Here is a 57,671-nt window from a genome sequence, read left to right as displayed (position 1 = left end):
GCCGCAGCAAAGGTGTGGGCCACCACTCCGGTGCTCAGTCCGAGACCGGTGATGATGCCGGCCTTCCGGCCGTTCGCCAGACTCTGGGCGATCACGAACAGCAGGTCGGGGCCCGGAGCGAGGGTTAACAAGACGGCAACCGCCGTGAATGACAAGAGCAGTACGGGATCCAATACGATCAGCTCCTTGGGCGGGCAGGCCCGCCAACATGATTATAAAATTTTCTATAGTAAGGAAAGAAATTCTGGCCGCATGACACCAGGACCGATATAATCTTAGTATTCTCTTCATCAATTGAAGAATGACCGGAAAAGAGTGAAGCCATCTTATGAGCAATCTGATATCTCTTCTGCAGCACGTCCCCCTGTTCCAAGACCTGTCCGTCACGGAGCTGGAATCGGTCGCCCCGCTCTTCCAGGAGCGCAAATACAAGAAGGGGACCATTCTCTTCCTGGAAGGAGACCTCGGGGAAGAATTCTATCTGATCGGCAGCGGCGTCGTCAAGATCTACCGGATCGACAATTACAAGGAGATCATTCTTTCCCTGTTCCGCCAGGGGGATTTCTTCGGGGAGATGTCGCTGATCCAGAAGGGGCTCCAGCGCTCCGCCGCAGCCGAAACCCTGGAAGCCTGCTCGATCTACACCTTGATGCGCTCGGACTTTGCCAGCTTCATGGAACACAGCCCCAAGCTGTGCATGAGACTGCTTGAAGTCACGATGGAACGGCTGCGCAAAGCCAACGAACAGATCTACAATCTTACCTTCCTCGATGTGCGGACACGGACAATCAAGGTGATCTCCCAGCTCGCGGAAGAACACGGCCTTCAGCGCTCAAGCGGGCATCTCATCAACATGAAGCTCACCCACCAGCAGCTGGCCAACATGGTCGGCACGGTGCGCGAGTCGGTCACGAAGGTGCTGCAGGAGCTTCAAGAGGACGACATCATCACCATTGACAAGAAATACATTATGGTCAAGGATCCCGAACGGATGGCCAAACTGATCTATTAGCTCCCTCACCCACAGGGAATACCGGCCGCAAAAAACCTCCGGCTCTCTACCCGAGAGTCGGAGGTTTTTTGCGCTTCGGGCTTCCCGTGGACCGGATCAGCCATGGGAAGGGCGGCCCTGCCGCTCCTTGAAGTAAGCCTTCAGGATGCGCAGGAACACATTCGGAAAAGCATACTGCTCCATCTCTTCCCGGGAGATCCAGCGGTAGTGGGACGGCAGCGGCGCCGAGGCTTCGGGAAGCAGCGACGGGTTGTCCAGCGTGCCGAGGAAGACGTCCAGCTCCCAGTGAATATGGCTGAAGGTGTGCTCGGCCGGCATAAACCACCGCAGCTCCCCGAGGCCCAGCCCGTCTGCCGCCAGATGCTCCGCCAGCGCCTTGTGCGCAGGAGCCGGGTCCGCCTCCTGCGCTGTGCCTCTACCTGCCGCTTCCACCGCAGGCGCCAGCGTATGGGGCAGCTCCCACATCCGCGCGAGCAGCCCCTCCGCCGGACGCTGGCGGATCAGCACGCGGCCCGCCTGCCCGCCCGTGCCCTCGAGCAGCGCGACATACCGGCTCTCCGGCCGGGGCGGCTTCGCCTTCTTCTTCACCGGCAGCTCCGCCTCCATGCCTGCGGCCCGGCCGGAGCAGTGCAGCATGACCGGACAGGTCAGGCAGTGCGGCGACTTCGGTGTACAGACCATAGCGCCGAGCTCCATGAGGGCCTGGTTGAAATCGCCGGCCGCTCCTTCGGGGATGAGCTCTTTGGCCAGCTTTTCCATCAGGACCCGGGTACTCCCCTTCATAATGTCCTCTTCGATCAGGAAGTAGCGCGAGAGCACGCGCATGACATTGCCGTCCACCGCAGGCTCCGGCTTGTTGTAAGCAATGCTGAGAATGGCGCCCGCCGTATACGGGCCGACCCCCTTCAGCGCGAACACTTCCTCCTTCGTATCCGGTACGACGCCTCCGTAGCGCTCCTGCACTTCCCGGACGGCGCTCTGCAGATTGCGGGCGCGCGAATAATAGCCGAGGCCCTCCCAGGCCTTCAGCACCTCGTCCTCCGGCGCATCGGCGAGTGCCTCCACGGTCGGGAATTTGTCCACGAATCTATGAAAATAAGGGATGACGGTCTCGACTCTCGTCTGCTGCAGCATGATCTCCGAGATCCAGATATGATACGGATTGCGGCTGCGGCGCCAGGGCAGATCGCGCTTGTGCCGGCGGTACCACGACAGCAGCTCTTCCGAGAAATAATGCTTTTGTTCTGTACTGTACATGAGTTCTCCTTCGCTTTGCACACGTTGTCAGGCTATAATGGAGAGTAGCAAATCCGAAGCGAAAAGAGGACTGCCGATGCTGACTCCCGGAGAACTGGCCGCGCGCCTGAACAAGCTGGTCGTGTCGATCCTGCTCGTCGGCCACCAGAAGTGCGAGAGCCACTGGCATCAGAAATCCCGGTCGATTAAATATCATTCCGTCTGGCTCATCATCAAAGGCAGGGGCACCTTCACCATCGGCGGCACCCATTACCCGGCCGAGCCCGGCAAGCTGTTCTGCTTCACGCCCGGCATGATCGTGGAACGGACGACCGATCCCGAGCAGCCGCTCGAATATTACTTTCTCCGCTTTCATTATACGGAATGTTACGAGGAGAAGGAACAGTGGATTTACAGGAATGCCGCCGAATCCAAGTTCCCGCTCGAGGGAATGTATACGGTAACGAACACGCCGCAGCTCATCTACCAGATGGAGCAGCTCGACCTTCTGTGGAAGCGCCGGGGGCATATGACTGCGATGCGCCGCAAGATCGTGCTCCAGGACTTCTTCCTGACACTCGTGGCAGACTTCCGGGCACAGAAGATCGCCGGGGATACGACGGCAGCGATCGAGCTCACCCAGGACTATATGATCGGGCATTACCAGGAGCCGCTCACCCTAGAGGCGCTGGCCCAGATGGCCGGACTCAGCGTCAGCCATTATTCCCGCCTCTTCAAGAAATACATCGGCTACAGCCCGATCGATTACCTGACCCACCTGCGGGTCGACAGGGCCAAGGAGCTCCTCGTTCTCTCCGATTACCGGCTGAAGTCCATCGCGGGCAGCGTAGGGTATACGGATGAGTTCTATTTTTCGCGCATCTTCAAGAAAGTGACCGGCGAATCGCCCCGAGCCTACGCCCAAAAGCACCGATTCTTCCCCACCCCCTGAGGGCGGAAGCGGGTTTGACTTTGCGATGAAGGAAAGTGTACGCTACCTATACAGAGAAGCATGAGCCGTGATGAAATGAGGTGGCCCTTATGAAACAAGGAGATCTGATCGCGAGGAGCGCTTCGGGTCCTGCCCTGCGTTCCGCCCTGCGGGACCGCCATCGTCTGGCTGCAGCCTCATTCGCCCCATGGCTGCTGGTCTGGGGGGCGGAACGGGCTGTGAATGCGGGACTGCGGTTCACGGAGCCTTGGAGGGACGCAGGCCGGATGCCGATGGGACTATTCCTGTCGGCGCTGCTCGTCTCCCTTGGCCTGCTGCTGTGGGAAAGACTGCGCCGCAGGCTCCCTGCCGGCGTGCCGGCACCGCTGCTGCCTGCCCCGCTGGTCCGGAGCCTAGCCGTAGTTCTGGGGCTGGCCGCCCTGTACCTTGCTGCCTCCCGGATGAGTCTGTGGGGACTGACGCCTGACGACAGCGCCCTGCTGCCCGGCTTCGTGCTGGCATCCGCCTATCTCGTGCTCGGCAGGCGGCTCGGCTGGCCGCTGACGGTGCTGGGCGTATGGATGCTGGCTCTCACCGCGGTAACCGCGTGGAAGTATCTCGGCTTCGCCCCCATTCTGGTGTCCGGCCTCGGCGGCTTGTCCCTGATGGCGGTGGCAGGCCTGCTTCGTTTATGGACAAGGGGGATGCGATACCAATGACAATCAAGAAGACCATTCAGGCCGTGCTGCTGATCGGCGCTGCGGCCGCCATGCTTGCGGCCTGCGGGCCCAAGAACAGCCCTGAGCCGTTCGGCGGCGGCAAGAACGCGGCCGACACCGCCGCAGCGGCCAAAGCCATGGAGGGCGCTTCCGAGCCTCTTCAGGCGCTGTACAAGCAGCGGTGCCTCTCCTGCCACGGGAACGCGCTCGAGGGCAAAGTCGGACCAAGCACCAACCTCCAGCAGGTCGGCGGAAGGCTCAGCAAGGAGCAGATCTCCGCGCAGATCGCACGCGGCGGCGGCGGCATGCCCGGCTTTCAGGACAAGCTGAGCGCCGAAGAAATCGAAGGCCTGTCCGCTTGGCTGGCCGGCAAGAAGTAACGGCCGATCTTATGTGCACGCCTCAAAGAACCTCCCTGTCCGTCCTGGATGGGGAGGTTCTTTGAGGTCCGCGTGCCGATCTTGGCCGAAGAGTAGGTGCGGCGGCCCGCAGGAGACCCGGGCCCCCGCTTCACGGGCGATGCCTCTGCCAGCACGGCTACGCCCTCAGCTCGGCCATCGCGTAGGCCATGGCCGACGTCTCGCTGTGCGTGATGCTGAGGTGCACGATCAGGCCGCGCACCTCGGTGCCTTCGGCGGCCAGGCGCCCCAGCGAGGCCTCGGACAGCCGGCAGTGGGGCTTGCCCTTGGCGTCCGGGAGCACCTCGATGTCGCCGAAGCCCACCTCCCGGCCGATGCCGCAGCCCAGCGCCTTCACGACCGCTTCCTTCGCCGCGAAGCGCCCGGCGGTGAACTCGGCCAGCCTGCCGCCGCGTCCTGCGGCCAGCTCCCGCTCCGCCGGCGTGAGGACGCGCTGCAGGAACCGCTCGCCGGACGGCTGCTCGAGGATCGCCTGCACGCGGGCGATCTCCAGAAGATCTGTTCCAATGCCGATGATCATGGAATAAGGTCCTTTCTTTTCACTCTTTTGGTACAATGAGGATTGCATTCATCGTATCGGATCTTGCGAGTGAGTTCAAGGAGGACTGGAAAAGCATGGAGCAAAGAGAAAAACAGCGGCTGCTGGAAGCCGACCGCCGCTATGTGTGGCATCCGTTCACCCAGATGAAGGATTATGCCGAGAGGGACCCGGTGCTGATCGAGCGGGCCGAGGGCGTCTTCCTGTACGATGCGGACGGGAAGGCCTACTACGACACGAACTCTTCCTGGTGGGTGAACGTTCACGGCCATGCGCATCCCCGGATCCGCGAAGCGGTGAACCGGCAGATGACGCAGATGGACCATGTCATGTTCGCAGGCCTCACGCACGCCCCCGGCATCGAACTGGCCGAGCGGCTGGCGGGGCTCACCCCGGACGGGCTGACGAAGGTCTTCTACTCCGACAACGGCTCCACGGCGGTGGAAGTGGCGCTGAAGATGTCCTTCCAGTTCTGGCAGCAGACCGGCTGTCCCGCCAAGACGACATTCGCCTTCGTCGAGCACAGCTATCACGGGGATACGATCGGAGCGGTCAGCGTCGGCGGCGTGGACCAGTACCACTCCGTCTTCCGGCCGCTGCTCTTCGGGGCACACAAGGTGCCGTCGCCCGATCCCCGCGGACGGCAGGACGGCGATGCGGAAGCCGCGGCCGCTGAAGCCCTGGAGGCGGTAAGACGCCTCTTCGAGGCTTCCGCCGGCGAGATTGCGGCGCTTATCGTCGAGCCGATGATCCAGGCGGCCGGCGGGATGATCCTCCACCCGGCCTCCTATGTCCGGGGCCTGCGCGAGCTGTGCACGCAGTACGGCGTGCACCTTATCGCCGACGAGGTGGCGGTCGGCTTCGGCCGGACCGGGCGCATGTTCGCCTGCGAGCATGCGGGGGTCTCGCCCGACTTCCTGTGCCTCTCCAAGGGCCTGACGGCCGGCATGCTTCCACTCTCCGTCACCATGACCACCGACGGCATCTACGATGCCTTCTACGACGATTACACCAAGCTCAAGACGTTCACGCACGGCCACAGCTTCACCGGCAACCCGCTTGCCTGCGCCGTCGCCCTTGAATCCCTGCGGATCTTCGATGAAGAAGGCGTTCTTGAGCAGGCCGTAGCCTCGGCTTCGCACCTGCAGCAGGCCGCCTCCCGGCTGGCCGCCTATCCGGGCGTCGCTCACCTCCGCGGTCTCGGGATGGTGGCCGCCTTCGAGCTGTATCGGGACCGGGACTCGGGAGAGCGCTATCCTTGGGAAGAGCGCATCGGCTTCCGGGTCTACGAAGAGGGACTGCAGGAGGGCCTGTTCCTCCGTCCCCTGGGTGATACGATCTACTACTGGCTGCCGCTCTGCACGACGGCAGCGCAGATCGACGACATTCTCGGCCGTACGGAGAAGGTGCTGCAGCGGATAAGCCGCTAAGTACGTCCCAAGGGGTTCCGCCCCCCCTGGTTGTCCGTCATATTTCCCTCCCGTCCGACATATTCGTGAAGTGGAGCCCATCAGGCCAGGGAGGGATAACATCATGATCACCCGTCATAACAAGCTGCAAATTGAACTGCCGAAGTCCCCTTACTCCGACCCCAATGCGGCGTCTGCCGTACAGGAGCTGCTCGGGGGCAAATTCGGCGAGATGTCGACGCTGAACAACTATATGTTTCAATCCCACAATTTCCGCGGCAAAAAGAAGCTGAAGCCGTTCTATGATCTCGTCGCCAGCATTACCGCCGAGGAGTTCGGCCACGTAGAGCTCGTCTCCCATACCATCAATATGGTGCTGACCGGCGAGAGACGCGATACGTATCCCGGCGACCCGGATATCGGACCTATGCGCAATGCCAAGGACAAACGCTACAGCCTGCACTTTATCCCGAACGCGCAGACGGCCTATGTCGCGGACTCTCAAGGACGTCCCTGGGTCGGCGATAACGTTTTTAACAGCGGCAACCTGGTACTCGATCTGCTCCATAACTTTTTCCTTGAGTGCGGCGCCAGAACCCACAAGATGCGGGTCTACGAGATGACCGACCATCCGACGGCCCGGCATATGATCGGCTATCTGCTTGTCCGCGGGGGTGTACATATCATCGCCTATGCCAAGGCCCTGGAGGTGGCGACCGGTGTGGATGTGACCAAGATGCTTCCGATCCCGAACCTCGAGAACAAGTACTTCGACGAGGCCCGCAAATTCGAGGCGATCGGCGAGCACCGCAGGCTCTACACCTTCTCGCCGGACGATTACCGCGACATCGCTTTGATCTGGAAGGGACAGCATCCCGAAGACGGGTCGCCGCTCGAGACGGTTTTCGGCTCGCCTCCGGGCGCACCGATCCCCGACCTGCCGGAGGTGCCCGAAGAGTTCGCCCCCGGCATCTCCGCCGAGGACTTCCTTCAGATCGCAAAGCGCCTACAGAGCAATGCCGGGATGAAGTAACTTCTTCGCTAATACAAACAGCCCTCTTCCAAGTCTGGAGAGGGCCGTTCTTTTTTGTATATGCCATGCACAAAATGAGCCTTAGCCGGGCAGCGGATCAGATCCCCGGAATATCGGTACGCTTATGCTCGGTCCGTAAATAGTGCTTCTCGAGCTTCTCCCGGACTTCATCCGGAATCTGCTTTCCTTCGAGATAATCGCTGTTATCCTCGTAAGTAATACCCAGCTCTTTCTCGTCGGTCTGGCCTTCCCACAGTCCCGCCGTAGGCGCCTTGTCCAACACGCTCGCGGGCACGCCGAGTTCACGGGCCAGCGCACGCACCTGACGCTTGTTCAGCGTGCTGAGCGGCGTAATGTCGACGGCTCCGTCTCCCCACTTCGTGAAGAAGCCGGTAATGGCCTCGGACGCGTGATCAGTACCTACGACCAGCAGATTCAGATCGAAAGCCAGAGCATACTGCACGACCATCCGCGTACGGGCCTTGATGTTCCCCTTGCCCCCGCGGCTGACATGCTGGTGGACGCCGATGGATTTGAGCGCATGCTCGGTCTCCAGGGCAATCTCGTTCACCGCTTCTTCGATGTTCGTCTCGACCTTGTACTTCAGGTTGAAGGCTTCCGCCGTAGCGTAGCTGTCGGCAATATCCTCCTGGGTGCCGTAAGGCTGGAAGACGCCGAGCGTCTTGTACTCGCGGCCCTTCTCTTCGGTCAGCTCGTCGGTTGCACGCTTGCACAGCCCCGTCGCCACGGCGCTGTCGATCCCCCCGCTGATGGCGATGAGGAGCCCGTCCACTCCCGCTTTCAGGACATACTCCTTCAGAAAGTCCACCCGCCGGCGGATTTCTTCCTGCACATTAATCTCGGGCTTCACGCCCAGCTTGGCAATAATCTCCTGCTGCAAACTCATCGCGAGCACCTCTCTTTGTCCTAATCTCCGTGACGAGCGGGCTCTCCTGAAGTCCGGTTGCACGCGCTATGTATTCCCGCTGTCAAGTTTCCTTACAGTATATCACGATTCTCTTCATAGGTTAAACGGCTCCGCACTTTCTGAAACAGGCCCGGCGGGGCAGGGTCCCTTACCACAAAAAAACTCCCGGGATCCTGTCAGGGATCCGGCGGGAGCGCTGCGCACTTATTTGCAGTAGGTCTCGAAAGCGCCGATCAAGTCGTTCGCGATCATCTCGGCGGACCGGTCTTCGACCTGGTGGCGCTGAATGAAGTGAACGAGCTCGCCGTCTTTCATCAGAGCGATGGACGGGGAGGACGGCGGGTACGGCGCGAAGAATTCACGCGCCTTCGCTGTCGCTTCTTTGTCCTGGCCCGCGAAGACCGTGTACAGGTGATCCGGCTTCACCTCATGCTGAAGCGCCTTGGCTACGCCAGGACGGCATTGTCCGGCGGCACAGCCGCATACGGAGTTCACGACAACCAGTGCCGTGCCCTTCATGTTCTCAAGCGCTTCCGCCACTTCCTCAGGGGTGCGAAGCTCCTGGACGCCGATGCGCGTCAGCTCATCTCTCATCGGCTGCACCATATCCATCATGTATCTTTCAAACGACATGGACATTGTTTGCTCACTCCTTCGATCCCATGTTCCGCAAAGGGACATTTGTGTTATGTCCTATTATACATCGGGTCATCGGGAAAGCAAAGGGCTGCAGGTGCTTACGCCTGCAGCGGACAATGCACCCGGGGCTAGTCGTTCCCTTCGCTGCGCCGCGGGTCTGCTTCCCCAGGCTGGAATGCATCGTAGGCGACGTCCTTATCGGGATGCATGAACCGGTCCGCCTTGGGCGGAATGCCGCGTTCGAAGATATCCCGGTTCTCCGCCGTCTGGAAGCCGACGTCCTTGTACGGGTGGACCCACTCGTCCCCCGACATGACCGCCGGGTCGGTATCCTTGCTCCACTGCTCCAGCGGCGAATTCTCGGAGGTATAGTCGTGGTCGCCGATCAGCACCCCGTGTTCGTTGACGAAGGCTTCCCGGGGGCCGCGGCCAGCCTGGTATTCCGGCTTGAACTCGATTTCGAAGGGATCGAGCGCCGGGTCATTTTTGGCGTTGTACTCTATGTCGGTATTGACATGGTTGTAACCCTCGGGGTCATGTCCCCCGGGGCGGTTAGGGGTCGTCACGGAGCGTGCCTCCTTATTCAGCCGGGCGGTTGGGTCCGCTCAGCCGTTTATCCATCACTCCCGCAGCATTGGCCTGCCCATTGCTGTTCTCGTGCATGTCCTGCTCTTTGGAGTTGTTCGAACGGTTCTTTTTGTTCTTAGCCATAGTCTCATCTCCCTTCTTATCCCTAGTATGCGGTAGGCTCCCCCTAATCCATGCGGAACCGGCACCCGCAGAAAATGGAAGAGCTTCGCCCGAATGGCTCGAAAGAGAGTGCTTCGAGGTTTGTTTGTGATCTGTGCCGCCGCCGGGTTCTCCGGCCTGTATCAACGACAAAAGCCCCGACCATTGGCGAGCAGCCAAAGTCAAGGCTAATGGGTGTAATGCATGTTCTGCTGGTATGGAACCTATATCGTGCGGCCGTCTATTAACCTGCGGCCTGCCGAACCTTAAACCCCTGGTCTTGCATGTGAATCTGTCATGATGCTGTGAAACCAAAACAATGAAAGCCCTACCTCTCTTCCATCCTTGCGGCTCCGATGACCGCGCCAGTGTGAATCAGTACAACCACAGTTGTTCATTCATGGGAATCCTTAAGAATTGTTCATTCGATGTGCGGTGAATCATAGAAAGTTGGGTTAAAATTCGAGGGGATTCAATTCATAGGGGTTATGTGAGGTTCCTTCTTTTGCAAAGCATAACACCTAGTATACTCAATATATCGACTGAAGTCAAACAAAAATGAAGAGCCGGCAAAAAAGCAGGGACACTAGCCCCTGCTCTCATCCTGAAGCTCTTCCAAATTCCAAGTCTGAATCCCGTTGTCTTCGATAATCCCCAAGGTTACATCCGCAATGTCGGTATCTGCGAGCAGCTTGTCCCGCACCCGGAATTTGATGTCATCCGCATCCGCCAGCGCCAGCCCGCGGCGCAGCTCGATATAGCCGTCGACGTGGTAGAACCGGCCTTCCTGGATGATCCGAAGCGTATTGATATCGCGCACATCGGGGTCACCGAGGATCAGCTTCGAGACCTTCGTCTCGACTTCCACCGGAGCGGCCACCCCAATGAGACCGGCCATATTGTCGAAGCCGACCTTGAACGCGACGACCATCATAAGCATACCGATCAGGATCGTAGCGACGCCGTCGAAGATCTTAAGCGGCGTGAACTCGGCAATGACAATCGCAGCCAGAGCCAGAGCAGCTCCGCTTGTTGCCACGATATCTTCGTAGAACACAAGCCGGGTCGGCGGTGCCGCACGTCCCACATTCCGGAAGGCCGCCGGAATTACCCCAAGGCCGCGGGCTTCCACCCGGGTCTCCTTGACGATCTCATGCATCGCCTTGATCAGCACTCCGCCGTCCACAGCAATGGCCGCCAGCAGGATCACAAAGGAAAGCCAGAAGCCTCCGGAATGCACCGGGTGCTGCAGTAAATGGATGCCCTCCTTCACCGTCTCATATGCCATTACCGTCACTACAATCACGGCTACCATGCAAAAGATATTGATTACGCGGCCAAAGCCGGTCGGGAACCGCTTGGTCGGTTTGCGTTCCGCCAGCACGCTGCCGGCAAAGACGAAGCCTTGATTCACAGCATCCGCGACGGAATGCATTGCGGATGCAAACATGGCGCCGCTGCCGCTGAAGAAGGCCGCTACTCCCTTTAAGACGGCCAGCCCGGCGTTGCCCAGCGCCGCGATGCCTGACGAGGTATTTCCTTTTTGGACCGCCTGCCACAGATTCGGCATACCACTCGCTCCTTTGCCATCGTTTTCTCGGGAACATCACTTCTTGGCTTTCAGCTCGTTTCGTATGGAAGGAAAAAGGGTAAATACCCTTAAACTAACAACTTGAAAATCATGATTTTGAACAAATTCGGTCAAATTAACAGCGTAAAGGGGGAAAACAGCCATTCCCCGGATGAAACGCCGCTGCAGCATCATCTGCATGCATCGCAAGCACCCTCTCGTCGTTTGAGCGCCTTTTCCCGATTCGGTATAATAATTTATAAACATTCTTTATGCCGGTCAAACTGGATCTTGTCCAAAAAATTGCTTTGTTCAAGGAGGTGTACCTATCCGCCTCACGCAGGGGATAGGGAATGATTGAGTAGTGACCCGTTACCTTTATTGCTTAACGTGGTTTTAATCGTAGTGCTTGTGCTGTTAAATGGTTTTTTTGTTGCAGCCGAATTCGCGATGGTGAAAGTAAGGAACAGCCGAATCGACGCGTTGGCCCAGTCGGGCAATCTCAGTGCACGTCTTGCGCAGAGGATTATGGGCAACCTGAACGCTTACCTCTCCGCCTGCCAGCTCGGAATCACGCTGGCCTCCCTCGGCCTCGGCTGGGTCGGTGAACCGGTCATCGCCAAGACGCTGGAGCCGGTGCTCAGCGGCTGGCTCGGACTGAGCGATACCGTCGTGCATACGGTCTCGTTCCTCATCGCCTTCTCCCTGATCACTACGCTGCATATTACGCTTGGCGAGCAATTCCCGAAGACGTATGCCATCCGGCAGTCCGAGAATGTCACCCTGTGGGCCGCCGTGCCTCTTATGATCATGTACAAGGTGATGTATCCGTTCATCTGGATGCTCAACGGCATCTCCAACTGGATGCTGCAGAGGGTAGGCATCGAACCAGCGACGGAGCACGACTCGGCGCATACGGAAGAGGAAATTCGCGTGCTGATGAAGGAGAGCCACAAAAGCGGGTTCATCGACAATACCGAATTGACGCTGTTTGATAATATATTCGAATTCTCCGAAACGAACGCGCGGGAAATCATGATTCCCCGGACGGAGATGGGCTGCTTGTATGCCAATCTGTCGTTCGAGGAGAACATGGACCTTGCCTTAAACGAGATGCGCACCCGCTATCCGGTCTGCGATCCCGATAAGGACAATATCATCGGCTTCGTGCACATCAAGGATCTGCTGAAGGCACAGGGCAAGGTGGACGACATCCGTTCGATCGCACGGCCGATCACCAAGGTGCCCGAATCCATGCCGATCTCCACGCTCCTGAAACTGATGCAGAAGAAAAAAGGCCAGATCGCCCTGCTCATCGATGAGTATGGCGGAACCTCGGGCCTCGTGACCATCGAGGACATCCTGGAGGAGATCGTCGGGGAGATCCAGGACGAGTTCGATCCGGACCCGCGTCCAAGCGTCGAAGTTCGGGACGATGACTCTTATTCGATCGACGGCCGGCTGCTCATTGACGAAGTCAACGAACACTTCGGTATGGAGATCGAATCGGAGGATTACGATACGATCGGCGGATGGATCTATTCGCAGGTCGAGATTCCCCCGAAGCAGGGGCAGAGCATCCGCTATGGCGACACTTATGAATTCGTCATCGAGGAGACAGACGATCTGCGGATCTCGCGGCTGACCGTGAAGAAGCTGGAAGCCCAGCATACCCAGTCGGCATAGCGGTAGTAGCGGTAGGGCAGCCGCCCTCGCAGAACAACCAGCCGCGTGTCCTAACAGCCCTCCGGGCTCCCAGGCCAGTACATCGATTCAGTGATGAACAGCCTGCGGGAGAGTCCGGAGGGCTTTTCTTATCGCACCTAATAAGGACGCAAAGTAAAACGGCCGCACCCGGATGGTTCACCGGGAGCGGCCGTTTTCTTGTTGTACCTTGTCATTCTTTTAAGGCTGTCACGCTCTTATTTGTTTGTCTTGAAGCGCGCGAGCACAACGTTCAGTTCTTCCGCCAAGTGCGCCAGCGACTGGGAAGATGCGCTGATCTCTTCCATCGAAGCAAGCTGCTCCTGGCTTGAAGCGGCATTGGTCTGTGACACGGTGGCGAGCTGCTCGGAAGCTGTGCTGACCGTCTCGATCGTCGCCGTCATTTCCTCGCTGGAGGCGGTCATGTCTTCGACCGAATGGGTGACCTCTTCGACTTTGACCGACACCGTCTGAATCGATTCCTTGATTTCCGTGAAGGCCTCTCTTACGTCTTCCGCCTTGCGGATCCCTTCGTACACTTTATCCGTGCTCTTCTCTACCGAGAGAATCACCTTGTCCGTATCCCGCTGGATCGAATCAACCAGCGACGTAATCTGAGCGGCGGATTGGACGGACTGCTCGGCCAGCTTGCGCACCTCGCCGGCCACGACCGCGAACCCTTTGCCCTGCTCCCCTGCCCTGGCGGCCTCAATGGCGGCATTCAACGCGAGGAGATTCGTCTGATTCGCAATGCCGGTAATCAGCGTGACGATATTGCCGATCTGCTTCGATTGTTCCCCAAGCATCCGGATCATCTGTGACGATTCTTCCGTGGTCCGGTTGATCTCGTTCATCTGGTCGGTAATTGCCTGAACCGCCTTCCCGCCGCGGTCGGAAAGTTCATTGGTTTCCCTCACCATCGTCAGCATCATCTCACCGTTGCCCGAAATCTGCTGCATTCCTGCCGACACTTCGGACAGAGCGTTGAACAGCTCTTCCACACCCTGCATCTGCTTCTCCGTGTAATCCGAAGCTTCCTGGGAGCTGTCCGCTACAGACTCCGCCGCCTTCGAGCTTTGTTCAGCCGAGGCCAGAAGCTCTTCTGCCGAAGCGGCCACCATCTCCGAAGATACTTTGATCTGGGAGACCATGCTGTTCATATCTTCCGTCATCCGGTTGAAGGACGCGGCCAGCTGCCCGACCTCGTCTTGGCTCTTCACGTTCAGCGGTTCTACCGTCAGATCCCCTTGTGCTACGCGACCAAGGGCCTCCGAAGCCTGGATCAGCGGACGGGAGATGCTCCGGGAGATGAAATAAGCGAGAAGGAGGCCGATCAGGAACGAGAGGCCTGTCACTCCCCAGATGATCGAACGGCCGCCGTTATTCGTGGCATCCGCCTCTAATACCGCTTTGGCCGCCCCTTGTTCGTTATAGGTAGTGATCTTGTCCAGAATCACCGCAGATGCAGCCAGACTATCGGTAATCTTACCGATGACCGCGTTCACCTCACGGATCCTCGCGCCGGCCCCCGCTTCGAGATTAAGCTCGGTGCCCAGCTTTTTTCCTTCCTCTACGGCCGACTTCAGATTGGATAGCTCCTTTTTGAGCGCATCCGTATTCTGCTGATCTTCCGTGTCACCAGGCAAAATGGTCTTTTCATATTCTTTTACCTGGACATCAACGTCTGCAAAGTGCGTATCAATCTGTTTGGACAGGTCCGCCAGCTTTTGCGGGTCGGATTCCACAACCATCATCAGTGTTTTGGCTACAATCTCTTTGCTTGCTGTTTCAATCTCCTTGCTCTCCGATATGCCAGGCATCCAGGAACCATTGATCAGCTTAGTCTGCTGATAGAGGCGATTCATCTGATTGACTCCGAAGATCCCGACGGCAAGCAGCAGCACCAGCAGGAGGGTGAACCCTCCGAAGATCTTTTTCCCCACAGTGATTTTCACTTTTCATTCCCCTTTCAGCTTATCCATATCCTTATGTTTCGGACGATCACTCCTTCTTTGTTAATGAAAATCATTGCCTTTCATCGTCTGGAACCAAGAATACCGCCCTCTTGCCCGGAATTTCATCCGGGAAGAGAAAGCGGTATGCTGTGTCTCTATGCTCACGGAAGGCAGCCCGCTTGGCGGTCTAGCCCTTCCGTCTATTCTGAATCTCACCGAGCTGCTTCCAGAGCTGCCTCATGCGGTTTTTATGGCATGTCACAGCTTCCCTGACCAGCTCCAGAGTCTCCGTATTCCGCTTGAGTGTGCCCAGCAGCGTATGATTCTTTTGAGCCAGGCGGAGGATCCGCCGCTCCATCTCATCGAGCAGCATCCGGTCATGCTGCAGGTATTGCGATTCGGGGGATTCCATGGAAGTAAGCGTCATGTGCCAACTGATCTCTCCTTTAAACGGATGGTAACGAAACGATTACCCCATTATAGTACGAGAACGGATCCCTTCATTGTCGCAACCCACTGTCCGGGAAACACTACTTTTGTCGCCTCTCTCTGCCTGCCGACCGTGACTCCGGTTCCAAAAAAGGGTAAGATAGAGGGCATATACTCAAAGCGAAAGCAAGGAGCCCTACGGTCTATGAACTACGATGTCATTATCATTGGCGGCGGACCCTCCGGTCTCATGGCCGCTATCGCCGCATCCCGGCACGGCGCCCGGACGCTGCTCCTCGACAAAGGGGACAAGCTGGGCCGCAAGCTCGGCATCTCCGGCGGCGGCCGCTGCAACGTCACGAATGCCAAGGATCCCGACGAGATCATCAAGCATATCCCCGGCAACGGCCGGTTTCTCTACAGCGCTTTTGCCACGTTCAGCAACCGTGACATTATCGCATTCTTCGAAGATCTGGGCATTGCCCTGAAGGAGGAAGACCGCGGCCGGATGTTCCCCGTCAGCGACCGGGCGAAGACCGTGGTTGACGCCCTCGTCGGCCAGGTTCGCCGGCAGGGGGTCACGATCCGGGTGCACTCCCCCGTGAAGCGGGTGCTGTACCGGGACGGCACGGCCGCCGGTGTGGAGCTGCGGGGCGGGGAGCGCATTGAGTCCCGGGCAGTCATTATCGCCACGGGAGGCAAGTCCGTGCCGCAGACCGGTTCGACGGGAGACGGGTATCCCTGGGCCGAGGAAGGCGGGCACACCATCACGGAGCTGTATCCGACCGAGGTGCCGTTAACCTCGCGCGAGAGCTTCATCAAGAGCCACGAGCTGCAGGGGCTGTCGCTGCGGGAGATCACGCTGTCGGTGTGGAACCCGAAGGGCAAGAAGCTCATCGAGCACGAAGGCGACCTGCTCTTCACCCACTTCGGCCTCTCCGGCCCCGCTGCGCTGCGCTGCAGCCAGTTCGTCGTGAAGACCAAAAAACAGTTCACTGTGCCGACCGTGCGCGTCACTATCGACATGTTCCCGGCCCGTTCGGCGGACGAACTCTATGCCGAGACGCTGCGGCTGGCCGAGCAGGAGCCGAAGAAAGCGGTGAAGAACGTGCTGAAGGGTACTCTGCCGGAACGGATGATCGGCCTTATCCTGTCGAAGGCCGGTCTCAAGGAGGAGACCACCTTCGATAACATTCCGAAGCAGCCTTGGCTCGAGATGGCGAAGCTGCTTAAGGCCTTCCCCGTCGAAGTCAATGGCACGCTTTCGATTGAGGAAGCCTTTGTTACGGGCGGCGGCGTTAATCTCAAGGAAGTCGACCCCCGGACCATGGAGTCCAAGCTGACCGACGGCCTGTTCTTCTGCGGGGAAGTACTCGACATCCACGGTTACACCGGCGGTTACAACATCACCGCGGCTTTTACAACAGGCTATACGGCCGGTAAGAGTGCCGCAGAGAGCTATGGAAGCTGAATGAGATGATTCTCTTCTTAGGAGGACGGTCTTGCCCTATGGGTAAGGCCTTTTTGGCATGCGCCTGTTTGGCCGGGGGATAGCCAGCATGGCGGATTCGGCTTGGCTGCCCCCCGCCGCTTACACTGCCGGTACTATATAAAGTTAGTACTTCTGTTCTGACGGAGAAGCCGTATACTAAATTTAGAACCAAGTACTAAGATCATCTAACAAAGAACACAATTCCAATCTATTCCCACTCACGCTTAAACCACAACTATCGTTTCTGCCCAATAGGAGGATACTTTCATGCCTGTCATCTTATGGATTCTCAAATGGTGCCTCACCGCCGTCTTCCGCCTCAAGGTCAGAGGTCTCGAGAAACTCGATTTCTCCGGCCCGGCGATCCTGATGCCGAACCATCTTTCGCTGCTCGACGCGGTGCTGCTCGCCCTCTTCCTGCCGAAGGAAGTGACGTTCGTCGTCAATACCCGAATCGCCGCCCGGTTTGCCCCGTTCATCCGGCTGCGCCGCCATATTGCCGTCGATCCGCTGAACCCCTACTCCGTCCGCAGGATGGTGAAAGTGGTCGCCGGCGGTACGCCGCTGTTGCTCTTCCCGGAAGGCCGGATTACGACGACCGGCAGCCTCATGAAAATTTACAGCGGGGTCGGCTATATCGCTCTGCGGACCGGAGCGGCCCTGTACCCGATTGCCTTGAACGGGCTGGAGCGTTCCAAGGCCTCCTACCTCGGCCGTAAGCTGCGGACGGTCTGGTTCCCGGCCGTCTCCATCGATGTCGGCGCCCCGCTGCGGATCGACTGGGACCGCGGCGGGAGCATGCGGCGGCAGAAGGAAGCCGCGGCCGACCGGATCGGACGCGCTCTGCAGGAGCAGCTGCTGCGCAGCCGTCTGAAGCCGGAGGCGAACCTGTTCGACGAAGTGCTCGAAGCCGGCCGCCGGCATGGGCTTGGGGCTGCAGCCTGCGAGGACCCGTCAGGCGTGCTGTCCTACCGCAAGCTGCTGACCGCAGCCTATGCGCTCAGCCGAGGTCTTTCGCCTCTGCTTCAGGGGCAGCCCGCTGCGGCTGTACTGCTGCCGAACGCCTCCGCAGGCGTCGTCACGCTACTCGCCCTGTTCCGCCTCGGCCGGACGCCGGCGCTGCTGAACTTCTCGGCCGGCCGCCAGGCTGTTCTGGATGCCTGCGAGACCGCCGATGTCCGCACGGTATTAACTTCGCGGACGTTCATCGAGAAGGCCGGCCTAGAAGCGATGGCAGCGGACCTCAGCAGCCGGGTACGGATGGTATATCTGGAGGACCTGAAAGCTTCCTTGGGGGCAGGCGTGAAGCTCGGAGCCTTAGTTGACCTGCTGCTCAGGAGAAAAGCCGACCGCCAGGCAGGCCTGCCCACCGTAATTCTGTTCACCTCCGGCAGCGAGAGCAAGCCCAAGGGTGTCGTACTCAGCCACGGTAATCTGTATGCCAATGTCCAGCAGGCCCGGGCGTCCATCGACTTTACGTCTTCCGACTCCGTGTTCAATTCTCTGCCGCTGTTCCACAGCTTCGGCCTGACGGCCGGCACGCTGCTGCCGCTGCTGACAGGGATGCGGGTCTACTTGTACCCGAGTCCGCTTCACTATAAAGTCATCCCGGAGCTGGTCTATGACCGCAACGCCACGATCCTGTTCGGCACTTCGACCTTCCTGGCCGCTTACGGCCGGACGGCTCATCCTTACGACTTCCATGCCCTGCGCTACGTCGTAGCCGGAGCCGAAAAGCTGAAGGACGAGGTACGCACGCTGTGGAACGACAAGTTCGGCATCCGGATCTTAGAGGGCTACGGCGCTACCGAGACCGCTCCCGTCCTGTCGCTGAACACGCCGCTGCACTACCGCAAAGGCACCGTGGGCCGATTCCTCCCCGGCATCGAGTACAAACTCGAATCCGTACCCGGCGTACCGGGCGGAAGCCTGTACGTCAAAGGGCCGAACGTCATGCAGGGATACCTGCTTCACGGCAAGGGCTTCACTCCCTGCCCCGAATGGTATGGCACGGGAGATATCGTAGAGCTCGACGGCGACGGGTTCGTAAGCATCGTCGCCCGGTTGAAGCGCTTCGCGAAGATCGGCGGCGAGATGATCTCGCTGAACGCCGTAGAGCAGGCTGCAGCCGACTGCTTCGGCGATGAGACCGCAGCCGCGGTCGCCCTGCCCGATCCACGTAAAGGAGAGCGGATCGTGCTGTTCCACACCCGTCCGGGGGCTGAACGGGCACGGTTCGCCGCTTATCTGGCCGAACGAGGCATCTCGGCCCTGCTGCTGCCTGAACGCTTCGTCAACGTCGCCTCCCTGCCGCTTCTCGGCAGCGGCAAGACCGACTACGCCTCGCTGCAGCGCATGGCAGCTGAACTGGCACGTCCGGGGGCTTCCGGACCGCAAACCCAAATTCCACCGAAAGAAGCGTGACCTTCCATGAACCGCATTCCTTCTTCCGCCTCCCGTTCCCTGCGCTCGCTTTACGTCTCCCAGTTTCTCAGCGCTTTTGCCGACAATGCCGTGTTCTTCGTGATCCTGGGCGTCCTCTCGGCCAGGGGTTCCGCGAATCCGGAGGAAGGCATGCTGGGCGTGCAGCTCGGCTTCCTGCTGGCCTACGTGGTTCTTGCCCCATTCGTCGGCACCTTCGCGGATAAGAACCGCAAATCCCGCGTGCTCCTCATCGGCAACCTGCTTAAGACGGGCGGGACGCTGCTGCTCTTCACCCCGTTCCCGCCGGCTGCCGCCTATGCACTGGTCGGGGTCGGTGCGGTCGTCTTCTCTCCCGCGAAGTACGGGGTGCTGACCGACATTACCGGCGATGACAAAGCGCAGCTCTACCGCGCCAACGGCAACCTGGAGTCTTACACGATCCTGGCGATCCTGCTTGGCACCGTGGCCGGGGGCTGGCTCGCCTCCTTTGCCCCGGCGCTCGGAATTGCGGTTTGTGTTCTGCTGTACCTCGCCTCGTCGGTGCTGACTCCGCTCATCTCCTGCCGGGAGGGCAATCCGGAGCTGCACTACGGCGCTTCCGCCGGCTCCTTCTTCCGCGAAGTGCGCATCCTGTTCGCGGAGCCGAAGGCCCGTTTTTCCCTGGTCGGCACGAGCGCCTTCTGGATGACCTCCTCGGTGCTGCGGATCACCTTCCTGATCTGGATCGCCCAATATCTCGGCGTGCAGAATCAGCTTTTGCAGTCAGGGATCATCGGAGCCACCGGTGTCGGCATCGTCATCGGCGCTCTGCTGACTCCGCGGCTCGTGCGGATCGAGAAGTTTTACCGTGCTTACCTGTTCGGCTTCCTGATGCTGGCGGCGATTCTGCTAGCTCTTCTGCCCGTGCATCTGGTGCTGACGGTCATCCTGCTGCTGCTCATCGGTACCCTTGGCGGCCTGTTCATCATCCCGATGAATACGGTGCTTCAAGATCAGGGTAAAGACCTCGTCGGTTCCGGCAAAACCATCGCCATCCAGAACTTCAGCGAGAACCTCTTCATGATCGGCGGCGTCGGCCTCGCCAAGCTCCTCATCGCCGGCGGCTTGAACGTCTCGCTGACGACAGCCGGCATCGCGCTGCTCTTCGGCGCCCTGGTCTGGTACCTAAAAGGCATGGTGCCGCGGCTGAAGCAGGCGGTGTAATATGAAAAGGGCCCCGTGCTCGGCAGTAGTCACTGCTGAGCACGGGGCCCTTTGGGTGTTGCTTGGTTTGGGATCTTAGGCTGCTGCGTTACAGATTAAGCGGCTCTTCTTTGTGGAAGCACAGCCGCTGCTGCGAACGCTTGATAAGCTTCTTCGGACGAAGCCGGACCGCTCGGAGAGGAAGCCGTGCTTCCTCCTGTCGAGAACCCGTACACCGACCCGCTTACAGAGCTACCGCCTCCACCGTAGACATCCCCGCCCACCGAAGAACTGTTAGACGGAAGCGTCAGGTAGACCACGTCGCTGACAGAGTAGTTGTTCCGCTGAGCGGTCACCATTAACTGATTTCCACGGATTAGATAACCCGAAATGTCCCACGAGAAGCTGCCATTAACCGTATTGTACAGGTCCAGACCAAAGCCATCACGAACCCGCAGCTGTGTCGGCTGATACATATAGCCTGACAGCGTGTAGGTGGAGCCGTAAACACTTACCGTTACTCCTGGAGCCGGTGTCTTCATGGACACAACCGGAACGATCAATGGCTCGCTGGCCAGCTTGCCGTACGCATCCGCTGTAATCTTCAGATGACTTACGTTCACCAGCCAATTATTGCTCGGATAATACGCTGAGAAATAACCATACTCCCCTGACCGGGCGGTAAAGGAAGCTCCATCTTCCCGTGTCACCGTAATCTTAGAGTAAGGAACAGCATAGCCGTAGAGTGCGTAAGATTCAGACTGATATACGGTTCCATTCACTGTTGGCTTTGCGGTTTGCCCCGCCACTGGAAGTACGTTAAGGGAAACCTTGTAGCTCGGTTTATAGCCGGATGCCTGTGCGTCTACCAAGAGAATTTCGCCCGGAGTAAAGAAATATGAGGTCAAATCAATACTATAGGAACCATAGTAACCCGTAGATCCCGTTGCAATGAGAGTGTTGTCAGCTCTGAATATCCTTACTTCAGAGTACTGCGCCCCTGTTCCTGTGACAAAACCTCCGTCTTCATACACAGAGCCGTATACTGACGGTGTAACGGTCATAGGCGCCCCTTGTACCATAACCAGGAAAGGATCGCTTTCCTTCTTATAAGGATCCTCCGCAGTGATATACAGCGTTTCCCCCTCGATTAAGGGATACCAAGGATAGATCTGCAGAGTGGATCTATTAGCCCACTCTTGGGCGATCAGCTGCCCGTCGGCACGTTTGATTCGAATACGCGTATCCCCTGGTGTAAATTCGGTAAGGGTTACACTCACCGGATTCATTAGGGAATAAACGATTCCTGTTACCGTAGGCTTTGTCGTTTGCACCGTGGGCTGTACGCCGTAAACCACTGCTTCACTTTCAGCTTGACCGAAAGCATCAGCATACACGTACACCTTAGTTCCCGCAGGCTGATTCGGGAGACTTACGTAACGGGACCAGCCGTAATAATAATCGCCCGTCCACTCTATAAAGAGCTGACCTTTTGTTTCCGAATACACGCGCACCCACTGGCGTGGACCTGCCTCAATTCTCAGGCTGCCGCCCATCTCGTATACGACTCCTGTAACCGAAGGCTTTGCCGTTTGTCCGTAAACGACGCCTTGCACTGTAACACTGTAAGCCTCACTCGCGCTCTTGTCCCAATTCTTGGCAATGAGGGACAAGAATTCTCCGTTTGTCAGTTGCAGTGGTTGGGTCCGGAGGTAGAACGAGCCGTCATATGAAGCCGTACCGCTGGCAATCACCGTGCCATCGGTCTTCTTTAGCTCTACTGCTGCGTAAGCTTCCGTATAGCCGCGAACCTCCCCTCCATCAGCGTAAACTGACGAGGTTACCGCATATGGCTTGGTTGTCGGCGGAGCCGGAGCCACTTTAATCATTACCGTGTCACTGATCGTACGACCAATCGCATCAGAGGTAAGCTTGAACGTATTTCCGTTTCTCATCCACCGGTACAAATTCAATTCAGCTCTGCCTTCCAAGTCCGCATAATTCTCGGAGATCACTTTGTTCTCCATGTCACGGAGCACAACAAACGCGCCTGGTTCCGTCTGGACTTCGAACCAGTTCGTATTCGCATAAACATCCCCGATTACCGTAGGAGCCTCAGTTGCTCCCTGTACCGGCTGAACAACGAAGTCAACCGGTAGACTAACAGATCTATAAGGCTCTTGAGAGGTGACCTGAACCACTTCACCAGCGTACAACCAGTCATTACCATTGTGGCCAAGCGCAAAACCGCCTTCGTCATCTGCATGACTTCCTGCAATAGCAGTGCCGCCGCTAACCAGCCGGATCCGGGAATTCGGAGCCGCTCCCCCTTCCAGCCAATACCCATCAGTGTATACAACTCCTGATACGTTCGGCGTAGAGCTCGCTTGGACTGCACCCAGGTTTACGACGTAGGGAGCACTCTCTGCCAAATTGTACTTCCGTGCAAAAACATAGAGCTTGTTTCCGACGGACGGATAAACGTAATCCATATCAAATACGACTTCACCCGAATTACCTGTCATATCCCAATACAGCTGATTTCCCTGCTCATCCTGCAGTTCAATTTCAGTATCGGGGAGGGAGATCACTTGCAGTTTGGTTACCGATCCGTTATACACCGAAACGGTTACCGTTGGAACTGGAGTCTGAGGAACAGCCCGCACCTTCACTTCAAGTGTACTGCTTGCAGCCTTTCCGGGAGCATCTGCCGTAACCTTAAGCGTCTCGTCAGCAGCCAGCAGCTCTCTGCCGGCAGAAACGTGGAAAAATCCTGAGAAGGAGTCGGCATAACCCGATGTAACCTGTCCATTGGAACGCGTTACCGTAACAAGTGAGTTCGGCTCGGCGGTTCCGCTGACCGCATACCCACCAGCGTACACATTTTCTATAACAGGAACAGCGGTTTTGGCATCAGACCCCTTCTGAACGATGAGCGAATGCCCTTCACTCTGCAGCTTGCCGGTTGCACGAGCGGTTACAGTGAGCTGTTCCCCAACCTGGTAACTCCCCCGCACACTTACCGATGAGATGCCGTCCGAAACAGTGGAAACCTCGGGAATGTTAATGGTCCCATCCGATTTCCTTACCTGGTACGTCGCATACCAATCCGGTTCGGTGTTCCCCGTAATCGTGCCGCCATCCTCATATACAACGCCTGTGACGGACCCGAGCTTGGTACGGTCTGCCGAAATAACTTCTAGAATCACCGGTTCACTTTCATACTTGCCTATTTCATCAGCTGTAAGCAGCAGCGAATCCCCCGGGTTGAACAGCAGGCCGTTAATCCCAAGACCATCGTTGAAGCCCGTCCACAGCAGGGAACCATCATGACGTTTGAGCGTAACTGCTGCCCAAGGATCGGGCAGTTCTAGATCTATCCAGCTTTCCGCATTGTTGACGGTGCCCATCACGGATGGTTTTGCGCTTGTCCCTTCTACAGGTCGAACTTCGAAGAACTGAGGATCGCTTGCACTCCGCCCCTGTTCCCTGATGCGGACAGAGATTTTCTCCCCCGCTTTGAGCTTGGCCGTTTGCCACGGCTGATTCAGCAGAATATAAGGTTCATATTCATAATAGGAAATATACCGTTCCGCCAGCACGGTACCGTCTCCGGCGAACACATTCACAACACCGTTGAAGTCCTCAGGAAGGCGAACTCTTCCGCCATCTTCAAAGATCGAAGCTTCCAGCCCTCGGATAACCGATTTGGTTCCCGAAGTAAGCGTTACTAGAGCCCCCGGACTTTCAAGCTTGCCTGGGCTCTTTGCTGATACTTCAAGGACCGTCCCTTCGGCAGCCATATAAAACAAAGGTACCTGCAGATGGAACCTGCCGGATTCGTTTGCCTGTACTTCACTTACTACCCAGCCATTGCTGTCTTTAAGATAAACAATGGCATTGGACTCGCTTCGCCCCGATAATTCACGCCCGTCATCATAAAGCTCGCTCTCAACGGCAGGCGGCGCCGTACTAACGGCATCAGGAGCAAAAAGAACGGTTGAAACCGCATCTTGTTCGCCATGAATTGCCGCAACAATAACGCTGTATTCCTTTTGAGCCAATGCTTGACCAAGGCTGTCCTGCGTTGTTGTATTCCCCGTCCAAGCGCTCGTAGTCCGATCCTTGAATTCAGCAACCGGATGATGCTTGCTGCGATCCAGCTCCGTGTCAGCCGGCAGGATATACACCTGCTGCAGCTCAGCCTCTTCCCACTGGGATGGGTTCCAGGTTACTGTGAAGTCCCTACCGTCCACCCCGGGGGTACTATCGAAATCAGCTGCCTTTAAAGCCGTAGGCTGCAAACCCACCCGGAACGATTTGGACTCGATAAGCTTACCTTCATCAGAAAGAAGCTCGACGGTATATTTTTGTCCAGTAGACACAACTGGACCTGCTTCATCAAAGCGCTGAAGCAGTTCGAAAAAGAGTAGATTCCTGTCCTCATTCAGATAATCGAGAAAATATACTGGAATCAGCTGCCTGGTGTTTCCTTCCTGCCAGAGGAGAACTTGGTACGTCTGCTCCCCCAACCTGATGGATTGCGGAACATTCCAAGCCCCTTCAACCTGACCGCTAAGTTCCACGCTAAAATTCGTCAGTATCAAACCATCGGAAGAGTGTGCCTTCACCGTGTTGATCCCTTTAACCGAACGGATCAACCCCGCCGGCTGCGGTTCTGGCTGTGGATCCGGGTCCGGCTGCGGATCAGGATTCGGTGAAGTCAATGCCTTAACCGTCAGTGTATAGTTCCGGGATGCTTTGCTGCTTCCCTTCTGCACCGATGCGGTCAGCACAACCTGAGCATCCGGCCGTCCCGCTGCCGGACGATTCACGAGACCGTCCGTTCCGACGATGTCCTTATTGCTGGAGGTCCAGCTTACCAGCACGGTCTTTTCCTTGGCGCCGCTCTCTTTGTACACAACCGTCGCCGGAAGTGTAATCGAGCTGCTGACGTTCTGCTCGCTGTCCCCGGACGCAAAGCCGATGGCCAGCGATGCGAGCGCCTGCTCCAGAGCCCTCTCCGTCTTCTTGGAGGACGACGATCCGCCCCCACCGCCTCCGCCTCCGCCGCTTCCACCTGAGGCAGTAGTCGCGACAGGAGCGGCGGGCTCTTCTGCCTTCGGCGCATCAGGCGCCGCCGGCTGCCCTGCAGTAACCAATTCCTTGGCTTTTGCTACATAATCCTGCTTCTTGCCAATGTACTCGTAAGCCAGACGGGCCAAAGCCTGCCGCTCCGCTTGAGAGCGGGGATCAAACCGAAGGGATCCATCGTCATTGGCGACTCCCCCGATAAAGCCCATGCCGTAAGCCAAGTGAACATGCGGCAGCGCCCAAGGAGAAATCGACGCTCCATCAGTGAAAACATCTGGACCGTCATAGGTCTCTGCAGCCTTTTCGAGCCCGAAAGCCCGGACAAAGAAGACGACAAGCTCTTCACGGCTGACCGAGCTGCCCGGACTGAAAGCCGTCTCGGACGTTCCCTGCGTAATGCCTGCCTTCAATAGAGCGCCTACATGCCCTTTGTACCAGCTGTCAGCGGGAATATCGGTGAACTTCTCCGCATAAGACGGATCTTCCGCCAGGCCCATGGCTTTCACAAGGATTTTGGCCATCTCCGCACGGGACATGCCTTGGGTCGGCGCAAAAGTTCCGTCCTCATAACCGGAGACTACGCCGGCCTCGGCCAGAGCCAGAATCTCCTTCTTGGCGTAGGAGCCTTCCAAATCGGTCAGCTGAGCAGCTGTACCTTGTCCTCCGCTGCCATAGACCGCAGCCGTCGCTGTGCCTTCCGCCGGCAACGCAGCATAAGCGGAATCCGCAGCACCCAGTGCAGCCGTCAGCATCGTAGTACCCAGCATACATGTAACAACCGTCTTGCTGACCATTGCACTGGACTGCCGGAAATTCCGGTGCATCCAAGCTGCCATGTCAACTCGGGTTGACTTGGTAGAATTAGTCATTCTGTCCTGTTTCTCCTCTATCGTATGATGTTATCAAAGAACATCGGCACTCCGGTTATCCCATCACCCTTAGGGATTCGAATGACTATAGTACCAATTTTTTGTCCCGAACTTGATTATATAATGATCACGCCCATTTGTTACCTGCAATTTTGACAAAATATTCTTAAGTTTATTTTAGAATCAACCGCCCCTAAGTCGTTTAATGTCGAAAACGATGCTGCAAAAAAACAAAAAAGCCCCTTTTCAGGGGCAATTCATTTCAGACCTGCTGCGGCCGTTCCCGTTCCGACTCGGAATACGGTTCTATATGCACATGCACGTTGCTGATATGATGCTCGTCCGCCATGCGTCTTTCGATCTCGTCGCTGATATCGTGGCTCTCGCCTACCGACAGTTCGGCGCTGACCTCCACGACCACATCGAGCAGCACATGACTTCCATGAACGCGGGCGCGGATGTCTTTGATCCGCTTGACGCCTGGGGTGGACTCCACTGTCTGCTGGAACACCTCCAGCTTCTGGTCGTCGAATCCGTCCGTCAGCGCATGGGATGCATCCGAGAAAACATCCCACGCGGTCTTGAGGATTACCACACCTACCGCCAGCGCCGCCACCGCATCGAGCACCGGGAAACCGAACCGGGCGCCGATGATCCCCGCCGCCGCTCCTACACTGACCAGGGCATCGGACCGGTTATCGTAGGCCGCGGCCATCAGCGATTGGTTATTAATCCGCTTCGCAAGCTTCCGGTTATACGTGTACACGCCCCACATGACGACGGCACAGCCCAGAGCGATCCATGCGGCAAGCAGATCGGGCGCCGTATGCCCCCCCTCAAGGAAGCTGCGGCCCGCCTGGATGATGACCTGCAGACCGGCCAGCGCCATGATAAAGGAGGCCACAAGGGAAGCAATCGTCTCCGCCCGCATATGTCCATAGCGGTGATCCTCATCCGGGGGCTTACGGGAGATGCGCAGTCCCGCCAGAACGGCCACCGACACGATAATGTCCGTCGTATTGTTGATTCCATCCGCCGTGAGAGCTTCAGAACCGGTCATATAGCCCATGCTAATTTTGAAAATGGACAAGAGAATATAGGCGGCTATACTGATCCAAGCGCCCCTCTCGCCTTCTTTCAAAGAATCATAGGTTTCCACAGCGGTGTCCCTCCATCATTCTGCGGCGTTCGTCCGCCTCAAAGTCCCACCCATCATAACAAACGCCCCTCGTGTGGGTCTAGAGAAACAGTGTTTTCCGCATTAATAAAAATAGGTCCCGTGCAACATTGTTCACCCGCTCAAATCTTGTAGGTCATGTCCAATATTTGAAAGAGAACTCATCTTTGTTTCAGAGAAGACGCGTTCCGCAGACCGTATCATGGATCTGAACCCGCAGCAAAAAACAGCGGTCCGCCTGGATCCGGGGAATCCGCTGCCATCGTGCCCGGCTCCCGCCTTCTAGAGATGGATGCCCGCATCAAATCCGTTATAGTCCTCGCGAGAGGGATCGAAGGTGTCGTCTTCATTAGTATATGCATCTCCGGAAGCACCGCCGTACGCGGAAGCGGAGACGTCGACTTCATCCTCGCCCACCAGATGGGCGGGAATGATAATGCCCCCGTCCGGGTCATAGGCCATCGCAAACACGGCCGGCTCCTGCGGAAAGTGCGCCGTCTCAACCAGCCGGCCTCCATGCGCCTCGGCAATCTCCAGAGCTGAAGTCAGATCGCCCTTGTCCACAATGACATGCAGCAGCGGCCTCTGCGGCTCATCATGAAGAGCGGTCCTGTAGCCGAGCTCCTCCATGGTGTCCATTGCCAGCAGGGCGGCTTTACGGTTTTCGAATTCGAAGGTTATCGGTGCGCTGTTCATGCCAATCGCTTCCTTTCCGCTCGCTTGATCAGGGATCGTTTCCCATATAGCTTTGCCCTGCCCGAGGAAGCTTATTCCTGCCGGGATACATACCGGGCCTCCTCTGGACATAGGATGGTATACACAGACCCTGCTGCTTCGACTGCTCCGTAAACTCAAGAAAGAGGTGGTTCCCGTGAGCACCGATCCGACCCATTCCCCTCATCCGGACGACGTTCAGGCCAACAAATGGATTGCCGCAGCCGCTTATCTTCTGTTCTTCCTGCCGCTGCTGGCGGCCAAGGACTCGCGATATGCCATGTACCACGCCAATCAGGGACTGATTCTGCTGCTCACCGCCATAGGGGCCAACCTGGTGCTTGGTCTTATTCCCCTGCTGGGTCTGCTCCTTGTGCCGCTGGCCAACCTGGCTCTGCTTGTGCTGATGCTCATCGGCATCCTGAATGCGGTCAACGGCCTTACCAAGCCCCTGCCCCTGATCGGCAGTTGGACCCTTCTTCGGCTGCCGTAAGAAAGCCACTACGAAAAAAAGAAGCTCTTTCCCCATCGGAAAGAGCTTCTCTCTTGTTTGCCGCAGCCTCCCCCGCAATAGAAGAGGGCTATACTGCGTTGATCAGCTTCAAGCTGATCAGCAGACGTTTCAGCAGCACGACGGCCTGGGCCCGGGTCGCGTTCTCCTTCGGAGCGAATTTCTCCGGTGTCACGCCCTCCATCAGACCCGCAGCCAGCGCTTCGGTGACCGGCGCCGAGGCCCAGGAAGCGATCTTGGCCCCGTCCTGGAAGACCGGGATAGACACGGCCGAAAGGTCCCCCGTCGGCTGCACACCCTGAAGGCCGCTGCCGTAAGCAAGCGCCTTTGTCAGCATCACTGCCATTTGCTCGCGGGAAATCCGCGCATTCGGTTTGAAGGTGCCGTCATCATAACCGTCCACAAGGCCGGCTGCCGAGGCGGCGCCCACAGGACCTGCGAACCAGGTATACTTGCCGACATCGCTGTACTTGGCCGATGCGCCCCGGTTGTCCGGCAGCCCCAGTGCACGAGTAAGCATCGCCGCGAATTCCGCGCGCGTTACCGGCTTGTCCGGCGAAAATTCAGAAGCCGAGGTGCCTTTGACGAGCAGCTTGGAAGCCAGCAGGTGAATGTCCGCTTCAGCCCAGTGTCCGGTCGTATCCGTGAATTCCTTGCTGCTCGAAACAACCGTAAACCAGCCGCCTCCCGGAGACAGTACCGTCGCCTGGTTATAGTTGAAGAGGGCTGGGACGAAGGAGATTTCCCCATTCGCGTAGGTGACCGCGGTAACTGTGGAAGGATCCACGGACGCAGGGAGAGTAAGCACCCGCTCCACATAAGATGAGCCCGAACGGGTCAGATCCACCGTCTGGCCGTTCGACCGCTGGCCGGTGATCTTGAAGTCGACCGGCGCCGGCAGGATCTCTGTCGCTCCCGCATCCTTCAGACGTTCTCTCGCTGTCCCAAGTGCCGATTCCGGCATCGATTTGATCGTGACAATCACCGTTACATTAGCTGAAGGCACTTTGAGCTCCTCAGCCGCCTTCTCGGAAAAGTCGACCGGCAGCTTGTAACTGACATTCGGCAGCTGCAGAACCAGGTAGGCGCCCGGTACGGCCTTCCGCGCTTCTTCCAGGACTGCGTCCGCAATGTGAATCTTCACGGTGCTTTCCGTGGATGGAATCACGGCGGTAACCGCCGGGTGCTCCGCTGTCTTCCCCTTCAGCTGACCGAATGCTTCCTTGAGCTTGCTGCGGTCAAGCACAATCTTGTTCTCCGGCCTGCCGTCCTTTGGTGTCTCCTTCTTCACCTCACCCGGCTGCACATCCATGCGGACGCCTCCATAGGTGTCCGTTAACACGGATACGGCTGCCGGTGCGGTCCCCTTTGCTTTGGCAGGCTCTGCACCATGGGCAAGCAGCGGGGATAGGGTGAACATGAACAGCGAAGCGAGCGTAAGCGAGGCGATTCGTCTCATCAACAGTAATTCCTCCCGAATAATGCTACATTATGTATCATTTTAAGGAAAACTATACCACATTCGTCCTCCTTCGGACAATGACCCTATTCCCCCATTTTCCCAGGAATCCACCGGTCCGCCTAGGTATAAAGAGACAGATCCAGCGACAGGCATTCACAGGTCAGCAGCTGTCCCTCCCGAAAGATGCAGCGGTACTCGGCAGGAGCCGTCTTCTGCAGCATCGGAGGCAAAAAGTAACGGACATGCCCCGCCACGCCTCGGTTATCCGGGCTCAGTACCCAGTCGGCCGGTTTCCAGGCAAGAATGCCGTCCGCCGTTTCGCGGGGCATGGACCCGCATCCGTCCTGACCGGCTTCAGCCGCATACGCGTACATTCCTCCGGCCATCCGGCCGTCGATCTCCCAGGTCACGATGCCGCCGAAATGGACATCTTCCTCCCCGAGGATCATTCCCGTCTCCTCCCCGATCTCACGCAGCACACTCTCCAAGGGTGTTTCGCCCGGCTCCAGCTTGCCGCCGACACCGTTCCACAATCCGAGCAATGGCGGCTTGCTCCGGTTCAGCATGAGGAGATGCTCCCCCCGGCGAAGGAAAGCAATATTATACTCGAGCACCTGACATCCCTCCGGCAGTTTATTTTTAAATATTAGATTGTATATCTCAACCGAGACTCGATCCTGCCGTCTTATATTTCCTTATAGAAAATATATCTTCCACATGCCCGCCGCCAAATCCTTCCCCCATTCGACGCAGGCCTCCCTTTTTCGATTGATTCGCCTATTGGAATTTGTTATCATTGACAAGTGCAAATCGGATATGTAAAAATAGAAATTAATACAAATACTTTACCGCTTAAAAGCATAAAAGCTTAAAAGCGCGAGCCCGATTCGGGAGAGGAGCCTATGATCATGACCAGAGAACATCACAAAATTCTGGACTGCACGATCCGCGACGGCGGACTCGTCAACAACTGGGACTTCAGCGTCCAATTCGTTAAGGACATGTACTACGGACTGAGCGAAGCCGGCGTCGAATATATGGAAATCGGATATAAGAACTCGGCGAAGCTGCTCAAGGGCGCCGATGCGGGTCCATGGCGCTTCCTCAACGAAGACTTCCTGAAGGAAGTCCTTCCGCAGAAGACCGATACGAAGCTGTCCGCGCTTGTGGACATCGGACGTGTCGACGAGAAGGATATCCTTCCGCGCGAGCAGAGCCTTCTTGACCTGATCCGCGTGGCCTGCTATATCAAGGATACGGACAAGGCGCTCGATCTCGTTCAGAAATTCCACGATTTCGGCTATGAGACGACGATCAATATCATGGCCCTCTCCCACGTGATGGAGAACGACCTGAACGAAGCGTTCGAAGAGATTGCGAAGAGCCCGGTCGATGTCGTCTACATCGTCGATTCCTACGGCAGCATGGACTACAAGGACATCGACTACCTCGTGTCCAAGTTCCAGCGCCTGCTTCCGAACAAGAAGCTCGGCCTGCATATGCATAACAACCAGCAGCTTGCCTTCTCCAACACGATCATGGGTGCTGCACGCGGCGTGGAATTCCTGGATACGTCCGTATACGGCATGGGCCGCGCGGCGGGGAACTGCCCGACTGAGCTGCTCGTCAGCCACTTGAAGAATCCGAGATACGATCTGCGTCCGGTTCTCGGCATTATCGAGAAGCACATGGTCTCCATGCGCGAAAAGTGGGAGTGGGGCTACATCCTCCCTTACATGATCGCAGGCGTACTGAACGATCACCCGCGCGCTGCTATGGCTCTGCGCGCAGGCGAAGACAAGGACAAGTACACCGAGTTCTATGACAAGCTGACTTCCCCTGAAGTTATGCCAGCCGGTGCTGCCGACTAATCACTGGCTTCCCGGGGAACCGCTCCTTGGGCCCCCTGCAACAAGACAACCCGATAACCCGGCACCTAGGTCTGTCTTTTCCCGGACCCAGGCTGACGGGTTTTTCTTGCAGTTGAACGCCTTGCATTACTAAATCGGAGGAGGTAAGCCGTTCATGGCTCCAACTTATTATGAAGCCCGCACAGCCGCCGTACTTGCCGCCAGGGAGCCAAAGACCTTCGTGACCTCCCGCGAGCCGGAGATCCCGGTAGAGCTCGGAGGCATCCCGGGTGACCGCCATTATGGACTTTACCGCAAAGCGGACAGCCGGCAGTCCTTCTATCCGCGCGGCACCCTCATTGCCAACCGGCGTCAGATCTCCATTGTCTCCGCAGAGGAGTGCGCGCTGATTGCCGAGGCCATGGGGATCCCGGAGGTGCGGCCGGAATGGCTTGGTGCCAATCTGCTGCTTGAAGGCTATCCCGCTCTCACCTCCCTGCCGCCAGGCACGCGCCTGCTGTTCCCCGAAGCCTGCGGGTTGATCGGGGAGGGCGAGAACCTGCCATGCCGAGGTCCCGGCAAAGAGATCGCCGACGCCCTGCAGCTCCCCGAGCTCGCCGGCAGGTTCATCAAGGCCGCCAAGCGGCGCCGGGGCATCGTCTGTTCGGTGGAACGGGAAGGAAGCATACGGGAAGGAGACATCGTCCGTATCTATCTCCCGTAAAGGCTTACCCGAACCCGCCCGCGCACTCTTTACCTCTGGTAAATCATGAAAATTGTTCCCACCGCTGCCTCACGGGTATAATAGATAGGAGGTGGTCGCACGATGGAACAATTCTCCCTATGCCCTAAGGTTGAAAGGGGCATGAAGCTGCTGAGCAAACGCTGGGCCGCCCTGATCATGTATCAGCTGCTCACGGGACCGCAGCGTTTCTGCACGATGGAATCGGCCCTTCCGATCAGCGGCAGGCTGCTGTCAGAGCGCCTGAAGGATCTGGAAGCGGAGGGAATCATCAAACGGGAGGTCTTCCCCGAAACCCCGGTACGCATCGAATATTCATTAACCGACAAAGGCCGGGCACTGGAGCCTGTACTAAAGGGGATGGAGGCGTGGTCTCAGGCCTGGGTGGACCCCGGGTAAGCCTGGGGCCTTCCGACTCCATTATTCACCTGACCCTGCCCTTAACAACAATAACGCCTGTCCCCTTGTGTAAGCACAAAGGACAGGCGTTATTCGGCTTGCTATGACCTCGGGAAACCAGCCGCCGGCTTAGCGGAAATCCGGCGGTGTCCGGCGGGCTGTTCCTGTCAGGATAGCCGCTTCCACTACGGCGCGGCGCACTTTGGTGACAACCTGCTCATTAAAGATACTCGGAATAATATAATGCTCGTTAAGCTCCGACTCGGTGACAACCGAAGCAATGGCGCGGGCGGCGGCCAGCTTCATCGGCTCATTGATGCGGCGTGCCCGGCAGTCTAAAGCTCCACGGAAGATTCCCGGGAATACGAGGACGTTGTTGATCTGGTTCGGATAATCGCTCCGGCCCGTTCCGAGTACCCGCACATACGGCAACGCTTCTTCCGGATCGATCTCCGGCTGGGGGTTCGCCATCGCGAAGACAATACGGTCCGGTGCCATGGTTTGTACATCTGCCGCATTCAGCAGGCCGCCGCGGGAGACACCGATGAAGACATCGGCATCGCGGAGCACTTCTTTCAGCGTGCCTTTCTCTGCTTCGACCTGAGGCTGCTCCGCCAGCCACTGCCACATTGGATATTCGTAGCTGCCACCGCGTACGATGGCGCCTTCCCGGTCTACCGGTACCAGACGCGTCACGCCGGCAGCCAGCAGCATTTTGCAGATGGACACGCCGGCCGCTCCGATCCCGTTCACGACGATGCGCACGCTGTCAATCTTCTTGCCGACCACCTTCAGCGCATTAAGCAGCCCCGCTACCACCACAACCGCCGTACCGTGCTGGTCATCGTGAAAGACCGGAATGTCCAGCTCTTCCGCGAGCCGGGTTTCAATCTCGAAGCAGCGTGGGGAAGAGATGTCCTCCAGGTTAATGCCCCCGAAGATAGGTGAGATCGCCTTCACCGTGCGGATGATCTCTTCCGTGTCCTTGGTGTCCAGACAGATCGGGAAAGCATCCACCCCGGCCAGCTGCTTGAACAGCATGGCTTTACCTTCCATTACGGGAGCAGCGGCGTGGGGACCGATATCACCCAGGCCCAGGACGGCCGTACCGTCGCTGATGACGGCTACCGTATTCCGTTTGATCGTCAGCGAATAAGCTTTCTTGGGGTCCTCGTGAATGGCTGTGCAGACCCGCGCCACACCCGGCGTATAGACACGGGATAGGTCGTCCCTGTTTTTGATCGGCAGATTCGGTTGGATGTTAATTTTGCCGCCCAGGTGGGCAAGGAATGTACGATCTGATACGTTGATGAGCTTGATCCCCACATGCGATTTCAGGGCTTCGACGACTGCCGATTCCGCCGATTCCGCTATGTCTACCGTAATGTCCCGGACAGAGGAGTCTTTACCCGGACGGATTACGTCGATCGACGTAATGTCCCCTCCCGCTTTGCCGATCGTAGCCGCAACTTCACCGAACGTAATGTGGTTATGATCCAACTCAATACGCAAGATAATACTCGTCTGTGCCACGCACAATCCCACCCTTTGACCTAAAATGATATACCAATCAGCTCAATATGACCTGTCATATATCCACATGGTACCATGATCTATTACGCTTATCCAATTAAAAAGAACAGATCCCCCTATAGCGAATTTTTATAGAAGATTCCCTGGCGGAACCGCGATTTGATCCGGTGGTGCCTTCCGAAGGCGCCATTTTCCATTGAAGTCATCCCCCCGAAGCCTTTATAGTGTGAGTGTCGCTTCACTTGGCCTTGGCCGCCGCATCCTCAAGCATGTCGACGGTCATAGGGCCCGTATGCTTATAGCGGATAACCCCGTCCTTGTCGATAACGTAGGTAGTCGGATAAGAATGAATATTGTACCCTTCCGTAACTGTACCCTCCTTATCGAGGAGGACCGGGAAAGTGAGCTTCCATGATTCGCTCCAGCCGGACACTACCGGGACACTTACCTCTGTAGTGGTCGCATTCACCGCCAGAATCAGCGGGCCGCCCTCGGGCTGCGCGGCATGGTACGCCTGAAGATGCGGCATCTCGGTGCGGCAGGGCGGGCACCAGGTCGCCCAGAAGTTCACGATGACGGTACGCCCGCGGTAGGAAGAGAGCTTCACACTCGACCCATCCAGCGTGCCGAGTTCAAAATCCGGGGCCGCCTGCCCCGGCTTCAGGCCCACGCCGGCCTCGGCCATTACAGAGCCGGCCTCCGCAGATCGGTCAGCTAACTGGCCGGTGACTGTGGAGACAAGCGCATATGCTGCCAGCAGTGCCGCGGCACGGCGGATCGGCGACTGAAGCGTGCCCCCCGGCCGGTAACGCAGCCACAGGGCAGTCGCAGCCAGCGACAGGATGCTCATCGGCAGGCGCCTGCCGAGCTCCATCGGCTCGAACAGCATCACCCCTAGAGCATAGAGGGTATACCCACCCAAAAGAGATAGAAGCAGCGAATCGCTATACAGGATGCGGTCAAGCCTTTGTCGTTCGGCTGTGTAGATGATGTACAAGCCCGACACGATGGAGGCCAGCCACACCCCCTTCTCTCCCCCATTGAAATACAGGAGGGAAGCAGGATCGCCCAGAATGCTCTGAGGCTCCCACAAGAGGATGCTGAGCTTCCAGACCAGCACCCACAAGAGCAGTGCGGTTTGGACCGCTTCTCCCAGAGGACCGCCGATGCCGCTCCCCCGCAGTCTCAGCCGGAGCAATCCGTACCCTGCGGCGGCAGACAAGAGTATGACGATCAGGTTTTGTGATATGACCAAAGGTCCCAAGACCCACGTTTGCATGATGATTCTTCATCCCCATTCTTACACTCCATATTTCCATTGTGGGGGGATGGCGGCCAAGATGTCAACCGTACGTATGTACCGCCTGATCGCAGCCGTGATCAACAACTAACCAGAAACCGCAGGAGGGAATACTGACATGAAAAAGCAATGGACTATGATGCTGCTCGCTACAACCATTACACTTGGATCGACGGCTTTCATCACGAAACAAGCGGAGGCAGCCAGCGCCCAAATCGTAAGCAGTGTAACCCTTCGCAGTGAGCCTAATACGGGAGCAGCCAGCTACGGATATATCCGTACCGGTGAAAGCGTAGAAATCCTGAGCAAATACAACAGCTTTTGGTATAAAGTGCGTACATCCTCGGGGAAGGAAGGCTATATCTCCACGAGCAGCAAGTATGTAAGCACAAACGGGACGATCCCAACGAGTACAAGCACTACCACTAGCACCAGTACTTCCACTTCGAGCAGTACTGTTTACTCCAGCGCAGCTGTAAGCAAAGTGATTGCAGCCGGTAAAGCTTATCTCGGTACACCATATGAATATGCGTCGGACCGTTCCAATACAAACACCTTTGACTGCTCCGACTTTGTCCGTCAAGCGTTCAAGGATGCCCTTGGCCTCACCCTGCCAAGCAGCTCCCGTACCCAGGGAGACTACGTGAAGTCGATCGGCAAAACCTCCACGAACTGGCGGGACCTGAAGCCCGGTGACCTCATGTTCTTCATGAGCTACAAGGGTGGCAGTGCATCGAGCTATCCAAGCAATAAGTCCGGCCAGACGATCACCCACGTAGGGATCTATCTCGGCGATGGCAAAGTGTTACACACGTATTCCAAAGACTCCGGCGGCGTACGAATTGACTCCATCGCAGGCCGTCACTGGGAATACCGCTTCATCTTCGGCGGCAGCGCCCTGCGCTAATCCGTCTCAAGCTCCGGCTGCCTTTACGGCAGCCGGTTTTTTATTGCTTGCAGGCGAAACAGCGGCTCTGCATGGACGATGGTACAGATGACGGTCAAGATGGTCCTATCCATAGGATGCGTCAAGAGCATCCCTCTCTATGCTCCCGTAAAAGCCGGTATTACAACCTCACATCCAGGGATGGTAAAATAGATAGGGAAAGCTGTTCATTTCATGCTCTGAATGGAGACCGTCCATTTCATTGAACCGGAGGGAGATCATTGAAACCTAGACGCCTGCAGATCGGCATGTGGGGAGGCTTCCGTCCGGACGATTGGGAGCGATTCGGCTCGGAGAGAATCGGCGGCATGGAGATCTCGCAGTTTGCAGACCGCGAAGCCCTGCTGCAGTTCAGTGCCTTTTGCCGCGAGAAAGGCCTGGCCTTTGGTATACATGCCCCCGTACTGGCAAACCGGGGCTATACGCTCCCCCGCTTGACCTCACCCGACCCGGACGAAGCCTTCGAGGCGCTCCTCACGGTGGAGAAAGAAGCAAAGCTTGCTTCTGAGGCGGGAGCCGATTATATTCTCTACCATTACCCCTTCCTGCCTATATTCGGCAGGGCTGATCAATTGCAGTATTCCAATCTTCCAAAGCCTGATGAGCGCTGCGAACCTGATGATCTCACGGAGGACGTGTTCAGCGAGCTTTCCCATCGTCTATTCGACCACCTCTCGGAGCTGCAGCACCGTTATCGGCAAAAGATTGTGCTGGAGCACGACTTCTTTGGCGACTACCAGGACGTCATCGTCCGTATGTTCCAAACGTACCGTGAGATCGAGCTTGCTGTCGATACGGCAAGGCTCGACATTGCGACGAGACTCAGCGCCTCTTTCGATGCGGTCGGGTGGCTGGATGCCGTCGCACCTTCGGTTTATCTCGTACACTACAGCAATGTAAGGTATGCCGAGGACCGGTTCTTCAACCATCAGCCGGTGCAGACCTGGCATAACCATCACCCCGATTATGGCAGGGCCGGTGCCTATCTGAAGCGTTTGGCCGCACGCAGCGACCGTTTCCATGTGACTTTTGAGCATCAGGCCGATCTTTTTAGCCGGGAAGAACTGCTTGAGCTGTATGAGCTTACCGCACAGACGGCAGGCATCCAGACTCCTTGACCTTTCCCTTACGGCAAGGTGTATGCTGTGGACATTCCACTGCAAGGAGGTTTTTAAACATGCCGAATCATGAATTGATTTATCAGACCGAAGCCCATCAATATCATCGGTTGATTGCGGCCCAGCCCGACCTCTCGGGCGTGATTGAGGAGATCTGCCCCTATCGGGGCCTTGATATTCTGGATCTCGGAGCGGGCAGCGGCCGATTGACCTGCTCTCTTCTTCCTTTGGCCCGCACGGTGACCGCTGCAGACCTCTCCCCCGCGATGCTGGAGGAGCTCGTCAGCCAAGCTCCCTCCGCCTATCTTTCCCGCCTCAAGACCCTCACGGCGGACCACCGCCATGTCCCCCTCGCGAGCCAGTCTTTCGACCTCATTGTCTCGGGATGGAGCCTCTGCTACTTGGCTGACAACCATATTCCCGTGTGGGAATCCAACCTGGAGCGAATGATGGATGAGATCGTCCGCCTCCTGCGTCCCGGCGGTACAGTGATCCTCTTTGAAACGATGGGGACCGGTTGTGAAGTGCCCGAGCCGCCGGATTTCCTCCACGGCTACTACGCCCAGCTCCAGGAACGCTACGGTTTCCATCACCGCCGAATCCGTACCGATTACGCGTTCGGTTCCCCGCAGGAAGCGGAGGAGCTGATGCGGTTCTTTTTCGGTGATGCGCTCGGTGATCAGACTGCTCGTAGGGGCGACCCTCTTGTTACGGAATGGGCCGGTGTATGGTGGAAGCACCTGGGGAATCGACAAAACTCCGATCCTCGAGACCAACCCAATTAATCCTTATATACACAAAAAACCTGCTGCATCTCTATGGGATACGGCAGGTTCTTTATTTAGGTGCCCAGGATGGCATCAATCATCGGCTTCGTCTCGCCGCCAGGATACATGACATAGAGCAGGATATAGACCACTACGCCGGTCGGAGCGGTTAACAGCCAAATCACGGCTGTCCAGCGGCCGATCTTCTTATGCTTGGCGAACCGCTTATTGAATGCGTGCAGCAGCGTGATAATCCCGAATACGGCAGCCGATGTAGCGAGCACAATATGGAAGAATAAAAACAAATGATACGCCAGCTTCAATTCTTCCGGCCCACCGAATGTCGTATTCCCCGAAAAGACGGTACGACTGGCATAAACGAGGAAAAAAGCAAGGGCGAAGAAGGCTCCCCACAGCATTAGCTTTTGGTGAGTTTCGCGTTTGCCCCTCATGATCTGGTACCAGCCGAAGGCGACGAAGATCGCGCTAATCACAATGAATAAGGTTGAAATCGTTGGCAGTATAGGCACTTTCACGTTAGGTTTCACCCGTTTCTTATGTAAGACAGACCCTAAGCTATTGGCCTGCCGTTGAGAATGGATTAGGCACGGTTCATCGAACCGGCTGCAGTTGTGTAAGATGATTCACGAAGCTCCTCATCTTCATCCTGTTTTCGCTCCGTCCGGTACCAGCGAATAAACGTATACCATAAAGCCCATCCGTATACGATTTCCTGAACAATCTTCATGATCACGCCTCCGAGCTGCTGATCATCCACCATAGGCAGGTATAGGAGCTGAGGCGGCACGGCCGCATACATCTCATACATGGGCTTCCCTGCGAAGATGATCAATGCGCATGCGGGTGTCAGAAGAACACCATTCAAGAAAATGTAGCCCATCTTCTTGAGCTCCGACATGCGGCTGTATTCAGGAAGCGGGCAAAACACCGGAAACCACAGCTGAAATGCTGAGAACAGGAAAACCGCCTTATACAAGAATAATGCAGCCGGTTTGGCCATAAGCCAATCCATGACCATGGGGATATGGTACATAGAGAAAATAAAGTTGAAGAAGAACAAGGCAAAAATAGGAGAGGTTATCCACCAGACAATACGCTTGATATTCTCTGTACGCAGAGCGGCTCTTAGCAGCCATGCCGGGAGACCAAGCAGCAGAATCGGCGGCATAATCAAGTACAGAATCGATTGCTGAAGCATATGCACACTGAAGTAATAGTGGTGCCCGTAATAGGACAGCGGACTTCCTTCAGCCGCATACCATAAAGCGAGTGCTGTCCAGAACCACATTTTTTGCCGTAAGGTTACCGGCTCGCTGTTGGGGATTTCCTTACGCCAACGGCCAACGGCCAGCGCATATACAACCCCTATGACGACAAATAACAGGAATAAGCCGGGACTCCATAAGGCGGCAAATGACGCGTCGGAACCAAGGGCGGTATGATTCATATGGGTGTTCATCCTCTGCGGCAGCTCCTTTCTTTATTCAGATAAGGTTTGTCAGAATCGTGAAATTTTTCGACAAAATTAAAATGAATAAAAGGAGAGGCGCCTTCAAAAACCAAGCGACCTCTCCTACGCTTACCACCAAACCCAGTATACTGCGGCGGCAACTGCCGATAATGCTACGAACGCTCCAAAGGCCAGACCGACAATCGGGAACATATGTCCCCGGTCCTTCATGTGCATCCAGTAAGCTAGCTGGAAAATCACCTGAACAACGCCGATGCCGACAATGAAGAAGATAATAAACGAGCGATCCAGACCACCGTAGAGCACAACCGCGAAAGCGATCATGGTCAGGATAATCGAAATCAGGTAAGACAAGTAATGGTTTCTCGGACCTTCCAAGCGGTGGCGCTCATTAGGCGAAGACGTGTGGTGTTGGCTGCTCATTTAAGGACCCACCTTCCCCATCAGGTATACGACCGTGAAGATAAATACCCAGACAACGTCGATAAAGTGCCAATACAGACCCGCAACATAGAACTTCGGAGCGGTAACCACTGTCAAGCCCTTCTTAAAGGACTGAATGATCAGCAGTGTAATCCAGAGGACACCGAAGGCAACGTGGGCTCCGTGGAAACCAACCAACGTGTAGAAAGACGAAGCAAACGCACTCTTGGTGAACGTATGACCTTCATGCACATAGTGGATGAATTCATACACTTCGAGACCAAGGAAGGAAAGACCGAACAATACGGTAACCGCCATCCAAGCTTGAACCTTCTTGAGGTCTCCGCGGTGCAGCGCCATTGTGGCGAATACACTCGTCAGGGAACTCGTCAAGAGAATGAACGTGGACAGGGCAACGAGATCCAGTGTGAACAGATGCTGTCCTGTAGGTCCATCCGGCACTTGGTTGCGAAGGGCAATGAAGGAGGCGAAGAGCGTACCGAAGAGTACGCACTCGCCGCCGAGGAACAGCCAGAAACCGAGTACCTTATTCTTACCTTCCAGTGTCGCCGTTTCGGCGTGAGGAGGCAGGGCGCCGCCTACTTCGTGATGTGCTGCACTCATGCCTTTACCCCCTTATCGTTAAGCTCTTCCGGCTCGATGTGGAAGCCGGCGTCGTCATAGACTGAACGCAGGAACATGCAGATAAACGTGATGGCAATACCGAGAATACTGACGAAGTAATTGTGATACATAAAGCCGTAGCCCGAGATAAACAAACCGAGAGACATTACGAACGGCAGAATCGAAGGCGATGGCATGTGAATCGAACCTACCGGCTCGGCTGGCGTCATCTCTTTGTTTCCGGCCATCTTTTCTTTCCAAAAAGCGTCGAATCCGCGAACAAGCGGAGTCTGCTTGAAGTTGTACTCCGGCGGAGGAGAAGGAATGGACCACTCCAGCGTACGGCCGTCCCAAGGGTCAGCCGGCGCATTAGCCGGTTTGCTTGCCGTTGCGATAATGTTGATAAAGAACACGATCGTACCGATACCCATCAGGAAAGCACCGATCGTAGAGATGTAGTTACCTGTCTCCAGTCCGACTCCAGGCTGATATGTAAACACCCGGCGCGGCATCCCCATCAAACCGAGGAAGTGCTGCGGGAAGAATGTCATATGGAAGCCGATGAAGAATGTCCAGAAGTGAATCTTGCCCAGCGTCTCGTTAAGAAGACGGCCGAACATCTTTGGCCACCAGTAATAGGAAGCCGCGAACAGACCAAGCACAAGGCCGCCGACAATTACATAGTGGAAGTGAGCTACGACGAAATACGTATCGTGATATTGGAAGTCTGCCGCAGGAACCGCAAGCATAACCCCGGTAACCCCACCCATAACGAACGTTGGGATGAAGGCCGTTGCGAAGACATTCGCTGTAGTGAAGCGGATCTGGCCGCCCCACAGGGTAAAGAGCCAGTTAAAGATCTTAACGCCGGTAGGCACCGCGATCGCCATCGTGGCAACCCCGAAGATCGCGTCCCCTACAGGACCGATCCCTGTCGTAAACATGTGGTGAGCCCAAACCATGAAGCCCAAGAAGCCGATCAGCGCTGTTGCAAATACCATGGAGCTGTAGCCGAAGAGGCGTTTTCTCGAGAACGTGGAGACGATGTCCGAGATAATACCGAAGGCCGGAAGAATCAGGATATATACTTCAGGGTGACCGAAGATCCAGAAAATGTGCTCCCAGAGAACCGGGTTACCGCCTTTGCTGACATCGAAGAATCCGCCGCCGAAGATCCGGTCAAACATCAGTTCAACAAGACCGACCGTAATCGCAGGGAAAGCAAACAGAATCAGAAGGGAAGTAATGAACGCCGTCCAAGTGAACATCGGCATTCTCATGTAAGTCATGCCTGGCGCACGCATGTTGATAATTGTAACCAGGAAGTTGATACCGCCGATCAGCGTCCCGAGACCTGCAATCTGCAGACCGAGCACATAGAAGTCCATGCCGCCTTGGAATGTACCGGCTTCGCCGTGTACCAGACCCGAAAGAGGCGGATAAGCCGTCCAGCCTGCCGCCGGAACACTGCCGAGGAACCAGGAAGTGTTAAGAAGAACACCGCCGAAGAAGAACAACCAGAAACCGAGTGCGTTGACGAAAGGAAAAGCGACGTCGCGAGCGCCAATCTGAAGCGGTACAACCGCATTCATAAATGCGAAGATGGCAGGCATCGCCGCGAGAAAGATCATCGTCGTACCGTGCATCGTTGTAAGCGCGTTGAATGTGTCGCCAATGAAAATCTTTTGGTCCGGTTGGAGAAGCTGAACCCGGATCAAGATCGCTTCCAAACCGCCCATCAGGAAGAAAATCCCCCCGGCGATCAGGTACAAAATACCGATCTTTTTATGGTCCACCGTGGTAAGCCAATCCATCAGCCCGGTGTGACGTTTTACCGTGTGTGCGTGAGCCACCGTATGAAACCTCCTTTATTCCCTGATGCTCTTTACTTCAATGTCAGCGTGTTGAGATATTTGATAATGTCTTGGATCTGCTGCTCCTCAAGAGCTTTGCTGCCTGGGATCGGCTCGATCGGAGTAGGACCGAAAGCAGGCATTCTTGCGCCTGGCTTCACCGACTGCGGATCGGAAATCCACTCATGCAGACTCTTATCGTTATGCGGCAGAATGCCGGCTACAAGCTCACGAGAAGCAAAGCCGTTCAGGTTCGGACCCGCGCCGAGACCCTGTGCATTGACCGCGTGACAGGAGAGACAGTTGTCCTTGAAGAGCGTTTCGCCGGCCTTGGCATCAGCAGGAACGGTAGAAGGCGCCTTCATATCAGCTACCCATTGATCAAACGCCGCTGCGTCAAGCGATTTCACTTTAAAGTCCATCAGGGCGTGGGACGCGCCGCAAAGCTCCGCGCACTTGCCTTTGAAGGTGTCCACTTCATCGGCTTGCAGGTAAAATACGTTGCTCAATCCAGGGTTCGTGTCCATTTTACCGCCGAGCGACGGAACCCAGAAGGAGTGCTTCACATCAGCCGATGTAATTTCGAATGCAATCTTCTTATTGGTAGGGATGACAAGATCTTGGGCTGTCGAGATGCCGAGTGTCGGATACTCAAACTGCCACCAGAAAGCGTGAGCGGTTACTTTGACAGGCAGTGCATCCTTGTTGTCTCTGTGGTCTTCAAGAAGCTGGAACGTGTACTTCACCGTTGGAACTGCAAGAATCAGAAGCAGGATAATCGGTACAACCGTCCAAATAATCTCGAGCGTATGACTGCCTTCCACTTGCTTTGGAATGATGTCTTCGCCCTTTTTCTTTCTGAAGCGCACGAGGACATACAAGTAAAGAACGAATACGACCACGACGACCAGCAGCATGATCCCGAAGCTGAGCTTCATCAGGAAGAGCTGGTCTCTGGCTACGGGACCTCTCGGTCTCAAGGTGGAAATCGTATCGTCTCCACACCCCGTTAACAGCAACATCATCAACCCGAAAAGAGGGATGAAACGCCACAGATTTTGCCATCGAATCATCTTATCAATCCCACCTTAGAAAGCAAATATTTTTCGTACAAAAAAGGTCATATCTTGTCAATACGCCTGATCACCATATTAACTATAAATTCGTGTCTCTTTTTTGTCAATGAATCTCAGAGAGTTCACAAATTGTTCGTAAGTGTACATTTTTCATGGGTTTAAGCGTTTTGCCTCTCTTTGGTTATTTCCATTAAGCGGTGGTTTTATGCATGTTCTGGTCCCCCTTTCTGTGCCGCATGTTTTCCTCTTGGATGACCCATTCTAGGAAGGAGAATTCCGCATTTGCATCTCCTTTATCCATCTTCACTGCCATATTGCCGAAATCCGCTTCACGACTATCCGGTTCTAAGGAGGAACAACCATGGCACGCGCTCTTCGACTGATCGGCCTGATCTCATCCATCTTCACCCTCGCTGTCGCAGCGGGATGCTACTCCTGGTACGATTACAACAGTGCCAATAACTACGGCAGCAAACGGGATATGCCAAGACAAGATACCTCCCGCGCTTATCAGACTCAGCAGCAGTATGCCCCCGTATCCCACAAAGTAACCAAATTGGAAATGAACCAGAATCTTTCAGATCAGGTGGCGGCGATGGACGGCGTCAATTCGGCCATCGTGCTTGTAGGCGACAGCGTAGCCTACACCGCCATTACGATGGACAATTCGGCAAGCGGTACGCATGGCGGAGACAAGAGGGCCCTGGATTCGAACAAAGACGGACGCTCCCGCGGAGAAAATCCTGCCGGGGACCTTCGCACCTATTATGTAGCCCCCACTCAAAAGATCGACGGGGTCAGCGGCGCTCAAACGGAGCTTCATCATGAACACCTTACCCATCTCTTTAAACAAAAGATCGCCGAGAAAATCCGTTCTATGGAGCCTGCCATCCACGATGTGTATATTACGGCCGACCCCTACGTAATCGATCAATTCACGCGGCTGGCTATTGAAAGCTGGCACGGAAGATCCCTCTCCCCTTTCATTCCGGATTTCGTTCGTACGATGGAGCGGACTTTCGGTACGGATCCTACCATACCGAATCAGGCTGAAGGGAACGGACGGGAATATTAATGGAAGCCTATCAGACTGCACGGGCCGAACTTTGGCTCTGTGCAGTTTCTTTTTGGACCGCCTTCCTGTAGAATGTGGAGATACTATGGATACATTTGGATGAAGCACTCAGCGGCTATGCCCTAATCGTGCGCCTGATCGAATGGTGAAGGTGCCTAACTCCGGCCACCATTATTCCGAAGGCCCCGGTTTCTGATGATTCCAACCAAGAAGCTTCCTATATATATGACTGTTCTCAGGTATGCGGAGCGGGCAGGAAGTTGAAAATAGTCGAAGAGACTTCAAACAGCGGGGAGACTTATATAATGAAGAAAAACGAATTTCAAGCTCTGGGCATCAGCCAGGAGCTTGCCGAAGCACTCCATAAACATGGATATAACGAGCCTACGCCGATTCAGCGGGAAGCGATTCCTTCCGTACTCGGCGGCCATGACGTCATTGCTCAAGCCCAGACCGGAACAGGAAAGACGCTGGCCTTCGTGCTTCCCATTCTGGAAAGTATCGATCCGAACCGTACCCATGTTCAGGCCCTGATTGTCACGCCGACACGCGAGCTCGCGATCCAGATTACCGAAGAGGTGGCTCGTTGGGCGCCTTTGAAGGGCATTCGTGTATTGTCAGCCTACGGAGGCCAGGATGTGGAGCGGCAGATCCGCAAGCTCGAAGGGGCGATCCATATTATCGTCGCAACGCCGGGCCGCCTGCTCGATCACCTGCGACGCGAGACGGTTCAGCTGTTCAAGCTGTCCACGCTCGTCCTGGACGAAGCCGACCAGATGCTCCATATGGGCTTCCTGCCTGAGGTAGTCGAGATCATCTCAGCGACGCCAAGCCGCAGACAGACGCTGCTCTTCTCGGCCACGATGCCGGAGCGAGTCCGCCAGCTTGCCAAAGAATATATGAAGCCGCCGGTGGAGATCGAAGTCAAGGCCAAACGGGTCACATTGGATGAGATCGAACAGGTCGTCGTTCAGACAACGGACCGTGGAAAACTTGAGGCCTTGTGTAAAGCCATGGAAGAAGACCCTCCCTACCTCGGTATGATCTTCTGCCGTACGAAGCTGCGCGCAACGAAGCTGCGGGAAGAGCTCGACGAACGCGGTTACGCTGTGGACGAGTTGCATGGAGATCTGACGCAGGCCAAGCGCGAACAGGTCATGAAGCGGTTCCGTGACGCCAAGATTCAGTTCCTTGTTGCTACGGATATAGCAGCGCGTGGACTGGACGTGGAAGGCATCACTCACGTATATAACTACGATATCCCTCATGATGCGGAAAGTTATATCCACCGGATTGGCCGGACAGGACGAGCGGGACAAACAGGCAAAGCGATCACCTTTGTGGCACAGCGTGACTCCTTCTATCTCGAGGCGATAGAGAAAGGCATCAAGATGCAGCTCGTGAAGCGTCCGGGACGCGGCGGGGCTGGGGCCGAGGATCGAGGAGAGCGCGGAGAGCGCAATGAACGCGGCGCACGCCAAGGAGGCGGACGGCGCGGGGAAGCACGCACTGCCGGTGGACGGGGAGCGCGGGGCACGGCGGGGCCGGGCGGACGCGGGCGTGGAGCGGTGGCTGCAGGCCGCGGAAGCGATAACGCGGAGCGCCGTGGAGCACCGGCTGGCGGCGGACGCGACAGCGCGGCTCGCGGGGCGCGGAGCACGGCGGGGCCAGGCGGACGCGGTGCAGCGGGCGCACGCGGCGGTGAAGGCGCGCTGCCGTGGAGCGGCACGCAGGGCAGCACGCGCGACAGTGCGGCTCGCGGCGAGGGCCGCGGGGCGGCTGGAGCGCGGGGACGCGCAGCGGCCGGGGCACGCGGCAGCGACGGCGGCGAGCGCTGGAGCAGCAGCCCGCGGGCGGGCGGCGAGCGCGGAGTGCGCACGGCGGGCGCACGCAGCGGCGGCGCTGGAGCGCGCGGGCGGTCCGGCGGCGGAACGCCGGAGCGTGGCGGTGCCGGGCGCGGGCCGAAGCCGGCAGGACGCAGCGGTGCAGCCGGAGGCCGCAAGCGCGGCAGATAGCACTGGCGGCTGGCCTACACCATGGGTCTGACCGGCCCGGCGTCAACCCAAAACCGCAAGCGGCGCTCTGAGCGGAATACAACCCCCGGGTTACCGAAGACGTTTGAGATCACACAGCAGCTCCTGAGGCACGCAGCCTGGGGGCTGCTGCCATTTTAGGCACCGCCTTCAACAGGATGAGCCGGCTGGGTCTGCCGCCCCCATACTCCTGAACAAGGGACAGATTAACAGAAGCGTCGGGCATAATCATTTTTGACCTACGGACAAACTCTCTTGAAGCCAAGTGCACAACCCCCTGGATAAAAGCACAGTAAAAACGGTATGTAAGCGATGCCTTTACCTCTTCTTCGAAACCATGTAAAATACAGGTAGATCCACCCGGCAAGGAACTGCACTTCAAATCGAAGGAGGGTTTCCATGTACGAGCTGAAAGACACCGAAATCATTTTTGTATTCACCGGCCCAAACGGCGCAGGCCGCCGTACGGTCGCCCAGATGTCCGGAAGTACGTTAGGCGTGAAGCAGGTCATATCGTATACGACACGCCCTCCGCGCTCATCCGAAGTTGACGGGCAGGACTATCATTTTATTTCCAGAGATGAGTTCAAAGCCGCCGAGGAGAAGCAGGAATTTATCGAAGTCATCGAGATCGACGGAAACTGTTACGGCATCAAAGAGACGGATGTTGCCGAGCAGCTCCAAAAATTCGGTGCGGTCTACCTCGTGTTAAACCGGTTCGGTGCGGAAGCCTTAAAGAAGGTATACGGGGACCGGGTTGTCCGGATCTTCATCTATGCAGACCGGGACACCGTGCTCAAACGGGAACAGGAACGCGGAGACTCCCAGGAGCTCATCGACCGGTATATGTCCCATTATGAGGAAGAGATAGCGTATAAGGATTCCTGTGAGCATGTGTTCGAGAATCTGGATCTCGCCCACACGGTATTCGATCTGACCAAAGCGTTGGACGATACATACCTGCACCGGAACCTTCTGGATCTGGATTGATCATTCACGCAAGACTTCCATCCCGAGACGGATGGAGCCTATAATACATTGTCTACACCAAGGACCCGAGGCCTCTTCACGGAGGCTCAAGGTCCTTTTTCGAAAATGAGGAGGAGAATCCATGACATTGGCAAAACCGGAGCAAAACGAGTACAATGCGTTTTATGCAGGTTACATCTCACAGGTTCCCGAAGGGGACGTGAGCCTTCACTTGACGGAACAGCTGGGGAAGACCGCACGGCTGGTGGCAGGCCTGACAGAGACACAGGCTTTGCACCGTTACGCTGAAGACAAGTGGAGCATCAAAGAGGTGCTGGGCCATATCGCCGACACCGAGCGGGTGATGAGCTACCGCCTGCTTCGCGTAGCCCGGGGTGACACCACTGCGCTGCCCGGGTTCGATCAAGACCTGTTCATCCGGGGCGCCTCCTTCGACGAGTGGCCTCTGCAGCGCCTCGCCGATGAATTGGCCGCCGTCCGGCAGTCCACACTCAGCCTGATCTCCGGACTGTCCTCAGCCGATTGGCTCCGTGAAGGAACGGCGAGCGGATACCCGGTCTCCGCCCGGGCGCTCGCGTACATTATCGCGGGCCATGAACTGCACCATCTGCGGATCATCCAAGAACGATATATATAATAGAAGGAGTTTGTACACCGATGCCCATCGTATCCATTGAACCGACCCCAAGCCCCAACACCATGAAAATCAACATGAGCGAGTCGCTGCCGAGCGGTGTACGCGAAACCTACACCCGTGAGCAGGCTGCGGAAGCCCCTACCCCCGAGCTGCAGCGCCTCCTGGCGATCGAGGGAGTCAAAGCCTTCTACCGCGCAGCGGATTTCATTGCGGTGGACCGTCTGCCGAAAGGCGATTGGAGCCGGATTCTCGCCGAGGTCCGGGAGGTGCTCGGTGTCGCTGATTCCACCCAGCCTGAGGGTAGCCCCACTTCCTCTCCGGCAGCCTCCGGGGCCGGGAACGGAGAGGGAGCATCGGCGGAGGCCTCCTTCGGCGAGGTTCACGTATTCCTGCAGCACTTCCGCGGCATTCCGCTGCAGGTGCGTGTCTCCAGCGGCGATGAAGAGCAGCGCGCCGCTCTGCCCGCACGCTTCAGCGATACGGCAGTCCGAGCAGCCTCCGCTTCACCCAACCTGATCAAGGAACGCACCCTGGAGGAGTGGGACACCCGCTACGGTTCCCTGCAGGAGGTGCTGGACGAAGTGGTGCAGGAGCTCGATGCCGCCTATTCCGATGCGCAGCTTGAGGAGCTGGCAGCCCAAGCAGCGGCCGGAGCCGGCACCGGTGACGCCCAGCAGCGCGCGGAGAAAACACGGCGTGAGCTGTCTTACACGGAGGCGGAGGAACTGCTGCGTTCGCCCGAATGGAAGGAGCGCTATGCGGCGCTGCGCCGGATTCAGCCTTCCGCCGAGACGCTGCCTCTGCTGCTCATCGCCTTGGACGACGAGCAGGCCGCGGTACGCCGTCTCGCCTCCGTGTATCTGGGCGATCTCAAGGATCCCGTAGTGCTTCCGCATTTGTACCGGGCGCTCCAGGATCCTTCCCCCTCCGTCCGCCGTACTGCCGGGGACACGCTGTCCGATCTAGGCGATCCGGCGGCACAAGAGGCTATGATCGCTGCACTCTCCGATCCGAACAAGCTGGTCCGCTGGCGGGCTGCCCGCTTCCTGTACGAGCTCGGAGACGAACAGGCGCTGCCTGCCCTGAAGGCGGCTGAAGACGAACCCGAATTCGAGGTTCGCCTGCAGATTCGCATGGCCCTCGAGCGGATCGAGGGCGGCGAAGAGGCCGCCGGCTCCGTCTGGCAGCAGATGTCCCGCCGGGACCGCAGCTAACCGATCAGCCTCCGGCGCCCACGGTTTCGGCCAGCGGCCGTATCGTCTCCCCGAAGGTCAGCACACGCAGCCGTTCGGGAGCGAGGCCATGGCGTTCCCACGCCGCGTGAAGCCGGTCCAAGGCTTCGCGCGGCGTGTCGTCTGCCAGGCGGAAGGTGCCGTAATGCATCGGCACACAGACCTGTGCGCCGCAGTCGATGAAGGCCTGGACAGCTTCTTCGGGATTGACATGCTGCTTGCCGGTATACCACTCGGGGTCGTAGGCCCCGATCGGCATCAGCGCCCAACCGATGCGGAAGCGCTCGCCAATGGTTTTGAAGCCCCCAAAATAGGCGCTGTCCCCCACAAAATAAAGGGCAAGCCGCTCCCCATGATGGGTGACAGGACGCAGAACCCAGCCCCCCCAATGGGATGCGTTCGTATCGAAGAGCGTTCTGCGGGTCCAGTGCTGGGCCGGAACAAAATGAAGCTCCAACCCGTCAAGCCTCACCGTGTCCCACCAATTCACTTCCGTAATCTTGTGAAATCCGCTGCTTCGCAGCTTCTTGCCAAGCCCGACGGGCACGAGCATCTGCACACCCGGATTGTGCTGATGAACCGTGCGTAGGGAAGGCATATCCATATGGTCATAATGACTGTGCGACAGCAGTACCGCATCAATGCGCGGAAGGTCGGCCGGCATCAGGCCGGGAGGCGTCAGCCGCTTCTCCAGCCCCATCCGCTGGGCCCAAACCGGGTCTGTCAGCAGGTTTTTGCCCTCCATTTGCAGCAGGAATGAAGAATGGCCGATCCAAGTCATCGTCGGTTCGGTATGATTGCTTTTCAGAAATTCAATCTGCTTCTCCGCGCACTGGGGGACCATGTAGCTCCAGTCCTTGAGCTTGATTTTTTTGCGTTCCTTCCGCCACTTTTGGATAAAAGGCAGCTTTTTGCGCAGACGAATGCCGTCCATGTTCTCGTACCGCCCCTTGATTTTCATCAGTCCGCCTCCTTTGGCCGGATCCTCTCCAGACCCTTTGTTCTTGTTATTACCCCAGCCGCACCTCTTGTATGCGCCCTGTGCCCCGAAGAAAAGCCCTCAAGCACACATTTTATCATTCCTTCCGGCCGAAGACCTCCTCTATATCCTTCCCCTCCGCTTATGCTACAATGAGGAAAAGCATGGTACCCGGAAAGGATCGGTTCGCTTATGAGCGCTGCGGCGCGTTTTGTCATTTTTTCCGGAGGCGTCCTCGGTCCCTGGGCCCTTCGTCTTCTCCAGCCAGGGGACAAACTGATCGGTGCTGACCGCGGCGCCCTCTTCCTCACCGAACAGGGCCTTCGTCCGGATATCGCCCTGGGCGACTTCGATTCCGTGAGTGCGGAAGAGCTGGAGCACGTGCGCAAGAGCAGCATCCGTTTCCTTGCCTGTGACCCGGTGATGAAGGATCTGACCGACACGGAGATGGCCTTCAACTGGGCGCTGGAGCAGGGGGCCCGCGAGATCGTCATGGCCGGCGTGCTCGGCAGCCGCTGGGATCATTCTCTCGCGAATGTGCATCTGCTCCGCCGCGGCCTCCTGGCCGGCGTGCCGTGCCGGATTGCCGACGAGTATAACGACCTGCAGCTGATCGCTGCGGATACACCGTTGAAGCTGCAGAAGAGCCCCCACACGCACGTATCCCTGCTCCCGCTGACCCTCGATGTACATGGCATTTCCCTGGAGGGGTTCCAGTATCCGCTTCACGAGGCTTCGCTGACCATCGGACAGTCCCTCGGGATCTCCAATGTCCTTGTCGAAGAGACGGGTACCGTACAGATCCGGGAAGGGCTGCTGCTGGTCATCCGCAGCCGGGACCCTGAACCGAAAATGAGCATCTAGACGCCTGAAGCGACGAAGGCAATTCCCGGTATGCGCCGGAGCTCACAGTAAAACAAAGGACAGGGACGGCCGAAGGAGCAGCACTCCCTCTCCACCCGCAGGCCGCACTGCTCGAACCGGCCAAGATGGCCGGCTGCGCCCCTGCCAAGCAAAAGGACCGCACCCGATATGATCCGGGCCTGCGGTCCTTTTATTGTACATATTCCCCGTCCTTACCCGGATAGCTACGCTGACGTGGTCTGCACCGTGCCTCCCGACTGCAGCTGGTACATCCGGTAATACCGGCCCCGCAGCTCCATCAGGGTCTCATGCGTCCCGCGTTCGACGATCTCGCCGCGGTGCAGCACCAGAATCTGATCCGCCTCCCGGATGGTGGAGAGCCGGTGGGCGATCACGAACGTCGTGCGCCCTGCGCTGACCACCCGCAGCGCCTCCTGAATCAGGCTCTCGGTCTCGCTGTCGATCGAAGCCGTCGCCTCATCGAGAATCAGGATGGCCGGATCGAAGGCCAGCGCTCTGGCAAAGGAGATCAGCTGCCGCTGCCCCGCTGACAGGGTGCTGCCTCGCTCGACGACCCGCTCGTCATAGCCGCCCGGCAGCGCCTCGACGAAACCTGCGGCCCCTACGTCCGCCAGCGCTTTGCGCACCTGCTCCGGACCGATGCTGCCATTATAGAGGGACACGTTAAACTTGATGTCCCCTGTGAAGAGGAACGGATCCTGGAGCACGATCCCCATGTGCTTGCGGAGCGCCTGCTTGGAGATAGTGCGGATCTCCTGCCCGTCGATCAGAATCCTTCCGTCCGAGGGCTCGTAGAAACCGAGCAGCAGGTTCATGATCGAGCTTTTGCCCGATCCCGTGTGGCCCACCAGCGCCACGGTCTCTCCCTTGTTCGCCTCGAAGGTGATGCCCCGCAGCACCGGCTCGCCTTCTTTGTAAGCGAAGGTGACATTGTCGAACCGGACCTGTCCCTGCGGCCGCGGAACTTCATCTGCCCGGGCCACCTCCGTCCCCTCAATATCCATCAGGCCGAACACCTTTTCCGCCGATACCACCGCCCGCTGGGCATTCATGAGCTGATCGAAGATGCCGATGATCGGCTGGAAGAAGCGGCCCGTATAATCGATGAAGGCATAGAATACCCCAAAGGAGATCACCGACTGCAGCGACTGCCCCCCGAAGTACCAGATGGCCCCTGCCGTAAACAAGGAGCCCACCAAGCCGGTGAAATTCCGCGAAGAGAGCGAGAACAGCCGGATCTGCTTGATATTCGCACGGTAGCGGTCCTCATTCAGCGCGTTGAACTCGCCCATCCTGTTCTTCTCCTGCCGGAAGGCCTGCAGAATAGGCATGACGTTGATCGACTCGTTGAGCATGGCGTTCATATCGCTGAGCCTCGCGCGCATCACGGAGATGTATTTTTTGGAATACTTGAGATGCACGTACATCACGATGGTGAAGAGCGGCATGAAGACGAGCGTCACCAAAGCCAGCCGGTAGTCGAGCAGGAACAGCGCGATATAGATCCCGATGATGTTAATCGAGCTGACCACGAAGGTCGCCATGAAGCTCATGAACAGGTCTCGCACCGCCTCCGTGTCGTTGGCGATCCGTGAGACGACCTGGCCGATCGGCGTGCTGTCAAAATAGCGGATCGGCATGCGCTGAATGTGATTCATGAGATCCATGCGCATCTGCTGGATGATGCGAAGCGCTGTCGTCTGCAGCGTAAATCCCTGGATATAATGCAGGGCGCTGCCGAGCACCAGCAGGCCGAAGAAGATCGCCAGCCACCGGATGACCTCCGGAATGTCGTAACGGTAGAACGCCACCGTCTCGCCGGTGGTCAGCTTGCGGGCCGGCAGCAGCCGGGTCTCCCCGCCCGCTCCCTTCCAGGACAGCACCGAGGCGTCCGCACCGGCTCCCTCTTGGCTAACGGACCAGGAACCGCCGGTCAAGCCCCCGGCATCCCGGAGCAGATACATGCCGCTGCCCAGCTGCAAAATCCGGGCTTCGCGCCAGAACGCCGGGCGCTCGGACGGCCCGGACTCCGGAGGAACCGCTTCCCCTATCCAATCCTGGCGTACATACACAGCGCCATCCAGCTCCACCTGCCGGGTACCCCCGGGAAGAGAGACGTCGCCTCCCCTCCACTCATACCAAGGCTGAGCGATTCCCCCGATGTGCCGGTCAATGATGGTCTTCGCGATAAAGGGTCCGGCCAGCTCTGCGCCCACGGCACAGCAGAGCACGAGCAGCGCCGCGGCAATCCGGTATTTGTACAGGAGCGCATAAGCGAGCAGTCTGCGAAAAACCGGGACCCTCGCTTCCCCTGCATTCGATTGCGGTTCCATATGGATCGTCGTACCTCCTTCGTCTTGCCTCTAGGTTTCGAGCAGGTTCGCCTCAAGCTGCTGCCGCTCGAACTGCTCCTTGTACCAGCCGCCGCGCTGCATCAGCTCCTCGTGGCTTCCTTCTTCACTGATCCTGCCGTCTTCCAGCACCAGAATCCGGTCGGCATGCATCACCGCCGACAGCCGGTGGGTGGCGATCAGCGTCGTCCGCCCCGCCCGCTGGGCCCGCAGCGCTTCGAGGATGGCGCTTTCCGTCCGTGCATCCACCGCTGACAGCGAATCGTCCAGGATCAGGATCTCCGGATCGGCGAGCAGGGCCCGCGCAATGCTGATCCGCTGCTTCTGCCCCCCGGAGAGCATGACGCCGTTCTCGCCGACGATCGTCTCGAGCCCCTGGGGCAGCATTCCGATATCGGCAGTGAACGATGCCATCGCGATGGCCCGGGCAATCTCTTCCTCCGAAGCATCCGGCCGGGCCAGAGCGATGTTGTCGCGCACCGACTTCGAGAGCAGCAGATGCTCCTGCGGCACATAGCCGATCCAGCCGCGGACCCGGCTCATCGACAGCTGCTCGATCCCCGTGCCGGAGAACAGCACCGCCCCCGGTTCCACCGGATAAAAGCGCAGCAGCTGTTTGAGCAGGGTGCTCTTGCCGCTGCCGGTCCGGCCGACCAGCCCGAGGGTCCGGCCTCGCTCCAGCCGCAGCGACACGTCCCTCAGACTGTCCTGCGCCGCCCCGGGATACCGGAAAGTCAGGTTCCGCAGCTCGATCGAATCGGGCCGGTCTACCTCCGCAGGCTGCTGCGGATCCTGTACCTCCGGCGTCTGCGCGAAGCTGGCGGATACCCGGTCTACGGAAGCCGTGCCGCGCTGCAGCACGTTGATGAACTCGCCGAAGGCGATCATCGGCCAAATCAGCATGCCGAGATAGATATTGAACGACACCAGCTGGCCGAGCGTGATCTCATGATGAAACACGAGATAAGCCCCGTAGCCGATCCCGATGATGAAGCTCATGCCAACGATAAGCGAAATAGCCGGATGGAACAGCGCCTGAACCGCCGCCACCCGGATGTTGAGGTTCATGACATCCTTGGTCACGCGGTCGAAGGAGGCCAGGTCGTGCTCCTCCTGCACATACGAGCGGATGACCCGCATGCCCGAGATGGATTCCAGCGCCTGGTCATTCATCCGCCCGAAGGCCGCCTGCGCCGCGATGAACCGGGCCCGCGTCTGCTTGCCGAGCACGCTGATCAGCAGGGTCAGCAGCGGCAGGGGGATCAGGGCGGCCAGCATCAGCTTCCACGAGATAAGCGAGATCATCGTGATCAGCACGACCGACGTGCCGACGATCGTATTGACGAGCGTCATCACCCCGTAGCCTGCCGTCTGGCCGATCGAAGGGATATCGTTGGTGGCGAGAGCCATGAGCTCTCCGGTGCTGTTGCGGTGGAAGAACGAAGGAGACATCCGCATGAAGTGCGAGACGAGCCGGCTTCTCAGCATCCTCTCGAGGAGCAGCGAGTTACCGAACAGCGTCGTAACCCAAATGTAAGTGATGACATACATAAACAGAGCCAGACCGGCGAGCAGCAGGACATGGCGCTGCAGCTGGTCACCGGTCAGCGCCCCCGTACGGATCTCATCGATTACACTGCCGATCATCCGGGGCGGCACGATGCCCAGCACATTCACAATCGCCATAAGCAGGACGGCACCGAGATACCAGACCCACCGTTCGCGGAAAAACCAGGCCAAGCGGTTGACAAACGTCACGACTTTTTCACCTCTCTGGGGCTAACGGATGAAGACAGCTCATCATAACCCGGCCCCGTTTATTACCATATCACTACCATACCATATTTGGATAAGGCTGCCACCAGAAAAGTTCATTGCTAACGAACCTTTCCTCCGTTTCGGTATCAACCTGCCGCCCCCCCTTGCCGCTCCTACACCTACCTAGGAATGGTCCTATCCCAAACCTTATGGGCACCTTCCCCTTGATGATTCTTTCCGGATTGCGTATACTATTACAAAAGCATCCAGCCATTATGCCAATGATGAGCATCCAACTCGGAGGCGTTTTCGTCAAGGGACTCCGTCCCCTAAGCTAACCGGGCCCGCCCGTTACCGCGGAACCAAGATGGATCGGACCCTGGAGTCCGGTCAAGTTGGGTGGCACCGCGAGTCCAAGCGCTCCTCGTCCCATACGGATGAGGGCGCTTTTTGTGTTTTTTTGGACCCCAAACCCACACAAAGGAGCGGTAACGATGCTGGACATTCAATGGATTCGGGAAAACAAGACGAAGGTGCAGGAGGCGGCCGAGCTCAAGGGCATCCCCTTGGACGTAGAGGAGCTGCTCGCCTGCGATGAACGATGGCGGGCGCTGCTGCAGCAGGTAGAGGAGCTGCGCGGCAGCCGCAACCGGCATTCGCAGGCTATCCCCGGCTGGCTGCGGGAGGGCCTGCAGGAAGAAGCGGAGGCTGCCAAGCGGGAGGTCCGCCGGGTGAACGGCGAGCTGGTCCTGCTTGAAGCGGAGCTGGCCGGGGCCGAGCGGCTGCGGGCAGACCTGCTGCTGCGTGTGCCGAATGTGCCTTCGGAGGATACCCCGCGGGGACGCTCGGACGCGGACAACGTCGAGATCGCCCGCTGGGGCGAGCCGCCGCAGTTCGGCTTCGAGCCGCTGAGCCACACCGCCCTCGGGGAGCGGCACCGCATCATCGACCTCCCCCGGGGCGTCAAGGCGGCCGGAAGCCGCGGCTATTACCTGCGCGGGGCCGGGGCGCAGCTCCACCGGGCGGTACAGCAGCTGGCCGTAGACCTGCTGATCGCCGAAGGCTTCACGCAGCTGGAGGTGCCGCTCGCCCTCCGGCCGGAGGCGTTCCGCCACGCCGGCTTCTTCCCTCTCGGGGAAGACCAGGTGTACCGCCTCGATGGAGAGGACCGGTACCTGGCCGGCACCTCGGAGATCCCACTGCTGCACTATTACAGCGGAGAGACCGTCGACGTCGCGCGGCCGATCCGGCTTGCGGCGGTGTCGAGCTGCTTCCGCAGCGAAGCAGGCTCGGCCGGCCGGGATACGCACGGCCTGTACCGGGTGCACCAATTCGCCAAGGTGGAACAGGTGGTGCTCTGCGAGGCCGATCACGGGACCGCCGAAGCGCTGCTGCAGGAGATCACGGGACATGCGCAGCGCCTGCTCCGTCT

At 57.6% G+C, this 57,671-nt stretch carries 51 protein-coding genes (2 of these 51 cut by a window edge); 24 read left to right on the top strand and 27 right to left on the bottom strand.

What is annotated here, in order from left to right; translation table 11 throughout:
- On the bottom strand, positions 1–173 hold the 5' end (the start) of the coding sequence (locus tag ACP26L_RS02790) for a LysE family translocator (RefSeq protein WP_426451003.1). 451 nt of this gene lie to the left of the window's left edge; the window shows 173 of its 624 coding nt (coding positions 1–173); it begins with the start codon at positions 171–173; its stop codon lies off the left edge, out of view.
- 155 nt (positions 174–328) lie between these two features.
- On the opposite strand from ACP26L_RS02790, the gene ACP26L_RS02785 reads away from it, so the two are divergent.
- Positions 329–1,012, top strand: coding sequence for a Crp/Fnr family transcriptional regulator (locus tag ACP26L_RS02785; RefSeq protein WP_426451002.1), 684 nt, complete (start codon positions 329–331; stop codon positions 1,010–1,012).
- 96 nt (positions 1,013–1,108) lie between these two features.
- Here the strand turns inward: ACP26L_RS02785 and mutY are convergent, their stop codons facing one another.
- Complete coding sequence (gene mutY, locus ACP26L_RS02780) at positions 1,109–2,269, bottom strand: A/G-specific adenine glycosylase (protein WP_426451001.1); 1,161 nt, start codon at positions 2,267–2,269, stop codon at positions 1,109–1,111.
- Positions 2,270–2,345: 76 nt separating this feature from the next.
- Here mutY and ACP26L_RS02775 point away from each other — a divergent pair, with 76 nt between their 5' ends.
- From ACP26L_RS02775 to ACP26L_RS02765, 3 genes are all read left to right on the top strand, one after another.
- Complete coding sequence (locus ACP26L_RS02775) at positions 2,346–3,200, top strand: AraC family transcriptional regulator (protein WP_426451000.1); 855 nt, start codon at positions 2,346–2,348, stop codon at positions 3,198–3,200.
- Positions 3,201–3,289: 89 nt separating this feature from the next.
- On the top strand, positions 3,290–3,898 hold the full coding sequence (locus ACP26L_RS02770; protein ID WP_426450999.1) for a hypothetical protein: 609 nt from the start codon (positions 3,290–3,292) through the stop codon (positions 3,896–3,898).
- Positions 3,895–4,278 carry a c-type cytochrome gene (locus tag ACP26L_RS02765; RefSeq protein ID WP_426450998.1) on the top strand — a complete coding sequence of 128 codons (384 nt, stop codon included), beginning with the start codon at positions 3,895–3,897 and terminating at the stop codon, positions 4,276–4,278. Before ACP26L_RS02770 ends, ACP26L_RS02765 begins: the two co-directional genes overlap by 4 nt.
- A gap of 157 nt (positions 4,279–4,435) precedes the next feature.
- Here the strand turns inward: ACP26L_RS02765 and acpS are convergent, their stop codons facing one another.
- Positions 4,436–4,837, bottom strand: coding sequence for a holo-ACP synthase (gene acpS / locus ACP26L_RS02760; RefSeq protein WP_426454797.1), 402 nt, complete (start codon positions 4,835–4,837; stop codon positions 4,436–4,438).
- 95 nt (positions 4,838–4,932) lie between these two features.
- On the opposite strand from acpS, the gene bioA reads away from it, so the two are divergent.
- Positions 4,933–6,285: an adenosylmethionine--8-amino-7-oxononanoate transaminase gene (bioA, locus tag ACP26L_RS02755; RefSeq protein WP_426450997.1), complete on the top strand. Its 1,353-nt coding sequence runs from the start codon at positions 4,933–4,935 to the stop codon at positions 6,283–6,285.
- 103 nt (positions 6,286–6,388) lie between these two features.
- The gene (locus ACP26L_RS02750) at positions 6,389–7,297 is read left to right on the top strand and encodes a manganese catalase family protein (RefSeq protein WP_426450995.1); all 909 of its coding nucleotides are present in this window, start codon (positions 6,389–6,391) and stop codon (positions 7,295–7,297) included.
- A gap of 97 nt (positions 7,298–7,394) precedes the next feature.
- On the opposite strand, the gene nadE is transcribed toward ACP26L_RS02750, so the two are convergent.
- From nadE to ACP26L_RS02720, 6 genes are all read right to left on the bottom strand, one after another.
- The gene (nadE, locus tag ACP26L_RS02745; protein ID WP_426450994.1) at positions 7,395–8,204 is read right to left on the bottom strand and encodes an ammonia-dependent NAD(+) synthetase; all 810 of its coding nucleotides are present in this window, start codon (positions 8,202–8,204) and stop codon (positions 7,395–7,397) included.
- A gap of 225 nt (positions 8,205–8,429) precedes the next feature.
- Entirely contained in the window at positions 8,430–8,864 is a 435-nt protein-coding gene (locus ACP26L_RS02740; RefSeq protein WP_426450993.1) for a BrxA/BrxB family bacilliredoxin, read from the bottom strand.
- 128 nt (positions 8,865–8,992) lie between these two features.
- Complete coding sequence (locus tag ACP26L_RS02735) at positions 8,993–9,430, bottom strand: DUF3905 domain-containing protein (protein WP_426450992.1); 438 nt, start codon at positions 9,428–9,430, stop codon at positions 8,993–8,995.
- Positions 9,431–9,443: 13 nt separating this feature from the next.
- Positions 9,444–9,575: a hypothetical protein gene (locus ACP26L_RS02730; protein ID WP_426450990.1), complete on the bottom strand. Its 132-nt coding sequence runs from the start codon at positions 9,573–9,575 to the stop codon at positions 9,444–9,446.
- Between the two features lie 604 nt (positions 9,576–10,179).
- Positions 10,180–11,163 (bottom strand): cation diffusion facilitator family transporter, encoded by a 984-nt coding sequence (locus ACP26L_RS02725; protein ID WP_426450989.1) that lies wholly within the window; start codon positions 11,161–11,163, stop codon positions 10,180–10,182.
- A gap of 36 nt (positions 11,164–11,199) precedes the next feature.
- Entirely contained in the window at positions 11,200–11,364 is a 165-nt protein-coding gene (locus ACP26L_RS02720) for a hypothetical protein (RefSeq protein ID WP_426450988.1), read from the bottom strand.
- A 180-nt stretch (positions 11,365–11,544) separates the two neighbouring features.
- Between ACP26L_RS02720 and ACP26L_RS02715 the strand changes: the two genes are divergently transcribed.
- Positions 11,545–12,849, top strand: coding sequence for a hemolysin family protein (locus ACP26L_RS02715; protein WP_426450987.1), 1,305 nt, complete (start codon positions 11,545–11,547; stop codon positions 12,847–12,849).
- 236 nt (positions 12,850–13,085) lie between these two features.
- On the opposite strand, the gene ACP26L_RS02710 is transcribed toward ACP26L_RS02715, so the two are convergent.
- Positions 13,086–14,822 (bottom strand): HAMP domain-containing methyl-accepting chemotaxis protein, encoded by a 1,737-nt coding sequence (locus tag ACP26L_RS02710; RefSeq protein ID WP_426450986.1) that lies wholly within the window; start codon positions 14,820–14,822, stop codon positions 13,086–13,088.
- Positions 14,823–15,009: 187 nt separating this feature from the next.
- On the bottom strand, positions 15,010–15,249 hold the full coding sequence (locus ACP26L_RS02705; RefSeq protein WP_426450985.1) for a hypothetical protein: 240 nt from the start codon (positions 15,247–15,249) through the stop codon (positions 15,010–15,012).
- A gap of 207 nt (positions 15,250–15,456) precedes the next feature.
- Between ACP26L_RS02705 and ACP26L_RS02700 the strand changes: the two genes are divergently transcribed.
- The 3 genes from ACP26L_RS02700 to lplT all read left to right on the top strand — a co-directional run bounded on the left by ACP26L_RS02700 (position 15,457) and on the right by lplT (position 20,370).
- Positions 15,457–16,722 carry an NAD(P)/FAD-dependent oxidoreductase gene (locus ACP26L_RS02700; protein ID WP_426450984.1) on the top strand — a complete coding sequence of 422 codons (1,266 nt, stop codon included), beginning with the start codon at positions 15,457–15,459 and terminating at the stop codon, positions 16,720–16,722.
- Positions 16,723–17,010: 288 nt separating this feature from the next.
- Positions 17,011–19,167 carry an AMP-binding protein gene (locus ACP26L_RS02695; protein WP_426450983.1) on the top strand — a complete coding sequence of 719 codons (2,157 nt, stop codon included), beginning with the start codon at positions 17,011–17,013 and terminating at the stop codon, positions 19,165–19,167.
- A gap of 6 nt (positions 19,168–19,173) precedes the next feature.
- Positions 19,174–20,370, top strand: a complete 1,197-nt coding sequence (lplT, locus tag ACP26L_RS02690) for a lysophospholipid transporter LplT (RefSeq protein ID WP_426450981.1) — start codon at positions 19,174–19,176, stop codon at positions 20,368–20,370.
- 95 nt (positions 20,371–20,465) lie between these two features.
- On the opposite strand, the gene ACP26L_RS02685 is transcribed toward lplT, so the two are convergent.
- The 3 genes from ACP26L_RS02685 to ACP26L_RS02675 form a co-directional block, all read right to left on the bottom strand.
- Positions 20,466–26,279, bottom strand: coding sequence for an Ig-like domain-containing protein (locus ACP26L_RS02685; RefSeq protein WP_426450980.1), 5,814 nt, complete (start codon positions 26,277–26,279; stop codon positions 20,466–20,468).
- A 295-nt stretch (positions 26,280–26,574) separates the two neighbouring features.
- Complete coding sequence (locus tag ACP26L_RS02680) at positions 26,575–27,471, bottom strand: cation diffusion facilitator family transporter (RefSeq protein ID WP_426450979.1); 897 nt, start codon at positions 27,469–27,471, stop codon at positions 26,575–26,577.
- 300 nt (positions 27,472–27,771) lie between these two features.
- Positions 27,772–28,185, bottom strand: coding sequence for a hypothetical protein (locus ACP26L_RS02675; RefSeq protein WP_426450978.1), 414 nt, complete (start codon positions 28,183–28,185; stop codon positions 27,772–27,774).
- Positions 28,186–28,360: 175 nt separating this feature from the next.
- Between ACP26L_RS02675 and ACP26L_RS02670 the strand changes: the two genes are divergently transcribed.
- A complete protein-coding gene (locus ACP26L_RS02670; RefSeq protein WP_426450977.1) occupies positions 28,361–28,696 on the top strand; it encodes a hypothetical protein in 336 nt (111 codons plus the stop codon).
- An 88-nt stretch (positions 28,697–28,784) separates the two neighbouring features.
- Here ACP26L_RS02670 and ACP26L_RS02665 read toward each other — a convergent pair whose 3' ends face one another.
- Positions 28,785–30,173, bottom strand: coding sequence for an S-layer homology domain-containing protein (locus tag ACP26L_RS02665; RefSeq protein ID WP_426450976.1), 1,389 nt, complete (start codon positions 30,171–30,173; stop codon positions 28,785–28,787).
- A 122-nt stretch (positions 30,174–30,295) separates the two neighbouring features.
- Positions 30,296–30,790, bottom strand: coding sequence for an NUDIX hydrolase (locus tag ACP26L_RS02660; protein WP_426450975.1), 495 nt, complete (start codon positions 30,788–30,790; stop codon positions 30,296–30,298).
- Positions 30,791–31,084: 294 nt separating this feature from the next.
- On the opposite strand from ACP26L_RS02660, the gene ACP26L_RS02655 reads away from it, so the two are divergent.
- From ACP26L_RS02655 to ACP26L_RS02645, 3 genes are all read left to right on the top strand, one after another.
- A complete protein-coding gene (locus ACP26L_RS02655; RefSeq protein WP_426450973.1) occupies positions 31,085–32,047 on the top strand; it encodes an aldolase catalytic domain-containing protein in 963 nt (320 codons plus the stop codon).
- A gap of 154 nt (positions 32,048–32,201) precedes the next feature.
- Complete coding sequence (locus ACP26L_RS02650; RefSeq protein ID WP_426450972.1) at positions 32,202–32,750, top strand: MOSC domain-containing protein; 549 nt, start codon at positions 32,202–32,204, stop codon at positions 32,748–32,750.
- Between the two features lie 102 nt (positions 32,751–32,852).
- The gene (locus ACP26L_RS02645; protein ID WP_426450971.1) at positions 32,853–33,167 is read left to right on the top strand and encodes a winged helix-turn-helix transcriptional regulator; all 315 of its coding nucleotides are present in this window, start codon (positions 32,853–32,855) and stop codon (positions 33,165–33,167) included.
- 129 nt (positions 33,168–33,296) lie between these two features.
- Here the strand turns inward: ACP26L_RS02645 and ACP26L_RS02640 are convergent, their stop codons facing one another.
- Both ACP26L_RS02640 and ACP26L_RS02635 read right to left on the bottom strand, forming a co-directional pair.
- Complete coding sequence (locus ACP26L_RS02640; protein ID WP_426450969.1) at positions 33,297–34,700, bottom strand: NAD-dependent malic enzyme; 1,404 nt, start codon at positions 34,698–34,700, stop codon at positions 33,297–33,299.
- Positions 34,701–34,938: 238 nt separating this feature from the next.
- Positions 34,939–35,955, bottom strand: coding sequence for a TlpA family protein disulfide reductase (locus ACP26L_RS02635; RefSeq protein WP_426450968.1), 1,017 nt, complete (start codon positions 35,953–35,955; stop codon positions 34,939–34,941).
- A 163-nt stretch (positions 35,956–36,118) separates the two neighbouring features.
- Here ACP26L_RS02635 and ACP26L_RS02630 point away from each other — a divergent pair, with 163 nt between their 5' ends.
- The 3 genes from ACP26L_RS02630 to ACP26L_RS02620 all read left to right on the top strand — a co-directional run bounded on the left by ACP26L_RS02630 (position 36,119) and on the right by ACP26L_RS02620 (position 38,849).
- Entirely contained in the window at positions 36,119–36,907 is a 789-nt protein-coding gene (locus ACP26L_RS02630) for a C40 family peptidase (RefSeq protein WP_426450966.1), read from the top strand.
- Positions 36,908–37,167: 260 nt separating this feature from the next.
- On the top strand, positions 37,168–38,064 hold the full coding sequence (locus tag ACP26L_RS02625; RefSeq protein ID WP_426450965.1) for a sugar phosphate isomerase/epimerase: 897 nt from the start codon (positions 37,168–37,170) through the stop codon (positions 38,062–38,064).
- A 59-nt stretch (positions 38,065–38,123) separates the two neighbouring features.
- Positions 38,124–38,849, top strand: coding sequence for a class I SAM-dependent methyltransferase (locus tag ACP26L_RS02620; RefSeq protein ID WP_426450964.1), 726 nt, complete (start codon positions 38,124–38,126; stop codon positions 38,847–38,849).
- 56 nt (positions 38,850–38,905) lie between these two features.
- On the opposite strand, the gene ACP26L_RS02615 is transcribed toward ACP26L_RS02620, so the two are convergent.
- The 6 genes from ACP26L_RS02615 to coxB form a co-directional block, all read right to left on the bottom strand.
- The gene (locus tag ACP26L_RS02615; protein WP_426450963.1) at positions 38,906–39,367 is read right to left on the bottom strand and encodes a DUF420 domain-containing protein; all 462 of its coding nucleotides are present in this window, start codon (positions 39,365–39,367) and stop codon (positions 38,906–38,908) included.
- 65 nt (positions 39,368–39,432) lie between these two features.
- Complete coding sequence (locus ACP26L_RS02610; RefSeq protein ID WP_426450962.1) at positions 39,433–40,299, bottom strand: cytochrome c oxidase assembly protein; 867 nt, start codon at positions 40,297–40,299, stop codon at positions 39,433–39,435.
- Positions 40,300–40,431: 132 nt separating this feature from the next.
- On the bottom strand, positions 40,432–40,746 hold the full coding sequence (locus tag ACP26L_RS02605; RefSeq protein ID WP_426450960.1) for a cytochrome C oxidase subunit IV family protein: 315 nt from the start codon (positions 40,744–40,746) through the stop codon (positions 40,432–40,434).
- The gene (locus tag ACP26L_RS02600) at positions 40,747–41,370 is read right to left on the bottom strand and encodes a cytochrome (ubi)quinol oxidase subunit III (RefSeq protein ID WP_426450958.1); all 624 of its coding nucleotides are present in this window, start codon (positions 41,368–41,370) and stop codon (positions 40,747–40,749) included.
- Positions 41,367–43,184, bottom strand: a complete 1,818-nt coding sequence (gene ctaD, locus ACP26L_RS02595) for a cytochrome c oxidase subunit I (RefSeq protein WP_426454795.1) — start codon at positions 43,182–43,184, stop codon at positions 41,367–41,369. Before ctaD ends, ACP26L_RS02600 begins: the two co-directional genes overlap by 4 nt.
- Positions 43,185–43,255: 71 nt before the next feature.
- Positions 43,256–44,296 carry a cytochrome c oxidase subunit II gene (gene coxB, locus ACP26L_RS02590; RefSeq protein ID WP_426450957.1) on the bottom strand — a complete coding sequence of 347 codons (1,041 nt, stop codon included), beginning with the start codon at positions 44,294–44,296 and terminating at the stop codon, positions 43,256–43,258.
- A 364-nt stretch (positions 44,297–44,660) separates the two neighbouring features.
- On the opposite strand from coxB, the gene ACP26L_RS02585 reads away from it, so the two are divergent.
- From ACP26L_RS02585 to ACP26L_RS02565, 5 genes are all read left to right on the top strand, one after another.
- The gene (locus ACP26L_RS02585; protein ID WP_426450956.1) at positions 44,661–45,374 is read left to right on the top strand and encodes a YhcN/YlaJ family sporulation lipoprotein; all 714 of its coding nucleotides are present in this window, start codon (positions 44,661–44,663) and stop codon (positions 45,372–45,374) included.
- A 305-nt stretch (positions 45,375–45,679) separates the two neighbouring features.
- A complete protein-coding gene (locus ACP26L_RS02580) occupies positions 45,680–47,389 on the top strand; it encodes a DEAD/DEAH box helicase (RefSeq protein ID WP_426450955.1) in 1,710 nt (569 codons plus the stop codon).
- 417 nt (positions 47,390–47,806) lie between these two features.
- Positions 47,807–48,397 (top strand): guanylate kinase, encoded by a 591-nt coding sequence (locus tag ACP26L_RS02575; RefSeq protein ID WP_426450954.1) that lies wholly within the window; start codon positions 47,807–47,809, stop codon positions 48,395–48,397.
- Positions 48,398–48,518: 121 nt separating this feature from the next.
- Positions 48,519–49,034 carry a DinB family protein gene (locus ACP26L_RS02570; RefSeq protein ID WP_426450952.1) on the top strand — a complete coding sequence of 172 codons (516 nt, stop codon included), beginning with the start codon at positions 48,519–48,521 and terminating at the stop codon, positions 49,032–49,034.
- 20 nt (positions 49,035–49,054) lie between these two features.
- Positions 49,055–50,248 (top strand): conserved virulence factor C family protein, encoded by a 1,194-nt coding sequence (locus tag ACP26L_RS02565; protein WP_426450951.1) that lies wholly within the window; start codon positions 49,055–49,057, stop codon positions 50,246–50,248.
- A 4-nt stretch (positions 50,249–50,252) separates the two neighbouring features.
- Here ACP26L_RS02565 and ACP26L_RS02560 read toward each other — a convergent pair whose 3' ends face one another.
- Entirely contained in the window at positions 50,253–51,227 is a 975-nt protein-coding gene (locus tag ACP26L_RS02560) for an MBL fold metallo-hydrolase (RefSeq protein WP_426450949.1), read from the bottom strand.
- 210 nt (positions 51,228–51,437) lie between these two features.
- On the opposite strand from ACP26L_RS02560, the gene ACP26L_RS02555 reads away from it, so the two are divergent.
- On the top strand, positions 51,438–52,109 hold the full coding sequence (locus ACP26L_RS02555) for a thiamine diphosphokinase (protein WP_426450948.1): 672 nt from the start codon (positions 51,438–51,440) through the stop codon (positions 52,107–52,109).
- A 224-nt stretch (positions 52,110–52,333) separates the two neighbouring features.
- Here the strand turns inward: ACP26L_RS02555 and ACP26L_RS02550 are convergent, their stop codons facing one another.
- Positions 52,334–54,463, bottom strand: coding sequence for an ABC transporter ATP-binding protein (locus ACP26L_RS02550; RefSeq protein WP_426450946.1), 2,130 nt, complete (start codon positions 54,461–54,463; stop codon positions 52,334–52,336).
- Between the two features lie 30 nt (positions 54,464–54,493).
- Positions 54,494–56,239, bottom strand: a complete 1,746-nt coding sequence (locus tag ACP26L_RS02545; protein WP_426450944.1) for an ABC transporter ATP-binding protein — start codon at positions 56,237–56,239, stop codon at positions 54,494–54,496.
- A 494-nt stretch (positions 56,240–56,733) separates the two neighbouring features.
- On the opposite strand from ACP26L_RS02545, the gene serS reads away from it, so the two are divergent.
- On the top strand, positions 56,734–57,671 hold the 5' portion of the coding sequence (gene serS, locus ACP26L_RS02540) for a serine--tRNA ligase (RefSeq protein ID WP_426450943.1). It continues 349 nt past the right edge of the window; only the first 938 of its 1,287 coding nucleotides appear in the window; its start codon is at positions 56,734–56,736; its stop codon lies beyond the right edge, outside the window.

Source organism: Paenibacillus sp. S-38 (assembly GCF_049942825.1).
GTDB lineage: Bacteria > Bacillota > Bacilli > Paenibacillales > NBRC-103111 > Paenibacillus_G.
The sequence above is the reverse complement of the archived record's forward strand: the minus strand, read 5'-3'. Positions and strand labels throughout refer to the sequence as shown.

Coding starts and splice junctions, on each gene's coding strand:
- ACP26L_RS02785 (WP_426451002.1), top strand. CDS start 329: ATGAGCAATCTGATATCTCTTCTGCAGCACGTCCCCCTGTTCCAAGAC.
- mutY (WP_426451001.1), bottom strand. CDS start 2,269: ATGTACAGTACAGAACAAAAGCATTATTTCTCGGAAGAGCTGCTGTCG.
- ACP26L_RS02775 (WP_426451000.1), top strand. CDS start 2,346: ATGCTGACTCCCGGAGAACTGGCCGCGCGCCTGAACAAGCTGGTCGTG.
- ACP26L_RS02770 (WP_426450999.1), top strand. CDS start 3,290: ATGAAACAAGGAGATCTGATCGCGAGGAGCGCTTCGGGTCCTGCCCTG.
- ACP26L_RS02765 (WP_426450998.1), top strand. CDS start 3,895: ATGACAATCAAGAAGACCATTCAGGCCGTGCTGCTGATCGGCGCTGCG.
- acpS (WP_426454797.1), bottom strand. CDS start 4,837: ATGATCATCGGCATTGGAACAGATCTTCTGGAGATCGCCCGCGTGCAG.
- bioA (WP_426450997.1), top strand. CDS start 4,933: ATGGAGCAAAGAGAAAAACAGCGGCTGCTGGAAGCCGACCGCCGCTAT.
- ACP26L_RS02750 (WP_426450995.1), top strand. CDS start 6,389: ATGATCACCCGTCATAACAAGCTGCAAATTGAACTGCCGAAGTCCCCT.
- nadE (WP_426450994.1), bottom strand. CDS start 8,204: ATGAGTTTGCAGCAGGAGATTATTGCCAAGCTGGGCGTGAAGCCCGAG.
- ACP26L_RS02740 (WP_426450993.1), bottom strand. CDS start 8,864: ATGTCCATGTCGTTTGAAAGATACATGATGGATATGGTGCAGCCGATG.
- ACP26L_RS02730 (WP_426450990.1), bottom strand. CDS start 9,575: ATGGCTAAGAACAAAAAGAACCGTTCGAACAACTCCAAAGAGCAGGAC.
- ACP26L_RS02725 (WP_426450989.1), bottom strand. CDS start 11,163: ATGCCGAATCTGTGGCAGGCGGTCCAAAAAGGAAATACCTCGTCAGGC.
- ACP26L_RS02720 (WP_426450988.1), bottom strand. CDS start 11,364: ATGCAGATGATGCTGCAGCGGCGTTTCATCCGGGGAATGGCTGTTTTC.
- ACP26L_RS02705 (WP_426450985.1), bottom strand. CDS start 15,249: ATGACGCTTACTTCCATGGAATCCCCCGAATCGCAATACCTGCAGCAT.
- ACP26L_RS02700 (WP_426450984.1), top strand. CDS start 15,457: ATGAACTACGATGTCATTATCATTGGCGGCGGACCCTCCGGTCTCATG.
- ACP26L_RS02695 (WP_426450983.1), top strand. CDS start 17,011: ATGCCTGTCATCTTATGGATTCTCAAATGGTGCCTCACCGCCGTCTTC.
- lplT (WP_426450981.1), top strand. CDS start 19,174: ATGAACCGCATTCCTTCTTCCGCCTCCCGTTCCCTGCGCTCGCTTTAC.
- ACP26L_RS02685 (WP_426450980.1), bottom strand. CDS start 26,279: ATGGCAGCTTGGATGCACCGGAATTTCCGGCAGTCCAGTGCAATGGTC.
- ACP26L_RS02675 (WP_426450978.1), bottom strand. CDS start 28,185: ATGAACAGCGCACCGATAACCTTCGAATTCGAAAACCGTAAAGCCGCC.
- ACP26L_RS02665 (WP_426450976.1), bottom strand. CDS start 30,173: ATGAGACGAATCGCCTCGCTTACGCTCGCTTCGCTGTTCATGTTCACC.
- ACP26L_RS02655 (WP_426450973.1), top strand. CDS start 31,085: ATGACCAGAGAACATCACAAAATTCTGGACTGCACGATCCGCGACGGC.
- ACP26L_RS02650 (WP_426450972.1), top strand. CDS start 32,202: ATGGCTCCAACTTATTATGAAGCCCGCACAGCCGCCGTACTTGCCGCC.
- ACP26L_RS02645 (WP_426450971.1), top strand. CDS start 32,853: ATGGAACAATTCTCCCTATGCCCTAAGGTTGAAAGGGGCATGAAGCTG.
- ACP26L_RS02630 (WP_426450966.1), top strand. CDS start 36,119: ATGAAAAAGCAATGGACTATGATGCTGCTCGCTACAACCATTACACTT.
- ACP26L_RS02620 (WP_426450964.1), top strand. CDS start 38,124: ATGCCGAATCATGAATTGATTTATCAGACCGAAGCCCATCAATATCAT.
- ACP26L_RS02610 (WP_426450962.1), bottom strand. CDS start 40,299: ATGAATCATACCGCCCTTGGTTCCGACGCGTCATTTGCCGCCTTATGG.
- ACP26L_RS02605 (WP_426450960.1), bottom strand. CDS start 40,746: ATGAGCAGCCAACACCACACGTCTTCGCCTAATGAGCGCCACCGCTTG.
- ACP26L_RS02600 (WP_426450958.1), bottom strand. CDS start 41,370: ATGAGTGCAGCACATCACGAAGTAGGCGGCGCCCTGCCTCCTCACGCC.
- ctaD (WP_426454795.1), bottom strand. CDS start 43,184: ATGGATTGGCTTACCACGGTGGACCATAAAAAGATCGGTATTTTGTAC.
- coxB (WP_426450957.1), bottom strand. CDS start 44,296: ATGATTCGATGGCAAAATCTGTGGCGTTTCATCCCTCTTTTCGGGTTG.
- ACP26L_RS02585 (WP_426450956.1), top strand. CDS start 44,661: ATGGCACGCGCTCTTCGACTGATCGGCCTGATCTCATCCATCTTCACC.
- ACP26L_RS02580 (WP_426450955.1), top strand. CDS start 45,680: ATGAAGAAAAACGAATTTCAAGCTCTGGGCATCAGCCAGGAGCTTGCC.
- ACP26L_RS02575 (WP_426450954.1), top strand. CDS start 47,807: ATGTACGAGCTGAAAGACACCGAAATCATTTTTGTATTCACCGGCCCA.
- ACP26L_RS02570 (WP_426450952.1), top strand. CDS start 48,519: ATGACATTGGCAAAACCGGAGCAAAACGAGTACAATGCGTTTTATGCA.
- ACP26L_RS02565 (WP_426450951.1), top strand. CDS start 49,055: ATGCCCATCGTATCCATTGAACCGACCCCAAGCCCCAACACCATGAAA.
- ACP26L_RS02560 (WP_426450949.1), bottom strand. CDS start 51,227: ATGAAAATCAAGGGGCGGTACGAGAACATGGACGGCATTCGTCTGCGC.
- ACP26L_RS02555 (WP_426450948.1), top strand. CDS start 51,438: ATGAGCGCTGCGGCGCGTTTTGTCATTTTTTCCGGAGGCGTCCTCGGT.
- ACP26L_RS02550 (WP_426450946.1), bottom strand. CDS start 54,463: ATGGAACCGCAATCGAATGCAGGGGAAGCGAGGGTCCCGGTTTTTCGC.